Origin of the sequence: Pelagibacterium lentulum (assembly GCF_003992625.1) — a bacterium.
Taxonomy (GTDB): Bacteria; Pseudomonadota; Alphaproteobacteria; order Rhizobiales; family Devosiaceae; genus Pelagibacterium; species Pelagibacterium lentulum.
The window spans coordinates 1-55,162 of the sequence record NZ_RZMW01000041.1 but is presented as its reverse complement, the minus strand read 5'-3'; the positions used below and the strand labels follow the sequence as shown (position 1 = coordinate 55,162).

47 protein-coding genes and 3 pseudogenes are annotated in these 55,162 nt (G+C 57.8%); 18 read left to right on the top strand and 32 right to left on the bottom strand.

Annotated features, from left to right (window positions below; genetic code table 11):
- Positions 1–121: 121 nt before the first annotated feature.
- The 13 genes from EO133_RS13915 to EO133_RS13855 all read right to left on the bottom strand — a co-directional run bounded on the left by EO133_RS13915 (position 122) and on the right by EO133_RS13855 (position 14,669).
- Positions 122–1,081: a D-2-hydroxyacid dehydrogenase gene (locus EO133_RS13915; RefSeq protein ID WP_127073255.1), complete on the bottom strand. Its 960-nt coding sequence runs from the start codon at positions 1,079–1,081 to the stop codon at positions 122–124.
- Positions 1,082–1,099: 18 nt separating this feature from the next.
- Positions 1,100–2,086, bottom strand: a complete 987-nt coding sequence (locus EO133_RS13910) for an oxidoreductase (RefSeq protein WP_127073254.1) — start codon at positions 2,084–2,086, stop codon at positions 1,100–1,102.
- Between the two features lie 206 nt (positions 2,087–2,292).
- On the bottom strand, positions 2,293–3,342 hold the full coding sequence (locus EO133_RS13905; protein WP_127073253.1) for an ABC transporter ATP-binding protein: 1,050 nt from the start codon (positions 3,340–3,342) through the stop codon (positions 2,293–2,295).
- Complete coding sequence (locus EO133_RS13900; RefSeq protein WP_127073252.1) at positions 3,339–4,349, bottom strand: ABC transporter ATP-binding protein; 1,011 nt, start codon at positions 4,347–4,349, stop codon at positions 3,339–3,341. The genes EO133_RS13905 and EO133_RS13900 overlap by 4 nt, the downstream gene beginning before the upstream one ends.
- The gene (locus EO133_RS13895) at positions 4,346–5,230 is read right to left on the bottom strand and encodes an ABC transporter permease (protein ID WP_127073251.1); all 885 of its coding nucleotides are present in this window, start codon (positions 5,228–5,230) and stop codon (positions 4,346–4,348) included. The genes EO133_RS13900 and EO133_RS13895 overlap by 4 nt, the downstream gene beginning before the upstream one ends.
- Positions 5,227–6,168, bottom strand: coding sequence for an ABC transporter permease (locus EO133_RS13890; protein WP_127073250.1), 942 nt, complete (start codon positions 6,166–6,168; stop codon positions 5,227–5,229). Before EO133_RS13890 ends, EO133_RS13895 begins: the two co-directional genes overlap by 4 nt.
- 134 nt (positions 6,169–6,302) lie before the next feature.
- Positions 6,303–7,898: an ABC transporter substrate-binding protein gene (locus EO133_RS13885; protein ID WP_127073249.1), complete on the bottom strand. Its 1,596-nt coding sequence runs from the start codon at positions 7,896–7,898 to the stop codon at positions 6,303–6,305.
- A gap of 41 nt (positions 7,899–7,939) precedes the next feature.
- Positions 7,940–9,052, bottom strand: coding sequence for a mandelate racemase/muconate lactonizing enzyme family protein (locus EO133_RS13880; RefSeq protein ID WP_127073248.1), 1,113 nt, complete (start codon positions 9,050–9,052; stop codon positions 7,940–7,942).
- Between the two features lie 5 nt (positions 9,053–9,057).
- Positions 9,058–9,501 carry an acyl-CoA thioesterase gene (locus EO133_RS13875; protein WP_127073247.1) on the bottom strand — a complete coding sequence of 148 codons (444 nt, stop codon included), beginning with the start codon at positions 9,499–9,501 and terminating at the stop codon, positions 9,058–9,060.
- A 181-nt stretch (positions 9,502–9,682) separates the two neighbouring features.
- Positions 9,683–10,108 (bottom strand): MaoC/PaaZ C-terminal domain-containing protein, encoded by a 426-nt coding sequence (locus EO133_RS13870; RefSeq protein ID WP_164735024.1) that lies wholly within the window; start codon positions 10,106–10,108, stop codon positions 9,683–9,685.
- A gap of 10 nt (positions 10,109–10,118) precedes the next feature.
- Positions 10,119–11,426, bottom strand: coding sequence for a histidinol dehydrogenase (gene hisD, locus EO133_RS13865; protein ID WP_127073245.1), 1,308 nt, complete (start codon positions 11,424–11,426; stop codon positions 10,119–10,121).
- Positions 11,427–11,467: 41 nt separating this feature from the next.
- Complete coding sequence (locus EO133_RS13860; protein ID WP_127073244.1) at positions 11,468–12,295, bottom strand: MaoC family dehydratase; 828 nt, start codon at positions 12,293–12,295, stop codon at positions 11,468–11,470.
- A gap of 4 nt (positions 12,296–12,299) precedes the next feature.
- Positions 12,300–14,669, bottom strand: coding sequence for a CaiB/BaiF CoA transferase family protein (locus EO133_RS13855; RefSeq protein WP_164735023.1), 2,370 nt, complete (start codon positions 14,667–14,669; stop codon positions 12,300–12,302).
- Between the two features lie 230 nt (positions 14,670–14,899).
- On the opposite strand from EO133_RS13855, the gene EO133_RS13850 reads away from it, so the two are divergent.
- A complete protein-coding gene (locus tag EO133_RS13850; protein WP_164735022.1) occupies positions 14,900–15,943 on the top strand; it encodes a LacI family DNA-binding transcriptional regulator in 1,044 nt (347 codons plus the stop codon).
- Between the two features lie 205 nt (positions 15,944–16,148).
- Here the strand turns inward: EO133_RS13850 and EO133_RS13845 are convergent, their stop codons facing one another.
- The 3 genes from EO133_RS13845 to EO133_RS13830 all read right to left on the bottom strand — a co-directional run bounded on the left by EO133_RS13845 (position 16,149) and on the right by EO133_RS13830 (position 18,444).
- A complete protein-coding gene (locus EO133_RS13845) occupies positions 16,149–16,571 on the bottom strand; it encodes a GlcG/HbpS family heme-binding protein (protein WP_127073241.1) in 423 nt (140 codons plus the stop codon).
- A 176-nt stretch (positions 16,572–16,747) separates the two neighbouring features.
- The gene (locus EO133_RS13840) at positions 16,748–17,272 is read right to left on the bottom strand and encodes an IclR family transcriptional regulator domain-containing protein (RefSeq protein WP_428372661.1); all 525 of its coding nucleotides are present in this window, start codon (positions 17,270–17,272) and stop codon (positions 16,748–16,750) included.
- A gap of 803 nt (positions 17,273–18,075) precedes the next feature.
- Positions 18,076–18,444: a winged helix-turn-helix transcriptional regulator gene (locus tag EO133_RS13830; RefSeq protein ID WP_127073238.1), complete on the bottom strand. Its 369-nt coding sequence runs from the start codon at positions 18,442–18,444 to the stop codon at positions 18,076–18,078.
- 83 nt (positions 18,445–18,527) lie between these two features.
- Here EO133_RS13830 and EO133_RS13825 point away from each other — a divergent pair, with 83 nt between their 5' ends.
- A complete protein-coding gene (locus EO133_RS13825) occupies positions 18,528–19,367 on the top strand; it encodes an NAD(P)H-binding protein (protein ID WP_164735021.1) in 840 nt (279 codons plus the stop codon).
- 256 nt (positions 19,368–19,623) lie between these two features.
- Positions 19,624–20,055, top strand: a complete 432-nt coding sequence (locus tag EO133_RS13820; protein WP_127073236.1) for a hypothetical protein — start codon at positions 19,624–19,626, stop codon at positions 20,053–20,055.
- A 170-nt stretch (positions 20,056–20,225) separates the two neighbouring features.
- Here EO133_RS13820 and EO133_RS13815 read toward each other — a convergent pair.
- From EO133_RS13815 to EO133_RS13805, 3 genes and pseudogenes are all read right to left on the bottom strand, one after another.
- A pseudogene (locus EO133_RS13815) lies at positions 20,226–20,558 on the bottom strand (type II toxin-antitoxin system VapC family toxin); the annotation flags it as partial.
- Positions 20,554–20,724 (bottom strand): annotated as a pseudogene (gene vapB / locus EO133_RS13810) (type II toxin-antitoxin system VapB family antitoxin); the annotation flags it as partial. The pseudogenes vapB and EO133_RS13815, both read right to left, overlap by 5 nt.
- Before the next feature lie 243 nt (positions 20,725–20,967).
- A complete protein-coding gene (locus EO133_RS13805) occupies positions 20,968–21,438 on the bottom strand; it encodes a GNAT family N-acetyltransferase (protein ID WP_164735020.1) in 471 nt (156 codons plus the stop codon).
- Between the two features lie 294 nt (positions 21,439–21,732).
- On the opposite strand from EO133_RS13805, the gene EO133_RS13800 reads away from it, so the two are divergent.
- Positions 21,733–22,269 (top strand): dihydrofolate reductase family protein, encoded by a 537-nt coding sequence (locus EO133_RS13800; protein ID WP_127073233.1) that lies wholly within the window; start codon positions 21,733–21,735, stop codon positions 22,267–22,269.
- A complete protein-coding gene (locus tag EO133_RS20570) occupies positions 22,266–22,748 on the top strand; it encodes a TetR/AcrR family transcriptional regulator (protein WP_280516082.1) in 483 nt (160 codons plus the stop codon). Before EO133_RS13800 ends, EO133_RS20570 begins: the two co-directional genes overlap by 4 nt.
- Before the next feature lie 98 nt (positions 22,749–22,846).
- Here the strand turns inward: EO133_RS20570 and EO133_RS13790 are convergent, their stop codons facing one another.
- On the bottom strand, positions 22,847–23,014 hold the full coding sequence (locus tag EO133_RS13790) for a transposase (RefSeq protein ID WP_206513521.1): 168 nt from the start codon (positions 23,012–23,014) through the stop codon (positions 22,847–22,849).
- Positions 23,015–23,094: 80 nt separating this feature from the next.
- Here EO133_RS13790 and EO133_RS20695 point away from each other — a divergent pair, with 80 nt between their 5' ends.
- On the top strand, positions 23,095–23,223 hold the full coding sequence (locus EO133_RS20695) for a hypothetical protein (protein WP_280516083.1): 129 nt from the start codon (positions 23,095–23,097) through the stop codon (positions 23,221–23,223).
- A 23-nt stretch (positions 23,224–23,246) separates the two neighbouring features.
- Here EO133_RS20695 and EO133_RS20435 read toward each other — a convergent pair whose 3' ends face one another.
- Both EO133_RS20435 and EO133_RS13780 read right to left on the bottom strand, forming a co-directional pair.
- Complete coding sequence (locus EO133_RS20435; protein WP_206513520.1) at positions 23,247–24,509, bottom strand: HAD family hydrolase; 1,263 nt, start codon at positions 24,507–24,509, stop codon at positions 23,247–23,249.
- Positions 24,510–24,596: 87 nt separating this feature from the next.
- Positions 24,597–25,637 (bottom strand): LacI family DNA-binding transcriptional regulator, encoded by a 1,041-nt coding sequence (locus tag EO133_RS13780; RefSeq protein ID WP_127073231.1) that lies wholly within the window; start codon positions 25,635–25,637, stop codon positions 24,597–24,599.
- Positions 25,638–25,853: 216 nt separating this feature from the next.
- Here EO133_RS13780 and EO133_RS13775 point away from each other — a divergent pair, with 216 nt between their 5' ends.
- The 5 genes from EO133_RS13775 (at position 25,854) to EO133_RS13755 (ending at position 33,283) form a co-directional block, all read left to right on the top strand.
- Positions 25,854–27,824, top strand: coding sequence for an ABC transporter substrate-binding protein (locus tag EO133_RS13775; protein WP_127073230.1), 1,971 nt, complete (start codon positions 25,854–25,856; stop codon positions 27,822–27,824).
- A gap of 61 nt (positions 27,825–27,885) precedes the next feature.
- Complete coding sequence (locus EO133_RS13770) at positions 27,886–28,878, top strand: ABC transporter permease (protein WP_127073229.1); 993 nt, start codon at positions 27,886–27,888, stop codon at positions 28,876–28,878.
- A 4-nt stretch (positions 28,879–28,882) separates the two neighbouring features.
- The gene (locus EO133_RS13765) at positions 28,883–30,025 is read left to right on the top strand and encodes an ABC transporter permease (protein ID WP_127073228.1); all 1,143 of its coding nucleotides are present in this window, start codon (positions 28,883–28,885) and stop codon (positions 30,023–30,025) included.
- An 11-nt stretch (positions 30,026–30,036) separates the two neighbouring features.
- The gene (locus tag EO133_RS13760; protein WP_127073227.1) at positions 30,037–32,103 is read left to right on the top strand and encodes an ABC transporter ATP-binding protein; all 2,067 of its coding nucleotides are present in this window, start codon (positions 30,037–30,039) and stop codon (positions 32,101–32,103) included.
- 40 nt (positions 32,104–32,143) lie between these two features.
- Entirely contained in the window at positions 32,144–33,283 is a 1,140-nt protein-coding gene (locus EO133_RS13755) for an MFS transporter (RefSeq protein WP_127073226.1), read from the top strand.
- Positions 33,284–33,679: 396 nt separating this feature from the next.
- Here EO133_RS13755 and EO133_RS13750 read toward each other — a convergent pair.
- Together EO133_RS13750 and EO133_RS13745 are read right to left on the bottom strand one after the other, a co-directional pair.
- Positions 33,680–33,937, bottom strand: a pseudogene (locus EO133_RS13750) (IS21 family transposase); the annotation flags it as partial.
- 316 nt (positions 33,938–34,253) lie between these two features.
- Positions 34,254–35,087, bottom strand: coding sequence for a LysR family transcriptional regulator (locus tag EO133_RS13745; RefSeq protein WP_127073225.1), 834 nt, complete (start codon positions 35,085–35,087; stop codon positions 34,254–34,256).
- Positions 35,088–35,176: 89 nt separating this feature from the next.
- Between EO133_RS13745 and EO133_RS20305 the strand changes: the two genes are divergently transcribed.
- Positions 35,177–35,332: a hypothetical protein gene (locus EO133_RS20305; RefSeq protein WP_164735019.1), complete on the top strand. Its 156-nt coding sequence runs from the start codon at positions 35,177–35,179 to the stop codon at positions 35,330–35,332.
- A gap of 418 nt (positions 35,333–35,750) precedes the next feature.
- On the opposite strand, the gene EO133_RS13740 is transcribed toward EO133_RS20305, so the two are convergent.
- Positions 35,751–36,086, bottom strand: coding sequence for a FadR/GntR family transcriptional regulator (locus tag EO133_RS13740; protein WP_244640607.1), 336 nt, complete (start codon positions 36,084–36,086; stop codon positions 35,751–35,753).
- A 366-nt stretch (positions 36,087–36,452) separates the two neighbouring features.
- Between EO133_RS13740 and EO133_RS13735 the strand changes: the two genes are divergently transcribed.
- The 5 genes from EO133_RS13735 to EO133_RS13715 all read left to right on the top strand — a co-directional run bounded on the left by EO133_RS13735 (position 36,453) and on the right by EO133_RS13715 (position 46,600).
- On the top strand, positions 36,453–36,758 hold the full coding sequence (locus tag EO133_RS13735) for a hypothetical protein (protein ID WP_127073223.1): 306 nt from the start codon (positions 36,453–36,455) through the stop codon (positions 36,756–36,758).
- A gap of 458 nt (positions 36,759–37,216) precedes the next feature.
- Entirely contained in the window at positions 37,217–45,697 is an 8,481-nt protein-coding gene (locus EO133_RS13730) for a glycoside hydrolase family 94 protein (protein ID WP_127073222.1), read from the top strand.
- A 203-nt stretch (positions 45,698–45,900) separates the two neighbouring features.
- On the top strand, positions 45,901–46,107 hold the full coding sequence (locus EO133_RS13725) for a cold-shock protein (protein WP_127073221.1): 207 nt from the start codon (positions 45,901–45,903) through the stop codon (positions 46,105–46,107).
- Positions 46,108–46,157: 50 nt separating this feature from the next.
- Complete coding sequence (locus tag EO133_RS13720; RefSeq protein WP_127073220.1) at positions 46,158–46,346, top strand: hypothetical protein; 189 nt, start codon at positions 46,158–46,160, stop codon at positions 46,344–46,346.
- Between the two features lie 2 nt (positions 46,347–46,348).
- Entirely contained in the window at positions 46,349–46,600 is a 252-nt protein-coding gene (locus tag EO133_RS13715; RefSeq protein WP_244640609.1) for a hypothetical protein, read from the top strand.
- Between the two features lie 91 nt (positions 46,601–46,691).
- On the opposite strand, the gene EO133_RS13710 is transcribed toward EO133_RS13715, so the two are convergent.
- The 6 genes from EO133_RS13710 to EO133_RS13680 form a co-directional block, all read right to left on the bottom strand.
- Positions 46,692–47,453 (bottom strand): class I SAM-dependent methyltransferase, encoded by a 762-nt coding sequence (locus tag EO133_RS13710; RefSeq protein WP_127073219.1) that lies wholly within the window; start codon positions 47,451–47,453, stop codon positions 46,692–46,694.
- On the bottom strand, positions 47,450–48,181 hold the full coding sequence (locus EO133_RS13705) for an ABC transporter ATP-binding protein (RefSeq protein ID WP_206513519.1): 732 nt from the start codon (positions 48,179–48,181) through the stop codon (positions 47,450–47,452). Before EO133_RS13705 ends, EO133_RS13710 begins: the two co-directional genes overlap by 4 nt.
- Positions 48,182–48,222: 41 nt before the next feature.
- The gene (locus EO133_RS13700) at positions 48,223–49,188 is read right to left on the bottom strand and encodes an ABC transporter substrate-binding protein (protein WP_127073217.1); all 966 of its coding nucleotides are present in this window, start codon (positions 49,186–49,188) and stop codon (positions 48,223–48,225) included.
- 26 nt (positions 49,189–49,214) lie between these two features.
- The gene (locus tag EO133_RS13695) at positions 49,215–50,303 is read right to left on the bottom strand and encodes a FecCD family ABC transporter permease (RefSeq protein WP_127073216.1); all 1,089 of its coding nucleotides are present in this window, start codon (positions 50,301–50,303) and stop codon (positions 49,215–49,217) included.
- 910 nt (positions 50,304–51,213) lie between these two features.
- A complete protein-coding gene (locus EO133_RS13685) occupies positions 51,214–51,465 on the bottom strand; it encodes a hypothetical protein (protein WP_127073215.1) in 252 nt (83 codons plus the stop codon).
- A gap of 814 nt (positions 51,466–52,279) precedes the next feature.
- A complete protein-coding gene (locus EO133_RS13680; protein WP_127073214.1) occupies positions 52,280–53,038 on the bottom strand; it encodes an SDR family oxidoreductase in 759 nt (252 codons plus the stop codon).
- Positions 53,039–53,135: 97 nt separating this feature from the next.
- Between EO133_RS13680 and EO133_RS13675 the strand changes: the two genes are divergently transcribed.
- Positions 53,136–54,083: an AraC family transcriptional regulator gene (locus tag EO133_RS13675; RefSeq protein WP_127073213.1), complete on the top strand. Its 948-nt coding sequence runs from the start codon at positions 53,136–53,138 to the stop codon at positions 54,081–54,083.
- Positions 54,084–54,307: 224 nt separating this feature from the next.
- Here the strand turns inward: EO133_RS13675 and EO133_RS13670 are convergent.
- Positions 54,308–55,162 (bottom strand): methyl-accepting chemotaxis protein (locus EO133_RS13670; protein ID WP_248297999.1); only part of this gene is annotated, 855 nt, incomplete at its 5' end.

The following is a 55,162-nucleotide window of genomic DNA, read 5'->3' as shown; positions in this document are numbered from 1 at the left end:
CGCGGCTATCTCATTGAAATCGTTGATAAGCCATTCTCATAATTAACTGCCAAGCGACACCACGAATTTGCTGTAAACTATACCGGTGATCTTATGGCCAAATAGCGAGCGTGAGCCCCACTCAGTACCCTTGCTCCTTGTCGACCACATTGAACAGTTCAACGCCTTTCACGAAGCGGGTGAGATTGTCGACAAACATATCAAGGCCGCGTTCCGGTGTTTTATGTGAGGTCGCTCCATTGTGGGGCGTTATGATCGTGTTGGGCGCTGTCCAAAATGGACTTTGCGCAGGCAAGGGTTCCTGGCTGTGGGCATCCAGTCCGGCCCCGGCGATCCAGCCCTCGTTGAGGGCTTTCAGCAAGGCCAGATCGTTGGCAATGCCGCCGCGCGAGAGACAGATATAATGGGCAGACGGCTTCATCGCCCGAAATTGGGCCTCACCCAACATATCCCGCGTCTGAGCGGTCAGCGGTGCGGTCACTACGACAAAGTCGCACAGTGGCAACATCGCATCGATGTCGGCCTGCGCATAGACCGCGTCGAAATTTTTCATGCCGGAAGCCTGCCGGCGAACGCCCAGGACGCGCATATGAAATGCTTTGGCCTTGAGCGCGAGGTCCTGGCCTGAATGGCCCGTTCCGATGATGCCAACTGTCAAACCGCTCAGTTCGCCATGCGTAAACCTGTCCCACGCATGATCTTGCTGCGCCTTGATCCACCTTAGCGCATTGCGATTGAGCATCAGCATGAGCATGATCGCGTGCTCGGCCAGGGGCACGGCGCCATTGCCTTTCGAGCAGGTAAAGGCGACATCGGTCGCAGCAAATGCGGGATAGAGCTGTGTATCCGGCCCAGCCATCCAGCTATGGAGCCATTTGAGTTTTCCGGCTTTCGGGAGCCGGTCCTCGGACAAAAAACCGGCCAGCACGTCAAGCTCGGACAACCGGTCATCGAGTTCATCTTCAGTGTCGAACACCGTCAGACGCGCGCCCGGAGCTGCTGCCTCGATGCGACTTCGTTGATCGCCATCAAGTGGCTTGATAACGCCGATCGAGAGCAATGGCGTAGCTCGATCATCCATGAACAGGCTTCCTTGTCTTCAGGGTTTGACAATCACGCGTCCATGGATCGTGCCGTTCAAAATATCGGACGCAGCCTGTTCCAGATCCTCAAGTCCAATCTCCGCAACAACGTTCTCATAAAGCGCGGGATCGAAAATCCCTGCCAGCCGTCTCCATGCCGCCGCGCGTATCTCAAAGGGCTGCATGACACTGTCGATGCCCATCAAGGTCACGCCCCGAAGAATAAACGGCAGGACATTGGCTTCCATTTCAATGCCCGCGGCGTTGCCCAAGGCGGCGACGGCGCCGCCATATTGTATCTGGCGGAGCAGTTTTCCCAGCACCTTGCCCCCGGCCGTATCGACGGCGCCGGCCCATTTTGCGCGCTCCAATGGCTTGTCGGGTTCGGCAAGAAAGTCTTGCCGCGCGAGAACTGTATTGGCACCCAGGCGCTTTAGCGTGTCCGCATGTTGGGCGCGGCCCGATAGCGCTGTTGTTGAATAGCCGAGCGTGCTCAAGAGCGACAGGGCAATGGTGCCCACCCCACCGGCAGCCCCCGTGACGAGAATGTCACCACTCTCCGGGGCGACACCAGCCTGCTCGAGCCGGTTGACTGAAAGCATCGCCGTCAATCCAGCGGTCCCGAGAACCATGGCATCTCTGGTCGTGAGGCCGGCATCAAGGGGCACCAACCAGTCTGCATTGACGCGGGCGCGTTGGGAAAAACCTCCCCAATGCGCCTCTCCAACTCGCCAACCCGTCAGCACAACCCTGTCGCCCGGCTTGTAGCGCGCATCGGTGCTCTCGGAAACCATGCCAGCGAAATCTATGCCCGCCACATGTGGATAATTGCGCACCAGTCCCCCGGCGCCAGTCAGGCATAGTCCATCCTTGTAGTTGAACCCGGACCATTCAATATCAACGGTCACATTGCCTTCGGGTAAGGAGTCGTTTCCAAGTGTCTTTACGACACGCGTGATTTCCCCGGTGTCATTCTTTTCCAGAATCAGTGCACGAAAACTCATCAATCGAAATCCCTTTGGTTCCTAAGATTGCGTCAGCGTTTTGTTGAAACGGCAACACGATCTAACCTGTTGTTTATGCCCAAGTCTCATCGGTAAGATGATGTCCACTTTCCCGGACTTGCTCGAGCATGTTGTGCACCCGCTCTCGATCCGCCTGCCGAATGCCGGTCTGCGTGATTGCGGGCGAACCGAGGCGACGACGAGCGCTACAGGGCGCCAGTCGAGCCGACGGCCTGTAGGCGTGTTTTCGCCAGATCAGCGTGCTCGCCTTTGGTCAACGGATGGGCCTCGGCAAAATGGCAGGCCACCATCTGTCCCTTGCCAGTGTCCAGAAGCGGTGGGCGGTCGCGCCTGCACACGGCCTGGACGATCGGGCAGCGCGTGTGAAATGAGCATCCAGGAGGCACATTTGCCGGGCTCGGGACATCCCCTTCGAGAATGATCTGGGTCTTTTTTGCGTCAGGATCGGGCTCGGGCACCGCGGAAAGCAACGCCTGGGTATATGGGTGATGAGGTGTATCGTAGACCATGGCCTTGGGCCCGATTTCAACGATCCGGCCCAGATACATGACTGCAACCCGGTCCGCGATGTGGCGGACGACGGAAAGGTCATGAGCAATGAATAAAAACGAGAAACCTTTGTCTTCCTGAAGATCTTGCATGAGGTTGACGATCTGGGCCTGGACCGAAACATCCAGTGAGGATACCGGCTCATCGGCAACGATGAATGTAGGATCGAGCGCTATGGCACGCGCAATCCCGATCCGCTGGCGTTGCCCCCCAGAGAACTGCCGCGGCTGGCGGTCCATGAACGAGGGCGACAAACCAACTTGATCGAGGAGTTGCGCAACCCGCTCGCGACGTTGGCTGCGGGTCTTGCCAACTGAAAATACCTCAAGCGGCTCGGAAATGATCTCGAAGATCGTGCGTCGCGGACTGAGTGATCCATAGGGATCCTGGAACACAAATTGCAGGTCTTTTCGCATGGCCCGCATCTGCTCACGCGAGAGTTTGAGCAAATCTTTCCCCATGTAATGGACTTCGCCTTCGCTTGCTTCGATCAGACGCAAAAGCAAACGCCCCAAAGTGGACTTGCCGCAGCCGCTTTCCCCCACAAGCGCAACTGTTTCGCGCCTGTGAACATCGAAACTGACGCCGTCGACCGCCCGGACGTCGCGGCCCTTGCGCCCCAAAAGTCCCGAGGCGCTGGAAAAGGTCTTGCCCAGATTGCGCGCGCTGATGAGCACATCATTCATCGCATTTCTCCCGCAACAACAAGTCTTGGGGTATCCAACGGAGGCGCGGTGACCCAGCACGCTGCATTGTGGGTGCTATTTACACTTTGCATGGGAGGCATTTGCTGTTGGCATTTGTCCATTCTCAGCCCGCAACGTGCATAAAACGGGCACCCTTGCCTAATCATGCCTGCAAGAGGAACCGAACCGGGAATTTGGTGGAGCCGCTTTCGATCATCCTTGAGGCGCGGAACGGAATCGAGCAGGCCCCGGGTATAGGGATGGGTTGGGTTGCGAAAAATCGAGCGAGAGTCTCCGGTCTCGATCACCCGCCCTGCATACATGACAATCACATGTTCGGCGATGTCGGCAATAACGCCCAGATCATGAGAGATAATCAGGATCGATGAGTTGAGGCGTTTGCGAACCTGTTTCATCAATTGCAGGACCTGGGCTTGGATTGTGACGTCCAGGGCGGTCGTTGGTTCATCAGCGATCAAAAGGCGCGGATTGCACGCGATGGCCATGGCGATCATCACCCTTTGGCGCATACCGCCGGAAAACTGGTGCGGAAATGAGTCCAGTCTCCCCATCGGGTCGGGCATGCCGACCAGTCTGAGCAATTCGGCAGCTTTTTCCCGGCGCTTTTCGCGAGGCATGCTTTCATGAAGCATTATGCCCTCGGCAATCTGGTCCCCGATGGACATCACCGGATTGAGAGAACTCATGGGCTCTTGAAAGATCATGGCGATGTCGCGGCCGCGAATTCTTGGCATCTCCTTTTTGGGCAGGTCCAGGAGATTCCTGCCATCGAACTCGATGCGCCCCGACACACGCCCGGCGGGCTCGGGTATAAGGCGCATGATGGCCAGCGAGGTCATCGATTTTCCTGACCCGCTCTCCCCTACAATGCCAATGGAACTCCCGGACATCATTTCAAAGTTTACTTTCTCAAGAACCCGGATCGGCGCACTCTTGGGGCCAAACTCGACGACAAGGTCCTCAACTCTGAGCAGTGGTGTCGTCATTGGTTCGTCTCTGGGTCCAGGACGTCGCGCACGGCATCACCAAAAAGGTTGAACGAGAGCACGACGCATGTGATGGCAAGACCGGCCCCGATAATGGGCCAGGGAGAGCCGAACAAGTTGTTCAGCCCGTCGCGGATGATGTTGCCCCAGCTTGGATTTGGCGCCTGAGTGCCAATGCCAAGAAAGGACAAAGAGGCTTCGAGCCGGATGGCCGATGCGGTCCAAAGTGTCATGAGCACGACGATTGGTGCGGCGATGTTGGGCACGATATGACGAAAAATGATGGTTGGTGTCCGCACGCCAACCGCAATCGCAGATTCTACATAGGGCTCTTGCTTGACCGAGAGCGTCTGGGCGCGTGCCACGCGCGCAAAGCCGGGCACAAAAGCCACAGTCAAAACCACGACGATGTTCCAGAAACCGCCCCCAAGCGCCGCAGCAATCAGAATGGCCAGAAGCAGTTCGGGAAATGCCAGCAGCATGTCGACAACCCGCGAAATCACGCGGTCGGCAATGCCGCCGAAATAGCCGGCAATAACGCCCAGTGTGGTGCCCACGATTGCGGCAAGCGTGGGGGCGAGCAGGCCGAAAATCATTGAGTTGCGCGATCCATAGATCATGCGCGAGAGAACGTCGCGGCCGAACTGATCGGTTCCCAGCCAGTGTTGCCAGGAGGGGCCATGATTGATGCGCAAAAAGCTCTGGGCCAAGGCATCATAGGGCGCAATGACCGGAGCAAGTATGGCAATCAGGATGAAGGCGAAGATGACAAAAGCAGCAACAACTGTTGCAGGCCGCCCGGCAAAAATCTTGCCGACAATCTCGAACTTTCCCGGTTCGGGCGCAACGACCTGCTGCGCGCCATGATCCAACGCCGTCATTTTGTCACCCGTATTCTAGGGTCGATAATCACATAGACCAGATCCATGAGCAGATTGATGAGCACCACAAACAGTGCAAACACGATTATGCCACCTTGGACGACCGCATAATCGCGCTCGGCAATCGCGCTGATGAGCATGCGACCGATGCCCGGTCGATTGAACACGAGCTCGATGGCGACCGAGCCCGACAGCGTGGACAACAAGCTCAGGCCGAAGCCGGTGGAAATGGGCAACAGCGCGTTACGCAAGCCGTGCCGATAGACCACCCGGTTTTCTCGCGCCCCCTTGGCGCGTGCCGTGCGAATATAATCCTTGCCGAAAACTTCCAGCAGCGAGGTTCGGGTGAGGCGGCCCAGAAAGGCGGTCTTGACAAAAGCCAGCGTTAAGGCCGGAAGAAACACGGCGTGGATGCGTGACCATATATCTCCGCTTCCCACACCCCCGATAGGAAACCATCCAAGGTTGAGGGCAAAAAAGATCAGCAACAGCGCCCCCAAATAAAAGTCGGGGATTGCATAGCCGATGAGGTTATAGCCCCGAATTGCGTTGTCGGGCCATTTGTTCCGATTGACGGCGGCAAACACGCCAAGCGGTATGCCGCCAGCGACACCCAGGATCATCGCAAAAAGCGTCAGCTCGAGTGTGTAGGGCAGATAGGTCGCGATCAACTGGGTGACGGGCGTGTTGCTCAGAAGCGATCGGCCCAGATCAAGCGAGAAAATGCCCCAAAGGAAATTGAAGTATTGTTGCCAAAGCGGGACGTTAAGACCCATTCGCTCGCGAAACTCGGCGATCTGTTCGGGCAATGCGTTGTCGCCAAGGGCAGCGATTGCCGGGTCCCCGGGCAGGATGCGCATGGCGACGAACACCAGCGTGAGGATCAAAAAGATCGTCGGGATGGCGTCAAGTAATCTCTGGGCGATGTATCTGACCATGCTAACGCCTCTGTGCCTTACACTTGTCACGCTTGTCGGTTCGCAAGCTGGACATCGGGTCGTGAACTCAGGTTTGGTTTGCTGCCCCGGTTAACGAACCCCGGGGCAGCACTTGGTGAGGGAAATCTAGCGCATTACGCCGACTTTGTGGCGCGGTGGAAGCGCCAGCGCGCGTATCCGCTTTGCACCTCGTAGCCGAGGTCCACATTGGCGTTACGAACAGCCGTGAACGAGAGTGTGGAAAGTCCGATCAATGGCAGGTCACGCAGGACCTGGAGCTCGATCTCTTCACAGATCCGGATGTATTCATCGTAGTCGGTCGCTTCGAGCGCTTGCTGCAGCAGGTCGTCAATGCCCGGCATTTCGATACCGTAGTGGCTGTAGTTCCCGCCGCCTGTGCCGTCTGCCTTGACCTGGGAGGCTGAGGCGAGTTGTTGGAAGTAGATCTGGGTCGGGATTGGCGGATAGCTCGAAGCATGCATTGCAAGCGTATTTTTGTCAGTGCGATTGTCGGCGTGATAGGCCGTGTGATCTCCAATATTGAGAGTCATGTTGATGCCGGCAGCACGGAACTGCTCCTGGACGATCAGCATGGTTGAGGAATAGTCCTCACGCTGGGAGCAGTTGGCTTCGAACTCGATGCCATTGGGATACCCCGCTTCAGCCAGCAGTTCGCGCGCCCGCTGCGGATTGTGTCGATACTGAAGCTCTTCAGGAAGGTCATCGGCCTCAAAACCGGCAGGGAAAAACGCCGGCTGCAGACCATGCATTGTGCCACCCATGGGAGCCAGGGCCGCAGCGACAGCCTCGCGATCGAGGGCATACATGATCGCTTGACGAACACGTATGTCGTTGAATGGCTCTCTCGTGAGATTGATATGGAGGGTGTTGAACGAGCCTGGAACCGTCATATCGATCTTGAGCGTTGGATCACGGCCCAACATGGAGTCGATCCAACCGGGTGCGCGCACCGCCTCAATCATGTCCACATCGCCTGAAAGCAGGGCGAGGGTACGGGCAGTGGTGTCGGCTATATAGACGCACTCTACGCGGGAAACGATGGCGGCGTCGCCCCAGTAGTCTTCGTGGCGCTGCAGCCGCATGCCGAAATTGGGCTCAAAGCTGACAAGCTGGTAAGGGCCCGTCCCAACGGCATCGGTAGCAAAGGCCTCGGCGCCAATTTCCTCGAACGCAGCCTTGGATACGATCGAGGTGTTGTTGTTGAAGATGGACGTGCCGAGCAGATTGACGTCGGGCGCATGAAGGCGAATTGTGACCTCGTAAGGTCCATTCGCCGTGACTTCGGCAATGTTGGCCAGAATGGTGCGATTGGTGCCGGTATCAATGGCGCGCCTGAACGAGAACACAACGTCTTCGGACGTCATTTCCCCGTAACCTCTGTGGAACTGGACACCTTCGCGCAGCTTGAACGTCCAGGTCTTGGCGTCTGCCGACGCGCTCCATTCGGTTGCCAGCGTGGGCACCCAGTCCTCGGGCGACAAAGCAAATCGACCGTCTTCGGGGCGAACAAGCTGCTCGTACACCTGTTCGGTGGCCCAGTTATCGGACCCTTGCGTTGTCAAATTGGGGTCGGAATGGCGCGGGCCGTTTGCGGCGATGCCAATGCGAATGACATCGGTGTCCTGGGCCATGGCTGATGAAGTGCCTATGGCCGTCAAAGCTGTTGAAGCGGCAGTAAGCTCCAAGAACGTGCGTCTGTTGATTCCCATTTCTTTCTCCTCCGTTGAACTGGTTTGATTTCACGCAAGTGCTAGCGTAGTCGTTTCTTTAGTTCGGTTTCTCGCACCTCAAGTCCCAATCCAGGGCCGGACGGCAGCGTGAATTTCCCGTCTTGGGGCTTGGGCGGGTTTGCAAAGCCGACATCCATTCGCCCAGAGGAGTCGGCATATTCGGCAGGCTTGGTCTGGTGCATCAGGGTGGCGAGAACGTGCAGGTTGGCCAGATGGCCGATCACGGGCTGGGTCTGGTGAGGCACCAGTTCGACCCCATGGGCAAAGCAGATGGCAGCGCATTGCATGAGCCCGGTGATGCCCCCCATCTTGATGATGTCGGGCTGGACCATGCGGACCCCGGCATTGATGATGTCGACAAGCGCCTGGGGGGTATAGGTTTGCTCGGCGGCTGAAACGGTGATGTCGAGCCTTTGTGCAACCTCGCCCATCGCGCGCACATTGTAGTGCTGGACCGGTTCCTCGAACCATATGTAGCCGAGATCCTCGAGTGCGCGTCCCACCCGGATGGCGCCGCCGACCGAGTATTGGTTGTTGGCATCGAACGCGAGGGGGAAACCATGGCCGACGAGGTCGCGAACGGCTTTGGCCTTGGCGATATCGCCTGGTATGTCAACATCCTGTCGGGAGCGATCTCCATCCCAACGGATCTTGATGGCCGCTGGCGCCTCGCTTTTTAGTCGCGCTTTCACCACCCGCACAACGTCGTCAGCGCTGCGCTCGGCATTGCCGCCAATTGAGGCGTAAAAGGGAATTTCGGTGCGCCACGCGCCGCCCAGCATCTTGTAGATGGGCAAGCCAAGCACTTTGCCCTTGGCATCCCAGAGCGCAATGTCGATTGCGGCAAGCGCGCCGGTGACTGCCCCCTCAGGACCCAGTTTGATGAATTTGTGAAGCAGGCGGTCATAATGTACCGCCTGGTCGAACATATCGCAGCCGACCAGGAGCGCGGCCATGTCATTTATGATCTGAAGAGAATGATGGCCTCCGTTCATCGGAGACGCTTCGCCATAGCCGATCGTTCCGTCTGCCGTGGTAACCTTGACAAAGGCACTCTGGCGCCAGGGGCTATCTTGGGGCGACCATGCGATGCTCAAACTCTCGATCGAGGCAATTGTCGTGTCTTTGGCCATGTGCTTTACGCCCCTATCGCGAGTGACTGGAAATGGGCGCGAAGGCCCGCGGGGATCTCGGTTGGGCGCTTGGTGTTCCGGTCAACAAAGACGTGAACGAAATGGCCTTCGGCAGCGGCTGTCGCGTCGGAATTGCAGAAAATTGCCAGATCGTAGCGGACCGAAGTGCGCCCTATGTGCGCAACCCGCATTCCCACGCTGATCGAATCTGTGAACACAACCTCGCGATGAAACCGGCAGCCACTCTCCACGACCACCATCCCCAAGGCGCCCCCCGATATGGCGATTTCGCCACTTTCAATGAGGAACCTGACGACCGCAGTGTCGAACAGCGCGTAGTATTCAGCGTTGTTGACGTGGCCAAACACGTCATTGTCGTTCCACCGCAGACTCTGGCTTGTGAAAGCAAGGTAGTCCGAACGCATGCCAGCGGGTGCCCGGTCCGTCATGGCTGGCGCTCCGGGACGGCAAGCGTAATCTGGCGCAACGAGCGCACTCTCCCAATCCTCCCTGTTTTGGTTCGAAAGCCTGATGCGCTCTTGATGGCAGCTTGAAGCCTGTCGAACTCAGGGGGACAACTTATCAGTTTTGCATCCGGATGCAATAGGGGCGTTTTGAAATCGCATGAGTTCACGGCGCAAGCCACTTCATGATGTGGTTTGCTACAGCCACTGTCGCCCCGTTCTGGTTGACCAGTTCGAGCGCCGCGACACTTCGAGATTTATCGGGATCCACGTCGGTGACACTATAGCTTGCGGTGATTGTGTCGCCGATAAACACCGGCGCAGTAAATCGCATCCGGTCATAGCCAAGAGCGACTGGTGTTGTCGTGTCACCGCGCGCTTTCATGACCCTTATCATTCTGGTTCCGGCGGCCGACATGATTCCAACCAGTAGCGCGCCATGGACGATCCGCTGTCCGAAGGCCGTGTTCTTCATGAAGTCATCATCGGTATGAGCCTCGTAGTCGTCGCCACTCAACCCAACAAACGCAGCGAGTTCGGCTTCGCTGACCGCTTTGGAAAAGCTGACCTTGTCTCCAACCTGAACCTTCATCTTCAACCTTTCACTCCGCAGCCGTGCCATAGGGAACATTGCCCCCGCCATAGCGTCGAACCCGGATATTGGCCTGCTCTGCGTGGCCGGAAAACCCTTCCAGCATCGATAGCCGCGAAGCGTATCGGCCGATTTCGGCAGACGCCTCGTCTGTGAGAATTTTCTGATAGGTGACGGTCTTGATGAACTTGCCCACCCAAAGCCCGCCCGTGTAGCGGGCCGCCTTTCCGGTTGGCAGCGTGTGATTGGTTCCAATGACCTTGTCGCCGAAGGCAACGTTGGTGCGCGGGCCGAGAAACAATGCGCCGTAATTGCGCATGTTGTGGAGGAAATAATCAGGATCGGCAGTCATGACCTGAACGTGTTCAAAGGCCAGTTCATCGGCAACAACGACCATTTCCGCAACGTCCTCGCACAAGATGACTTCCCCAAAGCGCGACCAGGCTTGGCGCGCAATCTCGGCGGTGGACAAAATTTCGAGCTGGCGGTCTATCTCTTTGAGGGTATCGAGAGCCAGTTTCCGGGATGTTGTAATCAACACAGCCGGAGAATCGGGGCCATGCTCGGCTTGGCCGAGAAGGTCGGTGGCGCATATCTCGCCATCCACCGTGTCGTCAGCGATCACAAGTGTCTCAGTTGGGCCAGCAAGCAGATCGATCCCCACGCGTCCGAAAAGCTGTCGCTTTGCTTCGGCCACATAGGCGTTGCCAGGGCCGGTAATCATGTTGGCAGCCGGACAAGTTTCTGTACCAATGGCCATCATCGCAATGGCCTGAACGCCGCCGACACAATAGATGTCATCGGCACCCGCAAGGTGCTGGGCGGCAACAATGGCTGGTGCCGGAGCGCCATTGAAGGGCGGCGCGCAAGTTGTAATATGTCCGACGCCTGCAACCCTTGCGGTAATCACCGACATGTGAGCGGAGGCCAGAAGCGGGTATTTGCCTCCGGGCACATAGCACCCCACTTTTTCGATTGCCAGGTTCTTGTGACCGAGCACTACGCCGGGGCGCGTTTCGACCTCGATGTCACTCAACGCTGCGCGCTGATGCTGGGCGAAGTTTCTTACCTGCTCCTGCGCAAACCGAATATCATCGAGATCGCGCGGTGCCAGCGTATCCATTGCCGACCTGATTTCGGCATCGGTAAGCCGGTAGTCGGTCCTGTCGAGCTTGTCAAAACGCTTGGAGAGTTTGCGCACTCCGGCATCGCCATCATTCTCGATGCAAGCAATGATGTCCTTGACAACCGACTTCACGCCTTCCGCATCCACAGCCGGTTGAAGATCATCGCTTTTTCGCTTGAGCCAAATTGCCATTGCCGTTGCCTTTAAATGTTGTTTGCTGCGATTAGGCTCGATCAGTCGGAATAGATGGACGTGCGCCGAAAGCGGGCGACGACCTTGTTATCTGCGATCATGTATTCTTCACTGTCGAAATAATGACGGCCATTGCGCTCATAGACATTGGTGATTGTGCCGCCAAAGCAGATTTTCTGCCCCGGATAGACATGGGCATAGTGCTGGGCTTCTGCCTGGGTCAGCACGATCGGCGCCGGATATTCATAGCTTTGGTTTGTGTCGCCCATGGCCAGCCGCATCAAACATCCGGCATGCACGAAACCGGGATCTGAATAGATCGGATGATCCTCGCCAAAGGCAGCCAGGGAGTCTTCAAAATCGCTTTGGGTCAGAATGCGCTCGTAGGTGAGGACCGGCAAACCTGAAACCAGTGTGCCAATGTCGAGCTTTTGACGCTCTTTTGGTCGCTCAATGAGCGCAATGCTGGCGCGTTCCGGCGCGACCTGTGGGGTCTCCGGCAATCCGATCCACCCCACCGCCACAACTTCGCCTTCCTGATTGGCAGCAGAAACGTCAGCGCGCCAAACCCCGTCACGCAGGAGGAACTCTCCCCTTGAAAGCGCAAGATCGTCTCCATTGTAGACGGGACGGCGAAATCTTGCGCCCATTGACCCGTACTTGGCCCAGTTCTCGCCCCAGGCCATGATTGCAAGCCGGGAAAAGTGGCCGTAGATGAAAGCACCAGGAACCAGCGCGGCACGAAACCCTTGGGCACGCGCCACCGCATCATCATGAATTGACCCCTTGTACCGCGGGTTCTCGTCAAGCGCGATGCGGACTGGCAGCACGAGTGGATGGGTATCGGCTGGGTGCGAAATTTGCGTCATCGGATCAAGCTCCGGGTTGGGGCGTGTCGGTCATCATGGCACGCTCGCGAACCTTGGCGATTTCGTCGTTGTCGAGCGCCAGAATGTCGTGCAGAACGAACTGGTTATGGTAGCCAAATCCCGGTGCGGCGGAGTGTTGACCGCCCGGTGTGTCCGAGAGGACGATCGGCAAGGTGGGATAGTTGTGCCTGCCGGCAAAAGGGTGGTCGAGTTCGGTAAAGAACCCGCGGTGCGCGAGATAGGTGCTGAGCGCGAGGTCGCGAGGGTTGTTGACCGGCGCTGCCGCAATCCCCGCTTTTTGTAATTGTTCGGCGAGGTCGTGCTTGTCCTTGTCGCGCGTCCACTCGGCCACCAGCGCTGTAAGCGCGTCCTCGTTGTCCTTGCGATCCGCCAGCGTCTTGAAGCGGGGGTCCAGCGCCAGTTCAGGGCAGCCCATGAGCCTGCACAGGGCCAGCCATCCTGTGTTGTCTTCCGCAGCTATGGCAATCCACTGATCTTGGCCAGCGGCGGGGAACGCATCATGGGGAGATGCATAGGGCGAACGGTTTCCATTGCGCTCGGGATCGATGCCCGTTTCAATGGCCTTGAGAAGTTCAGGGCCGATCAGTTGCATCGCAGCTTCAACTTGAGGCACTTCGATGTGCTGGCCTTCGCCTGTATTCTGGCGATGGATCAGTGCCGTCAAGATTGCAGCGGCTGCATTAAATCCTCCTATGGGATCCATGTATGACGGGCCAGTGGTTTCGGGGCGATGGTCCTTGTAGCCGATCATTGCCGACATTCCTGTCGCCATCTCCATTGTCGGGCCCAGCGCAGCATATCCTGACATGGGACCGGAGATCCCGAATGCGGGCAGTTCAGCGACAATGATGTCGGATTTGATTGCCTTGAGGCTGTCGTAGTCCAAGCCCAGTTTCTTGAGCGTTCCAGGCCGGAAATTGCAAATGAGGACGTCGGATTGGGCGACCAGCTTGCGAAGCGCGTCCCGTCCTTCCTGGGTCTTGAGATTCAGGGTACACGAAAGCTTGTTGATGTTTTGGGAGTTGAACAGGAAGGCTCGGTCGAACGGCCGATCCCCCGGCTTCCCATCCGGGAAATTGATTGGATTGGATGCTTCCTTGTTCAGGCGCCAGGAATTGACTCGGTTGGGGGATTCCACATGGATGCACTGGGCGCCGAAAAAGCCCAGAATACGTCCCGCCATCGGCCCGGCCCAGGCTGTTGTCAACTCGATCACCCGTAATCCCGATAGCGGCACCGATGGACCGGTCTTCAGTTGGGCCTGCGATTTTTTCGGCCACTCAAGCGCTATCTGCCGATCGTTCAATTGGGGTGCATCGGTCACGGCGACACGCGGGGTTGCCGAAAGCGAGAATGGCGGCCCCAGGACCGGACGCTTTCCATGCAGTGTCGACCAGTACCCACGGGCATTGAGATGACGGTTCGCAAACTGCTCGGATGGCCGATAGGCCTTTGCCGCGATCACTTGCGCCTGTTGCAGTCTCTCGACGAGGTCTTCGGCGTTCCAATCGACAACCTGTTTCTGAATCAACGCAAAAAGCGCGTCCCAGTTCTGGCGCCGGACAACAGGTTCGCAAAATCTTGGGTCGTTCTCGAGTTCGGGCAACCGCACCACCTCAAGCACGTCTTTCCAGCGATGATTGTAAATCCAGATGCAGACCCAGCCTCCATCGCACAAAACCTGCCCGGCAGGGATGGCCTGATCGGAGCGCGCCCGGACCGTGCCATTGTAGATATGCTGAACCACGTAGGGAAAACACATGGCTGCGGCCGTTTCGGCTATCTGCACTCTAACCGACTGGCCGGCGCCAGAGCGCTTGCGCGTATAGAGCGCTGCCAACACGCCGACATAGGCTCCAACGGAAGCAGCCAGGGCCGCACGATTGGCGACGCCATAAAGCGGCTCACGGCCACACTCGCCATTGTTGTACATCATGCCTGAAAGGGCCTGATGAACGATTTCCGGCCCCTTCCAGTCGGAATATGGCCCATCGGTGCCGAAATTGGAAATATCGACAAAAACTGCGCTCTCGTTCGCCAGTTGCAGTGCACCACAGTCGTAGCCGGGCGGCACAACGACCACATCGGCGCCAACAACAAGAGACGTCAGGTCAGCCATGCCTTTATCGCTGGAAAGATCAATCGCAAGCGAGCGCTTCCCAGTGTTGAGATGAAAAAAATAGAGTGAGTCGCCGTCATTGGCGAATGGCGGCAACCGACGGACGGCAGACCCTGCGGGTGGCTCGACAATGACTACCTGTGCGCCAAAGTCAGCCAGAAGGCGGGAGCAATACTGCCCCGAGATGGTATCGGAAAAGTCAATGACCTTCAGGTGGCCAAGCGCGCTGGGCATAGGGGCTCCAAAGACAGCTGTTGTCACACTCCTCATGCAGCGGCCGGTTAAGCGCGCTGCAAATCCAGATGGCTGCCAGTTCGGCTTTTTATCATCTGACAAGAGCAGGCTAATCTACATTGCATCCGGATGCAAGCATACGGGTGCAAACTTGTCCCCAAGGGTGGACAAGGTCACAAGACAATTGTGTCCAAAGCTGCTAAATGCGATGTCAGTTGGGGAGGACCGGTTTGGATCAGCAGGACGACAAGCCTTCGGGACAGGGCCGCAAGCCGATCACGGCGCGTGAACTTGCCCAATTGATCGGTGTAAGTCAGTCCGCAGTATCGCGGGCTTTTACACCGGGCGCCTCGGTGTCCCCCAAGATGCGGGAACGCATACTGACGTTTGCGCGCGAGCTTGACTATCAACCCAATGCCATCGCTTCGATGTTGTCCAAGCGGCGCACCAACATTGTTGGTATCGTGGTATCGGACATGGAGAACCCTTTTTATCCGGCCTTGATCGAGCGCCTGTCGCGCGAACTGCAAAAGATCGGTTTGCAGAGCCTGATGTTCAATGTCACCAAGGGATCCAACATCGAAGACCAGTTGATGGCCTTGCGCCAATACAATGTGGATGCGGTTGTCATCGTGTCCGCCACCATTCTTTCAGCGGCGACTCTGGATTGGGCGACCGAAAACAGGACCGCCGTACTGGTCAACCGCACCATTCCCGATAGCAAACTGACGTCGGTTTGTTGCCACAATTCCGAAGGTGCAAGCGCAATTGCCGACCACTTTTATGAACTTGGTCACAAGCGCGTAGCCTATGTGGCAGGTCTGGCGCATACGAGCACCAATATGGAACGTCAAGGCGCGTTCATAACGCGCATTGCCGAATTGGGATTGACCTTGGCGGCGAATTTGGACGGGACCGAATACAGCTATGAATCGGGCTATAACTCGGCGCTTGCGATCGCTGCAAAAGGATCGGTCGACGCGATTTTTTTTGCTAATGACATTCTGGCTGCCGGCGGGCTGGATGCGCTGCGCGATGAAGCTGGCCTGCGTGTGCCCGAGGATATTGCCGTCGCAGGGTTCGACGACATTGCCATGGCAAGTTGGCCCCATTACAGTCTTACGACCTTCCGCCAGCCAATAAACCAGATTGTTGCGGCCACGGTCAAAATAATCCGTACGGGCTCAGCCCAGCCGGGCCGCCCGGCAAAAACGCACTTGATTAGTGGCGAACTCAAGGTTCGCAAGAGCACGATCGGCACTGCCCTGACTTGACTGCCTGCCCTGCTGAAGGTGCAACCGCTCTTGCGACGTGGGCCGAGGCATCGCGCGTTCGGTTCGGAAACACAAAAAACAACAACTTATCGCGCCTGTTGTGATTCAATCAAAACAGGCGCTGCTCTAGATCGCGTCAGCGCTTCATTGAATCGCTGGCACGATCTAACCTATTGTGTGGCCGCAGATGCCATCAATATGCTTTCTATTGCGCAGACAGAAATGCATCGATCCCCGCCTGCGCACAGGCTTGATCCTGATCGGGCGTGCCCGAGCTGATGCCGATCCCGCCAACCACCTCGCCATCGACAATGACCGGTAGACCGCCGCCCACGACCATCAGCCGCCCGCCAATTGCAGAATTGATGCCATAGGCAGGCTTGCCGGGCTGGCTGACGGCGCCATAGTCATGGGTGGCGCGCTTGGCCCCGGCGGCCGTGAATGCCTTGTCGATGGCAATCGTGGTGCTCGTGACCTTGCCGCCATCCATACGTTCAAACGCGATGAGCTGACCGGATTCGTCGGTTATGGCTATACACATCGGCACTCCGATCTCGCGGGCCTTCTCGGCCGCCCCCGCAATCAGAATGCGTGCATCCTCTATATCTAGCCGCGTCACTCTGTACATTGAATTGTCCTTCGATCCATAAATTCCCTTGCCTTGGCATCAAGCACAGAAGCGTGGCAATTGCTGCACTGAGCCGTTCAGCTTTCCATAATGCGGAAATCTCCGACCTGCCATCACAAGAGACATAGCTGGCCGAACCGACAGACTCGACGATGCCCACTTATTCTGGAAACACTCTAGCCGATGGAAAGCTTTCGTGCCGCGGCCTTGAGGATCGCAAGCGTGTCTTCCACGCCTGGTTGGCTCGGTTCCTCAAGCCTTTCCATGTAGGGGCAGGTCAGGATCGCGACGCAATAGCCGCGGGGGGAAAGGATTGGCACACTGATGTCGACAATGCCGCGAATCTGGTGGCTGTCTCCAACGCGATGGCCTTGTGCGAGAAAGGTCTTGAGCTGGGGTTCAAGGGCTGCAAGCCGGTCGAGCCTAGGGCTGCCCTGCCAGCGCAGCATCAGCAACTCCCGCGCGGCGGGGGATTGGAAGGCCAGAAGCGTTTGGCCCGAGCCTGTGCCCAAAAGATCGATTTCGGCTCCGGCCCGAACCCCGAATTCCCAGTTGGCAGGGCAGTGCGCCTGCGCCGCCACCAGGGCCTGCCCCTGATCCTCGATGACCAGATGGCATGACTGGCGCGCTTCGAGCGCGAAAATGTCCATGAGTGGCTGGGCTTGGGTTATCAGCCTGCGGACGGGGGGGCGATTGCCCAAAACAAACAGCTTGCGTGGACAGCTGTCGCTTGGCAGTTAATCGCGAGAATGCGGTCGTTTCAGTCATGTTGTGCTGTTAATTGTGAGAATGGCGAAGCTCGGATTCTCAATTTAACTGCCATCGTAATTAGCGTGAAGGCCGTGCATTCCTTGACGTTCATCCGCCGTCCTCAGCAAATTCAACGCCGCCACTTTGCTAACGCTGATTCTCATATTAAATGCCAATGACCCGGCTCGATTATCAAGTTAAGTGCACATTCTCAAATTAAGCGCGCGGCTATCTCATTGAAATCGTTGATAAGCCATTCTCATAATTAACTGCCAAGCGATATGAGGGAAAACCAGCGCATGATGATGAGGTGAAATCGGCGGTAGGCCAGCATATCGCCTACGTGAATGATAATATTTACCCGACAACCGCCCATTCTTTCCTGGAAGAGGCAGAGTTTTTCCTCGAAGACGATTTTCATCGGGCAGTATATGAAGGAATACAAACCGGGTTGAGCTATTACATCTTCACGGCAGCAACGGTATTTGCCCGAGCCGGGTAATGAACAACGCCCTGCTTCGCTAGGAGCGGGGCAACGCATCTTATCGCCAACACGCCGCGTTGACGGCTGCTTCCGATGCTTGACGTTTCTAGGGCAGGCGTATGAAATGGCTGCGGCCCTTGCCGATTCAGCTTCGCGGTTTGTACAGCAACACTGAATCGCTCCGACGGGTGGCTTCCTGCCTGACGGCTTCTGGGCAGCGTATCTAGGAAAGCGGCTATCATCCCGGGCATCCTACCCCAAGTTGATTGTTCACGTAGCTCTGCGCGATCGTAGATAGGTCGTCCCAAATTCGCCGAGCGCCCGGAACGTCTGCTCCAGGGTTTTGCCCAGTTCCGTAAGCTCGTATGCATCGCTGTTCGTGTCGTCCTGGGGGCGACGTTTGACCAGACCCGCATACTCCAGCTCATGAAGATTTCGGGTGAGCTCTTTCGCAGCAATAGGCGATGCCAAACGTAGCAGTGCATTGTAGCGCAGAGGACCATGCAGATAGAGCGGACGAAGCAGGAGCAATTTCCACTTTCCAGCGATAACGGAAATCGCCGTATCAACAGGGCAGTTCGCCCGATCATGTACCGCACCTGGTAATACGTTGCTGTGCCGCAAGGCATCGGTATTCATTGTCTACATACCTCGTGGTTCGTTGAGTGTTGTCCGGCACCAACATAGGTCTGGGCTTCCCAAATACCAATGGAGCGCTCGCTTTGCATAAGAAGATACTCGTCATCGGCGCCACCGGCAAAACTGGCCGCTGCCTCGTGCCAATGCTGGCCGGCAATACGGTTACCGCAAGGCCCGCAAGTCGTAAGAAACTGACTGGCCATGTACTGTTCGACTGGGCAAGCCCCGAAACCTGGCAACCGGCTGTCGAAGGCATAAACGCCGTGTACCTTGTCGGCCCCGATCTCGTGGAGGACCCTTCAGGGCAAGTCACAGCATTTCTCGATTCTGCCCGGCAAGCCGGTGTTGCGCGGGTGGTAGGGCTTAGCTCGCTGGGTGTGAGCTTCCCGCATGAACCGCCAATGTCTGGGCGAAGCAAGGTGGAGTCCGCCATCATGGGTTCGGGCCTTGAGTGGACGATCCTGCGTCCCAGCGGCTTCTACCAGAACTTCAGCGAAGGCTTTTTCGCGCCCGGCCTTGCTGCCGGACGTGTTCAGACCGCAACCGGTTCGGGAAAAGCTGCCTTTATCGACGCAACCGACATTGCGGCTGTCGCGGCTGTTGCACTGACACAGCCGGGGCATACCGGCCAAATCTACGCCCTTACCGGGCCTCAAGCGTTTTCAATATCCGAGGGCGTTGAAGTCTTTGCGCGGTCGACGGGGCGCACCATCTCCTATGGTGCGCTAACCGAGGATGAGTTTCGCTCAATGATGCTTGGCTTTGGACTCCCCGCGGCTTTCGCCGAAGTGGTGGTGCGCGATCAATTAGCGATCCGTAACGGCTTCGCAACGGAGGTCTCAGAGGTCGTCGAACAGGTGATCGGTCGTCCGCCAATTTCTTTCGCTCAATTCGTCGACAGCGTCGTAAACGTCTCACTTTGAGCGGGACTTCCTGGCATTGGGGCCGGTGAGGAGCCGATGCTTCGGCTCCTCGTGACGCCCATGCCCTTGCCAAGGGGCACGCTCAATCCTTATGTGGATGCTGTGTGCTCCGGCCACGCCACCAGAAGACCTGTTGGCGGAGAGGCAGCTTTCGGGAGACCGGCATAAGTGTGAAACCGACCACAATGGGGTCGTTTGCAGTCGCTTATCGATTGAGTTAACCGTTTGGCTTGGTCTGGATATTTGAGACAATCGCATGGCAAGACGTACTGCACTTCAAGGCATCTGCAACGACCTACTTGCGGTATTCTTCAGCAGAAATAACGATCTCGATGGCTATTGGGCCATGGGCCAATGCAGAAACTGGATGGATCAGGCTAGCGAAGAAAAAATGGTCATCCTGCTAATCTCCGAGAGATCTTCTGATGGGCATGTAATTAATGAGCTTTCCCGGTACTTCAGCGCTATGCTGTCGGCGCTGGTGATACGCCACGGCTTGCAGCAAACATGGGTCGCCGCCGGTCGTATTGTCATCCAGAAGGCGAATTCCGACACACAGCAATGCTCAATCAGTTTAGTTTCGGACCTAGGTCGGAAATTTGACGCCAGACTCAGTGTGTTTGCCCTTCCGCATGACCCGAGCCGAGAATTCAGGCGGCGCGAAGACCACTGGGTTATCCGCACATAGCCGGTGCGCGCCTCCTACAGTCTGAAAGCCCTGAAGATAGGAAAGATTGGGCAATTCGTTGCGGAGCCGGCCGTCCCTTGGCGTCTAGCCAGGGCTTAAGCGGTACGCCTTGTCATATTGACGAGAAACAGCATTCCAACGTCCGTTGGTAGCTTTCCAGCCAGAAGTACCTATACCCAATTCTCCACCCGGACGCCGGGCATCCGAACGAACTCCTTCATGTTGTTCGTTACCACGATCAACCCTTCGCTGCGGGCATGGGCGCCGATTTGCATATCATGCGGTCCGCAGGGCGTTCCCGCACGCTCGAGCTCGGCCCGGACCTGCCCGTAATGGGCAGCGGCCTTGTCTCCGAACGGCAGAACGTCGAGCCGCGCCACGAAATGCTCGATTGCGGAAAGGTTTTCGGTGCGCCGGGCGGATTTCTCCGCGCCATAATGCAACTGCCCAAGAGTTATGCTCGATATGCAAAGTTGTTCCGCCAGTTTGTTAAACTTTTCGCGGCCCGTGCAGGAACAGGTCGTCCCACCTCTTGCCCTTGGGCACGATCACGCGGCTGCGGCCGATCTTGAGAATATCGACCTGATGCACGTTTTCGGGAAAGGCAACGGCCTTAGGCAAGCGCACCGCTTGGCTGCGGTTGCTGGTGAAAACGGTTGAGCTGGTCATGTCCACCTCCTGCATGTGGGATATTCAATTGGGATATACATGCAGATTGGGAAGCAGAAAGGCAAGTGGGCGCAGCCCGGCTGGCCGGTGACGTCCGTCAGGCCGAGTATGATCAGCAGGTAGGATGGCATCAAGAGTAGGGCATCATAGTTGCGGCCTTCGCGCCTGCTTTCGGGCCAAAGTTCGAATGTTGTCAATCCCCGGTGTTGCGACGGCTCCTGTCGGGAGAACAAGCGTATCTTATCAGATTGAGGGGGTGAGCGTTTTCCGCATGTAAACGCAGGCCATCCGCAGCCCCGAACTCAGAGTATGCTCTCCAAATTTTTCGGTCTCGTACCCCAAAGCTTCATAAAGTGGGTGTGCGGTTAAGGATGATCGGAGCCAAAGCGAGGTCACTCCCTCGCTCACGGCAATATGCTCGAGCTGTAGCACCAAAGCGCGGCCTATTCCTCTACCGCCGGCTTTCGGTGAAACGTAACAGGCGCGTAATTCGGAATTAGACGGAATAATCGCTGCAAAGCCCGCCACCTTGCCTTCCCATTCTGCGACGAGCCTGATTTCCTGCTCAGGATTAGCATTAAACTGCTCGACGGCTTCCTCAGTAATCGGCAGTCGCGCCCACTCTTCCAAAATAGACGATGTATAATCCCGAGCGGCGGTAACATGCACAGCGGCATGGTGGACTTCTAACGCGTTTCTCGCGTCGATGGGCATGATAGACCTAACTAGAACGCTCATACCCTATGATAGCACAGTGCCTGATGCATACTAGGCGATACACGCTCGACGGCTGCCTTCGCGATTGTCAATTTCGAGCCCAATTGTCTGGAAAGGGGTGGGGTTCTTCCGTTCAGATTCGCGCCTAGCACAGCGACAATAAACGGCCCCTTCGGGGTGGAGAGCGGAACGGCGGCTATCGGAGCGGCAAAGGGTGGGAGCGGACAGTCAAGCGCGTTGACAAAGGTCAAACCCCCGTTATTTATACAACATATAATTATGGGGTTGAAGATGATTACCGGACACGTATTCATTGCAACGAGCCTTGATGGCTTTATCGCCCGCGAAAGCGGGGATATCGATTGGCTGCTCAAGCACGACCAAGCTGGCGAGGATCATGGCTATGACGACTTCATAAGAGACATCGACGTCATCGTGATGGGGCGGTGCAGTTACGAGTCGGTCCGAAGCATGGGAGAGTGGTTCTATAACCGGCCGGTACTGGTTTTGTCGGCACAACTAGCCCAACAGGCAGTTCCTTCGGAGCTGAGCGAAAAGGTACGCTTTTCCGACAAGTCCCCGGAAGGTGCGATGGCGATGCTTCAGTCCGAGGGCGCACGACGCGCCTATGTAGATGGGGGACGCATTATTCAATCCTTCCTCGCACTCGACCTGATTAGCGACATGGTGATCACGAGGGTGCCAATCTTGCTCGGCTCTGGCCGCCCTCTTTTCGGCGGCGGTCAGCGCGATGTGGAGCTTTCGCACAAGAGCACAAGGTCTTTTCCTTCCGGATTGGTTCAATCTCATTATGAAGTGATGAAATGACAGCAAGGGGGCGAGGTCGGCCGCCATTAGACGGAAAGACCGTTTCACCGGAGAGCATTCTTTCCGAGGCGTTGAGGATTCTCGATGCTGACGGTCTCGACCGCTTAACCATGCGCGCTTTGGCGATACGCGTGGGTATCAATCCCATGACGATCTATCACCACTTCAAGGATCGCGATGGACTGATTAGGTCATTGGCAGACTGGGTGTACGCAGACGTGGCTGCGCCAGAAAAGGGCGATGCGCATGCACGTTTGCGCGGCCTCCTCATGGCCTACTACGCCAAGGTGGTCCTGCATCCTGCTCTGACCTTGGCGATTTTTGTCCGGCCGTCCGTTTTCCCCGATCACGCCAAGAGAATAACTGAAGACCTGATCAGCCTCCTGAGCGAACTCGGTCTCTCGTCGCAACGCTCCTTGCGTTGGACGCACATCCTTGTCGACTACACGCATGGCGCCGCCCTCGCTGTGGCTGCCTAGGAAGGAAACGAACGGCGGGGGGCAATGCTCGACGATTTTGAAAGCGGACTTGCCGAGCTACTGGAGGCGTTCGTGCCTTCTCCTGATCGCCGGAGCGCCTAGATCACACCGGATGCTCCTTCAAGCAATGCCCGTTTCCATTGATGGATCATCGTGGGGTGGAGACCGAACCGGCTCGCCAATTCCGATATCGGTTCTTCGCCCTTCAATGCTTCCTTGGCGACCTTCGCCTTGAACTCGAGCGAATGCTGCTTGCGTTTCGACATCTCTGGTTTCCATCTCATCGAAGCCCAGCAGACAACAATTCGTAGCTTACGTTAGCGTCCAATTATCGGGAAACAGCTCATTGGCTTTGGTATTGATCGAGGTGAGAGCCTTGCCACAGCTACACGAAAATCTCGGTGCATTGAACAATACAGAATTCACCGCGCAGGAAATCGCCGAGATTGTCGAAGCGAGCGCGGGCGGACTGTAGGACGCAATGCCAAAAATTCACATCTAGCTATCCCAAACCGGATTTAGCGCTGTCCGCCCCCAAGCGCATTCGATTTCTGCAAGAAGCAATGGAAGCTGAGAAGGATTGGCGATGGTATAGGTAGGAACCTCTGAGATATCCGAGGGGGTCTTGCTGCGCCGCGGAGACCAGTTCTGCCAAATGGAGATGATGCCGAGCTCGTTTGCTCCCTTGATATCACGACCAAGGTGGTTGCCAACCATCACAACCGAGCCCGCATCGTCCCCCGTCAATCCTAGTGCAGTAAGCGCTGCGTAGAACATTTTGGCGGCCGGCTTCTCGCACCCTTCGGCTTCTGAGATTATCTCGGCTACAAAGTATTCGGATACCCCATGTCCACCAAGAATATTGGCGAAACTCTTGAGGCTCCCATCAGCCACGAGCACAATGCGATAGCCGTCGAGAGCCAGATTCTCGACCATTTGCTTGGCGCCCGGGATCAACTGGGCTTCAACCACATGGTCATCGACATCCCGGACTTCAGTTGCCTCGTCCACCAGAGTGTCGCCACTGTCCAGAAACACTGCCCTAATCAATGGTTGATTGGCACGGACCTGCTCAAGCACCTGCAATACGCGCGGGCCAATATAGGTGTAAAGATCGGGCCAGGACATGCACTCGACCTGCGCGAGATCGAAGGCTTTGGAAAAGTCAAATACCGGCAAGAAGGCCCGGTTTTGCAGATGACGACGGACGGCGCGATGGTCTTCGGCCGTGACGGCGGCCAATCGCTCCTTAAACATTTGATTGACAAGCACGTGTCCAGCGCTGGTCATGGCGGTGCAACACGCCGTCAGCTGCTCCCTACGGTCGATGATCGATTGTGACTCGGCATGGAAGGCATGTTTTCCCGGCTCGGAATAGAGCGTGATCCGCCCGTCTTCGACCGGCAGTGATCCATCGCTTCGACGCATGGGGACCAACTTGCCGTGCGCGCTTGCACACACGTCGACCACAGCGCCCTCGGCGTCTAGCTTGAGCCAGATATGTTCGAGCTCGTAGAGATGCTGAATGTCCCAATCCCACCATATGGCGTATTCCAATGCGCGAACCACGCCATGCTCGAACGTAACGTCCAGCGGTGCCGACGGTGATCGGCCTGGCGCGTCAAGAACAGTGATACCGACTTTGCTTGGCAGAAACGGCTCGTTCGCCGCAAACCGGATGACGGGCGCGAGGCGCACTGCCAGCGCCAGATCGGAGGGGGTGGGCAAGGCAACGACAGCGGCATAGGGATCGTATAGCATCAAGGCGAACTCGTTGGAAAATTTGCGGTGGACGCGGTGTTTAAGCGGTTCGCATGGCATCCAAACGACAAAAAATTGAAAACGTTTTCAAAATAGTGGTGCCGTGGAACCGCGGGCAAGTATGGTGTTCTCGAGCACGATGTATTGCACGGCAGTCTCGGGGTATTTCATATGGGCAAGCAAGGCTTGCGCCGCGCGTTGCCCCATTTCATGGATCGGCTGGCGCACGGTCGACAAAGCCGGGTAGGTGATGCCCGATTCCATGATGCCATCATAGCCAAGGACCGAAAGTGACCCTGGCACATCGATCCCGCGCTGGTGGGCTGCCTGCATCGCTCCTACGGCGAGCATGTCGGTAGTAGCAAAGATTGCCGTAATGCCGGCATGCCGGTCCAAGAGGGCATGGGTCTCCGAACGCCCCACGTCGAGATTGGATTCACCAGTGAATGGATGGGAAAACCTCAGCGTCACATCACTGGCGAGATCCTGACTGGCCTTGAGAATACCGCGTACCCGCTCGCTTCCCACATTGCCGATGGCGATGCGTTTTTGGAGTTGCGCGCCTTGACCGGCTATCACTCCTATGTGCCGATGTCCTTGCTCGATAAGGTGTCGCATACCCTCGTGGCCGCCCGCAAAATTGTCGCAAACCACGCCGCTCACCCCAGGAACTTTGTGCCACATATCGGTAAAAACCACGGCGATACCGGCGTCCCGCAGCATCGAGACGTTGCGCAACGTGCTGGCGCGCGATCCGGACGGTCGAATGATCACCCCTTCGGTCCGCAACTCCAGCATTGAGCGCACATAGGTTTCCTCCCGATCCGCATCGCCATTGGTCGAACAGATCAAGACCCGGTACCCGGCCCGAAACAGAGTGTCTTCGATTGCATAGGCCACTGCACTGGAAAACGGAGTCCGCTGCTGACGGAGAAAAACCCCGACAACCCGTGATTGTTGCGTTCGAAAACTCGACGCCAGCCGATTGGGCGCATAGTTGAGTTCGGTGATAGCCCTTTTGACTTTCGCCCGCATGTCCGGCTTTACATGCGGATACTCATTGAGCACGCGCGATACCGTCGCGATCGAAACTCCAGAAACGCGTGCAACATCCTTGATCGTCGCCATACTCAGCACCCTTCAGCTTTTGCACCTGTATTGCGAGAGCATGCGAACTGGTGCCCAACTCATCCCGTTTCGAACGCACAGAAAACACATTCTTGAAACCGTTTTCAAGATGTCTGTCATAGCTTTGCTAACGAGCCCGTGTAGATCGTCCACCGTATTCACAGGCAAGGCGTTTCGCCGCCCCCGACATCAGTGTCAAATCGAGGATATAGAGTCATGATCAAGAAGCCGACTTCGGCCATGCTGGCGGGACTGCTCGCTGCAACGGCCATTTCCGGTGTCCCGGCGATGGCGCAGGAAACCACCGCCAGCGCTATGTGTTCGGTATTTGGCGAGGCGCCGCAATTGGCGGACCGCGTCGCTTCTGGCGACCTTCCCCCGGTCGAGCAGCGTCTTCCCAAAGAACCGCTTGTCATCCGCGCTGCCGAGATCGGCACCTATGGCGGAACGCTCGTCGATAGCTGGGGTGGCGGCAATCTCGCCGACCAGCGCCATTTCGGCTACGAGCCGCTCGTGCGTTGGAGCGTGGATGGCTCCGAGGTGGTGCCTGCCATCGCCAAGGGCTGGGAGATCAGCGAGGATGCGACGCGATACACCTTCTTTCTTCGCGAAGGCATGAAATGGTCTGACGGCCACCCCTTCACCGCTGACGACATCCTTTATTGGTGGGATCGCGTCGAAAACAATCCCAAGATCATGACCGGCGGTCCAAGGGGTGAATTTGCCGTGGACGGGGAGTTTCCCGCCGTCACCAAGGTGGACGATTTCACGGTCCGGTTCGAGTGGACCAAGCCCAATGGGCTGTTCCTCCAGCACATGGCCGGCCCTTATGGACAGCGCGTCGTGCAGTTCCCCGCTCACTATATGGAACGCTTCGACATCGACGCCAATCCAGAAGGCGTGGCCGAGTTGATGCAGGCCGCCGGCACCACCAATTATGCGAGTTGGTGGCAGGGTAATGTCGGTTCCTACAATGACCCCGCCCAGTTCAACGACCCCGATCGTCCCTCGGTTCATGGCTGGATTGCCACGGACACAATACTGGGCAAGGAGCGGATCACTTTTGTTCGGAACCCCTACTACTTCGCCGTCGATGCCGACTGCCAGCAACTACCCTATATAGATAACCGCACCTGGATGCACACCTCTGACGCGGAGGTGACACTTCTTCAGGTCATCCAGGGCAACATAACCATCTCCCCGCGCAACATTTCCATTCCTCAAAATCGTGCGGTGTTTTTCGACAATCAGGACGCCGGCGGTTACCGCCTGGTCAACGCTACGAGCTGCGACTACAATACAGCCGTCCTCAACTTCTCCGTCAATCATACCGACCCGGTCCGGGCCGAAGTCTTCCAGTCCAAAGATTTCCGCGTCGGCGTGTCCCATGCCATCAACCGGCAGGAAATCATCGACACGGTCTATCTTGGCCAGGGCGAACCATTCCAACCGGCGCCGCTCCCCAATTCGCCTTTCTATAACGAGGCGATGGCGAAGAATTACACCGAGTTCGATCTCGATCAGGCCAACCAATATCTCGACCGCATCCTGCCTCGCAATGAAAATGGGGTGCGCGTCGGCCCTGACGGAGAGCCCTTCCGCTTCACCGTCGATATCAACGCCGACTTCAAGCCCGATACAGTCGATGCCTTCCAGCTTATCGAGCGGACCTGGCAGCAGGTTGGCCTTGATGTCACCATCCGCTACCACGCCAACGAACTGTTCGGCAATTTCCGTTCAGCACCTGATCGCGATGCTGTGGTCTGGGTGGGCGAGAACGGCTGCGGCCAGCTTCCGCTGCTCAATCTTGACAGGTTCATGAACCATTATGGCTATTGGTCGAAGGGCAATTGGGATGGCTGGGCGGCCTGGGATACCCTGCGCCTCAACCCCGGCGCCACCCTTGCCGATGGTGTCGAGCCGGTGACTCCGCCGGAAAATATACAGCGCCTTTATGAGCTGCGCTCGATCATCCCCACCAGGGTGGGCGAAGAGCAGGAGGCCCTGATGAAGGAATTCACCGACCTTCATGCCGAAGAGTTCCTTTCGATCGGCCTTGCCACACCCGCTGGCTTCTACCGCTCGGTCAGCAACGACCTGCGAAACGTCCCAGAGGAGTTTATCGAAGGCTGGCTCTATCCGGGGCCCGCTCCTTCTAACTTCGCCACCTACTACTTCGCTCAGTAACGCAACAGGCGCGGGCAGCTTGGCTGCCCGCGCGTCCTAATGTTTTCAATCGGTGCAAGCCATGCTGAGTTTCGTCATCCGGCGTACGTTCTACGCCATTCCGGCATTGATCGCCGTTTCATTCATATCCTTTATGGTGATCGCCCTTCCTCCAGGCGATTTCGTTGATCGCCTGGCGCAGGAGCGTGCTGCACTCGGCGACACAATGACTGCGACCGAAATTCAGTCCCTGCGAGCCGCCTACGGCCTCGACCGCCCGGTTCTAACCCAATATTGGACCTGGATCTCAGGCATCGTGCTGCGCGGAGATTTTGGCTATTCCTTTTCGTGGAACTTGCCAGTCAGTGAGGTCATCTGGCCCCGAATAGGACTGACGGTCGTGCTCTCGGTGGCAAGCCTGCTGTTCATTTGGGTCGTTGCCATCCCTATCGGCATCTATTCCGCTGTTCGTCGCTATTCGGTTGGCGACTATGTTTTCACCTTCATTGGCTTCCTTGGCTTAGCCATTCCCAATTTTCTCCTGGCACTCGCCGTGATGTATGTGGCCTTCACTGTGTTCGGCCAGCATGTGGGGGGCCTTTTTTCACCCCAATATGTCGAAGCGCCCTGGAGCTGGGGCAAGGTCATGGACCTTTTTGCCCATCTCTGGCTGCCCATGATCGTTTTAGGTACGGCCGGGACGGCCAATGTGATCCGGGTTATCCGTGCCAACCTAATTGACGAGGTGCGCAAGCCCTATGTGACAGCCGCGCGTGCCAAGGGAATGGTGGAAACCCGGCTTCTGCTCAAATACCCGGTGCGGCACGCCCTCAATCCCTTCGTTTCCAGCCAGAACGACATTTTCGTCGATATCATTTCCGGGGGCACGATCGTTGCCATTGTCATGGGTCTGCAAACTACGGGACCACTGCTTCTGGACGCACTGCGCACCCAGGACATGAACATGGCTGCAAGTTTCATCCTGATGCTGTCGGTCCTAGTGGTGCTGGGAACCTTGCTGTCAGATCTCGTTCTGGGCTGGCTCGACCCCCGCATCCGTTACCAACAGGGATAGTATTATGACTTCCATCGATCCCTCAGCGCCCTTGGCCCCGACCGACGATCCGGTTCGCGGCCTAGGCAATGAAAGCCAGTGGCAACTGACGTGGCGCAAATTCGTGCGCCACAGGCTTGGCGTTGCAGGCGGCATAGTGGTTCTGCTGATCTATGTTGTGGCCCTCATACCTGAGTTTCTGGCGCCTGTAACGCTCGAGGCCTACAACCCGCGCTACACCCTCGCGCCGCCCCAGCCCTTCGCACTGGGCGTTCAAGTCGAGGGTGATTGGCAGTTCCGGCCGCATGTAAAGGGCTACGAAGCGGTGATCGACTACAATTCCGGCCGCCGTATCTTTACCATTTCCGATGAGGAGATCATCGATATCGGCCTTTTTGTGCGCGGAGAACCATACCGGCTGCTCGGGTTGATCGAATCCGACCTTCGCCTGTTTGGACCGCTCAATGCTGGTGACCCATTCTACCTCTTTGGTGCAGACCGCCTCGGTCGAGACAATTTCAGCCGCACCATCTATGGAACGCGCATTTCCATGACCATCGGTCTTGTGGGCGTGGCCATCAGCCTCGTGTTAGGTATCCTGATTGGCGGCATATCCGGTCTGTTTGGCGGCCTTGTCGACAATCTTATCCAGCGCAACATCGAGTTCATCCAGTCGGTTCCCTCCATTCCACTCTGGATCGGTCTCGCAGCCGCGATTCCCGCAAACATTCCGCCCTTGCAAGTCTATTTCCTGATAACCGTGATTCTCTCGATCCTGGGCTGGACAAGTCTCGCCCGCGTGGTTCGCGGACGCTTTCTGGCCATGCGTAGTGAGGATTTCGTCAAGGCAGCACGATTGGATGGATGCGGGCCGGTACGGGTCATTTTCCGCCACATGCTGCCCAGTTTCGTGAGTCACATCATTGCGGTCGTCACTCTTGCCATCCCAGGCATGATCCTGGCGGAAACTGCGCTCAGCTATCTCGGCATCGGGCTGAGAACCCCAATCGTGAGCTGGGGTGTGCTGCTTCAGGAAGCACAGAATGTGCGCACAATCGCCTCGGCGCCCTGGTTACTCCTGCCCGGTGCTGCCGTGGTGATTTCCGTACTTTCTCTCAACTTCCTTGGCGATGGGCTGCGCGACGCAGCCGACCCCTATGACGATTGACGTGTGACACCATGACTTCTTCGGACACCCTGCTCGATATCTCCGATCTCAGCATTGATTTCACAACCCGCAACGGTCCGGTCCGGGTGGTGGATGGTTTGACCCTGTCCCTTCCGCGCGGCAAGACCGTGTGTCTTGTGGGCGAGAGCGGCTGCGGCAAGTCCGTGACGGCCAAATCCATCCTCCGAGTCCTCGACCTTCAGGCCAAAATCACTAGCGGCACCATCCGATTGGGCGATAGCGACATTACTGCGCTCCACCTCGACAGCCCGGAACTCCGTGCTGTCCGTGGTGGTAAAATCGGCATGATTCACCAGGAGCCGATGAGCTTTCTTTCGCCCCTCTATACGGTGGGCAACCAGATCATCGAGGCGCTGCAACTCCATCGCAAGATCGATGCAAAGACAGCACGTGCGGCGGCCATCGATATGTTGCGCCAGGTCGGCATGCCCGAGCCCGAAACTCGCGTTGACCGCTATGTATTCGAGCTTTCAGGAGGACAGCGACAGCGCGCGATGATCGCTATGGCACTTATCTGCCAACCGCGCCTTCTGATCGCCGATGAGCCGACAACCGCACTCGATGTGACCACCCAGGCCAACATTCTGGATCTGCTGCGTCGCTTGCAGGCTGAACAAGGCATGGCGGTGTTGTTCATTACTCACGATCTGGGTGTGGTGGAGGAAATCGCTGACGAAGTGGCGGTGATGTATCTGGGGCGGATCGTCGAACAGGGTCCAGCGGCCGAAGTGCTGGCTAACCCCAAGCACCCTTATACGCGTGGCCTGCTCGCCTCCATGCCGAGACTGGACGGGGATTTCAATCGTCCGCTCCGCGCCATCCCCGGCATGGTGCCTGCCCCGGCCAACCGCCCCTCGGGCTGCCCCTTCCGCACACGCTGCGATATCGCGCGGGCCGGAATTTGCGACACCCATGTCCCGGAGGCTGTCACGGTCGGCACCGATCATTCTGCCGCCTGCCATGCCCTGGGCGAGTTCGCGAGCCAGTTCGCCCTGCCGGCAACCGCGCTCCAACCCGCCGCTGTAGCCACCAACGTTTCCACCGCCAAAGCCCTGCCTCTGCTCCGCGTGGAAAGGCTCACTAAGGTTTTCCCCATTCGCAAAGGCTTTCTTGAACGCACCGTGGGCCATGTGCGGGCCGTCTCCGAGGTATCCTTCACCATTGCCCGGGGCGAGACACTCGGCTTGGTCGGTGAGAGCGGTTGCGGAAAGTCAACCCTTGCCCGGACCCTAGTGGGGCTGCACCGCGCCGATGGTGGCACGATCACCTTCGAAGCCGAAGATGGCCCAATTGATATCCACACGGCCAAAGGCGCGATTGCACGCACTTTGCGCCGGGATATGCGGATGGTGTTTCAGGATCCCACAGGCTCGCTCAACCCGCGCATGCGCGTGCGCGACATCATTGGTGAGGTTCTCGAAGTCAACACCACCATGAGCCGCGCCGAAATCTATACCCGCGTGGAGGCGTTGCTGGGCGAGGTGGGGCTGAGTCCCGACTATGCCACCCGCTACCCGCACGCCTTTTCCGGCGGTCAGCGCCAGCGCATTGCGATCGCTCGTGCACTGGCCTCGAACCCCAGGCTGGTTATTGCCGATGAGGCCGTTTCTGCACTCGACGTTTCGGTCCAGACCCAGATCATCAATCTTATGAAGCGGCTACAGGAAAATTTGGGCCTGACCTACCTCTTCGTTTCCCATGATTTGGGCGTCATCGCCAATGTCTCGGATCGCGTGGCTGTGATGTATGCTGGCCGGATCGTGGAGATGGGGGCCACCGAAGCCATATTTCACACACCCTGCCACCCCTATACCGAGGCGCTACTGGCTGCTATCCCCGGCAAGGGCCGTCGCATGAATCCCTCGTTGCGTATCGAAGGTCACGCTCCTTCGGGGGGCGCCACCGAACGGGGCTGCGCTTTCGCTGTCCGCTGTCGCTACGCAAGCACTCAATGCCGCTCCAGCGTGCCCGTGCTGCGTCCAACCGGGTCTGGCCAGGTGGTCGCGTGCCATCGCGCAGATGATCTCAGCCTTGCCTCCCCCGTGCGCGCCGCCTGACCGCACTTCCCCTGTTCTCTCCTCTGCGAGTTGCTTTTCCATGCCCCTGCTTCTGGCACCTGCGTTGCTGTTTTTCTCCAACGCACTCATGCACATCACGCTTTTTACCCGCTTGCCTCATATTGCCGAGAGCGCTGGGCTCAACAAAGCAGAACTCGGGCTTGCACTTTTGGGCATGCCGTTGGGCACATTACTGGCCCTGCCCATTGCCGGCGCGCTCGTCGACAGGCTGACACCGCGCATAGCTGCAGCAACAATGCTGTTGGCCAATGCCGCGATAATGCCGCTGTTTGCGCTTTCGCCTGGCTTTTTCATTCCCATCCTGTTTGCCACCTATAGCTTCATTCGCACCTTTCTCGACGTTGGCCAGAACATGGTGGCCATCGGTATCGAGACTGCGAGCGGCACATCGGTACTCTCGCGCAGCCACGGATTCTGGTCGGTGGGTCTGTTTGCCGGTTCGCTTGCGGCAGGTGGATTGATAGGGCTGGGCTTGTCTCCCGCCTGGCATCAGTCGGCAGCAAGCCTTACCGTGACCCTTCTTATCGCCTTTTTTCTCGCCATCGCCCCCAGCAACGCAGTCCTCGCAGCTCCACGGGGCCGAAAACGGCCGATCTTTGCAGTGCCCGACCGAGCGGTACTCCTTGTCTGCGCAATGGTGATCGGAATTTCGCTTACCGAAGGTACAATCTATGATTGGTCGATGTTTTTCCTTCTTGAAATCGTGGAAACCGACGCAGCAAGTGCAGGACTTGTCTTTGCAGCCTTCACCATAGGCATGGGAGCCACCCGCATGCTGGGCGATAGCCTGCGTGCGCATCTGTCGGCGGCAACCCTCGTGCGCGGTAGCGCTTGCCTGGGAGCGGTCGGCGTCTCAATCCTGCTCATGGCCGAAAATGCCTACGTTGCCGGCCTGGCCTTGGCTATCCTGGGCGCAGGCGTCGCTCTCAATGCTCCAATAGGGGTTATGGTCGTCTCGCGACTTCCTGGTCGCTCACCATCCGATAACATGGCTGCCATGTCGATGGTCATGTTGATCGCTACTTTCGGTGTACCTGCCGGCTTCGGCTTTATCGCTGAGACGGCCGGGTTACGTGTTGTGTTTGCGATCCTGCTGCCTTTTTTGGCGCTCAGTCTTTTGCTTGCACCCGTGGCCGGTCGCCGCAACGCTTCAGGGTGAGGCATCGTCTCCATACCTGGACCCTTCCGAGTTAGCGCCTATGAGATCGACTTAAGTTCCAAGCGAATAGATATATCAACAAAAATGGCAAATGACTTGAAACCAAGTTGACGCAAAGCTGCGGCCCTTCCGGATCGATCCCTGACATATCGACCCGTCGAGGTGCGTGGTCGGACCGGCACTGCAATTTTTCGCCGGAGCTCGGTTCGCTCGGTCCTCGAGAATGTGTTTGAACTACAGGATATCGATGTGAGGCTCGGGTAGTTCGAACTTCTCGACGCTCGTTTGACAATCGAATCCAACGCGGCAAACCTGACCGCGGAGCGAGCCACCAAAGCCGACGAACGAGATTGCTCTTGCGATCAGTTTTCCCGATGGCGCAGCAAGGGTGATGGTCAGATCGGCATGGATCTGCTTGACCGTGCGCCGCTGGTTGCGGGGCTTGCGGCTCTCGGCCTTCAACCAGCTTGATAGCTTCTCGGCAAAAGGATCGATCTTGCTCGGCCGCTCGGGCACCTTGAACTTCGGCTCAACCGTATCGGACCGCAGATATTTGCGAATGGTATTCCGGGACAGACCCGTGCGCCGCGAAATCTCCCGGATCGAAAAACCGTCCCGGAAATGCCAGCGCCGGATAACGCTCAAAAACGCCATGTCTAACACTCCTCAAACTCCCGCCCAAAACGAGCAGGATAGCGTTCAAACATGGGTCCAGTCCCAGGGGTTCACTCCAAATACCGGGTCAGATCTCAGCGACAATCAACATTCGCGCCTTTTTGGAAAGTGAGTCCCCGCCGGAGGCCTTGCCGAGCGTGGACGAGGCGAAAGCGCTCGTCGTGCAGCGCGCGTGGAGGACCGCATCACGTCTCATTGTGAGCGCCCAACAAGGCCTTGCGCCGTACCGACGGTGGATACGATCCCGTCCATGATTTCCATCGTTGGCGGCAAGTTCCGCTGTTTGTTTGCCCTTCTACCCCGTCAGAAAGGCGCCGAGCCGGTCGATAGTAAGACGTACCTCCTGCCGGTGGCGGTCGTCATCATGCATGACGAGCCAGCTCGCATGCTCGAGTTCTTTGATCACCGGCCCGGCCCGCGTCATCAGCGGGTCTTTATCACCCACCATACACGGGAGAACGCCAGTGCCCGCGCCAGCCCGGATCAGGTCGAGCAGGCCGGTTTGGGAATTGGTCCAGGCGATGATGGGCAGGTGCGCTTGAGAGAATGTCCAGCGCATCCATGACGCCGGCGCTGTGTCCGTGCCCAGTGACACCCAATTACCCTCGGTTTCGGGTGCCGCCAATAGCGAGCGATAGGGCGCATAAGATCGGCGCCCGGCTGGGCGGGTCGCCGCGTTACCCTTGACCGGCCTGTCGGCAACAATGCCGATGTGGGCATCGCGATAGGTGAAATCGATCCCGGCGTCGAATACCTTAAGGCAGATACGGAAGGAATCGGATGGCGTCCATATCGTCGACAGATTTTCCATAATCAGCCTCAAGGTCCACGTGTCGGCTCCAATAGAGACGATAGGCAGCTTCAGGATGTCCTGCTGCCATTCGATGATCGAGTGCGCAGCGGCTTCCATGGATTTGGCCCGTTCATAGAGAATCTGTCCGTCCACTGCCAGACTATACCCGGTCGGACCGCGCACGAGCAGCGAGCGCCCCATGCTCCGTTCCAACGCCAGCATGCGTCGCCCGATGGTCGGCGGACTCATACCTGTCTCCTGCGCAGCCCCCGTCAGCCCTCCACGCCGTGCCACAATGAGAAATAGCCGGATGTCCTCCCAATTTTCGTTTTTCATCAATGAACGACCCTTTTCCTTCCACGTTCTATGCTTCCCGCAAATTGGCCCTATCTTCAGCAAATCGCAACCTGTTGGAAGACGCAGCTATGCACGATCCGCTGATCGCTTCTGTGATCGGGAAAAATGGACGCCGCCCCGCCGGACAAATGAGCGATCCGCTCGAGGCGCCGGAATGGGACGGGCTCCTCTGGATGATCGAGCTGGCAGCCGCGTGGCGCCGCTGGCGCGACGCGAGACAGTAACATGGACGGTTCGATACGCCAGAACGGCAGATTATCCGATCGCAATGCCTCAGGCCCCGCGCCATGACAGGATCTGTGCTGCCCCAATGGGTGGATTGGACCGAACTACGCCCTTCCGTGTATAGGACACCTATCATCTCAATGGTGGGCTTGCTCGATGATTGCCGTCCGCTTATCCGATATTGGGGCTCAAGGTGGAACGCGAGCGTTGCGCCATCCCTTGCGATCGTCAGTTTCAAACGTTTGGGAGCTATAAGCTGCCCGCAAACTCATCCAATAGGAGCCGTTCGGTGTTGCTGTGCAAATCGCGAAGCTGGACGGCAGGACCGGGCCCCATCGCCGTCGCTAAGTTCCAAACCGAGCATCGCTAAAAACGGACACTACGGTTATAACGACAGGCAACGCGATCCTCGTCGATTTATCTTACAACGTTGCAGCGGTAGATGTGATCGTGCAATCTTCGCCACATGGGCGACTGATCGCGTTGCTGCCAGAGCGCTTCCACCATTGAAACGATAACCGCATTGCCCGTCATGCGCGCGATCGTCATGTGAAAATTACGATCGCCCTGCTCATGAAGCAGCAGTACATCTGTTTCCTCCTCCATTTGCTTGATGCATTCTTCAAGGGCAATTTCGTCAGCTTTGGTGGCCCGTTCGGCAGCCAGGCCAGCCGCGCTGGATTCAATTGCCAAACGCGCCTCGAGGAGTTCGAACGGCGTGATCCTCAATAATACCGGCCAGCTGACGTGCAACAGCTTGATAAAGCCTCGGGTTGTCGCCCGGTCGAACCGGCCGGCTGGTCTTGACCATTTTCACCTTTCCTGAGCCGCACTCTTAAAAGCGCATCCTGCGTCTATTCCGCAGCCTGTGGAAGCCAGAGAAGCCGACATTCGGCATCCGACCCCATAGCTGCTTTAACTGACTGACCGTGCCTTTTGGAAACCGAAGAAAAGGTTGAGCGTGCCACCGACACGGAACGCGTACATGAATGACAGTCATGCTGCATTGTATGCTGGTGTCATGCACACCACATAAAGCCAATGCCAGCCTAATCGTTTCAACGTGTCTCGCATTTCGCAAGACGATTGCGATGTGTGTCGCCTGGCAGGAGAACGCGCATGTTCAGATACGATATGAGCTCATCAATATCGAAAATTCTCGCAAAGTCAGAACTTCGCAATGCGCTGATGGATGAATGGCCGAGCCTTGAGGCGACAAACATAAACGCCATCGAAGATGAGGCCGAGTTGGTTGGAGCAGTTGCCAATTGCACGGGGCGAACCCCGATTGAAGCTACCGAACTCGTCCGAAACTGGTTGGAGCGCCAAAATATAGCCCCCATCGACATCAAGGCAGATCGGCTCCGTGATCGCGGGAACGAAAATTGGGAGAACGAAGGCGGTTCCAGCCCACTGCCGAATTAGATTTCAAGCATGAAGCGCTCCACAATCATGTGGGACGTATGTGCTCAAAGCGCCAGTCTGCGCCGTGAGCAAAAGAAAGCCCGATCAAAATGCCGAAAAAAGATCGCCAAGCCCTTCGCCTCGCGCATATGAACGCGGGCAACAATCTCCATAGCAAGATCAAGACACCCAAGGGGGCACCGCTCCGCCGGAAATGACGAACGGTGCACATTTTCCAGTTGTTCTGGAAAAGTTCCGGACCTTCCCTATTGCTTGATCCCTATCGTCCCGAAGCGTCCAAAGCCACGGGCCAGACAGGTCTCTGACCGTGGATCGATTTGCAGACCCTGTCCCGCAGTTAGCGGGCAAATTGCTAGCTGAATTGTCGTGCATCTGATCGTCGCGCTACTTAAGCGTGCAACGGCTCTCGCCTGCGCGGCTCCAATATTCCTCCGTTCCCAGAGAGTCTGCGCCATCCAATGAATGCTTTTTTCGGCCTGCCCAACCCCTTCGCCAATAAGCCCTCCCCATGGATCGATCCGGCTCCCGTGCGGGACGAGTTGTTTGGCGTTGAGCGTCTCGAGCAGCACGCCGAGAGCCTGGCCCTTGCGCAAAGCGTTGCTGCCCGGCCTCCTCGGGTGCGATCGCTTCATCGGCGACTGGATGACAACGCGGCAACCTTGCTCGCCGCCTATCGTGAGAGCGCAGTTGCAGTTGAGGGTGATCGCGGCGTCGTTCCGGCGGCCGAATGGCTGCTCGACAATTATCACCTCGTGGAGGCGCAAATCCGCGAAATCCGCGAGGATTTGCCTCCGAGCTATTATCGCCAGCTCCCCAAGCTCGCCAACGGCCCGTTCGTCGGCTATCCGCGCGTGTTCGGCATCGCCTGGGCGTTTATTGCGCACACCGACAGCCATTTCGACCCCACTACACTGTCCCGCTTTGTCGCCGCCTATCAGCGCATCCAGCCATTGACCATCGGTGAACTCTGGGCCGTGGCTATCACACTGCGGATCGTCCTCATCGAAAATCTGCGCCGTCTTGCGGACCAGATCACGATCGGTCGGGCAACACGGGCAGACGCCGATGCGCTTGCTGATCGGCTTTTGGCCGTTGGCACAGAGTCCGACTCTGGCTGGCCAATCTCGAACGAACCCCTATCGGAACGCTTTGCTGCCCAACTCGCCAAGCGGTTGCGCGACCAAGACCCGGCGACGACGCCCGCGCAGGGCTGGCTGGAGCAGCGACTTGCCGCACAGGGTACCTCCATAGAAGTAGCTGTGCAGCATGCGCTGCAGCGGCAAGGGTCCTCCAACGTCACCGTGCGCAATATTGTCACCAGCATGCGGCTTATTTCCGACGTGGATTGGGCCGAGTTGTTTGAAGGTATGAGTCTCGTCGACGCTCGGCTTTCGGCGGCAAGCGGCTTTGCCGACATGGACTTCCCCACACGCGATCTCTACCGCTCGGCAATTGAGCAATTGGCCCGCGGCGCTCCGGGGACGGAGCTGGATATAGCGGGAGAAGCGATCGCAGCGGCCAATGAGGCGCGATTGCACGCGGAGATTTCGACCGAGGCCGACCGGGTGGGTGACCCGGGCTTTCATTTGATCGGCGAAGGGCGGAAAGTGTTTGAGGCGCGCATCGGCTTTCGCTCACCGGTTCGTCTGCGGTTAAGCCGTATCCCCGTCCGGTTCGGCCTCGCGGGCTATTTGGGCGCTCTTGCCCTTGTGACCATGCTCTTTTTTGCGGCGGGTGTCGGGCTGATCGCCTTGCTGGGCGCAACGTGGCTCGGGATGGCCCTGTTTGCGCTCGCGGCGCTGTTGCCAGTTACAGCAATCGCCATCGCTCTGGTCAATCGCGCCATTGCTGGACATGTGGGCGCGTCAGCTCTGCCGGGCCTCGAACTTGCCGAGGGCGTACCGCACGCCTTGCGTACACTCATCGCCGTGCCGACGCTTTTGACGACCCGGGCCGACCTTTCCGAACAGATCGAAAGGCTTGAGGTTCATTACCTTTCCGGCTCCGAGGGAGAAGTGTATTTCGCTCTGCTTGCCGATGGCGTGGACGCCCCACAAGAGGTCATGTCCGGCGACAGCGAACTGATCGAAGCCGCTCAAAACGCCATTGCAACGCTCAATGCCCGCCACGGTCCAGGAGCGGTGGGCGATCGCTTCGTTTTCCTTTACAGACGGCGACAGTTCAATCCGGGCGAAAACGTCTGGATGGGGTGGGAGCGCAAGCGGGGTAAGCTCCATGAGCTCAACCGGCTTTTGCGCGGCGTCGGGGACACAAGCTTTGCTGCTCTCGATTCCGCGCCTCCCCCAGTTCCGACCGATGTGCGCTACGTCATTACGCTTGATGCCGATACAGTCCTTCCCCGCGAAACCGCCTTGCGGCTTGTGGGCAAGATGGCCCATCCGCTTAACCGCCCCCGGTTTGACACCGAGACCGGACTGGTGGTTGGTGGCTACGCCATTCTCCAGCCCCGGGTGACGGCGGCGCTGCCGGGCCGGGACAATGGTTCGCTATTTCAGCGCATCTTTTCTTCTCCGGGCGGCATGGACCCGTATGCTGGCGCGATCTCCGATGTCTATCAGGACCTGTTCGGCCAAGGATCATTTGCCGGAAAAGGCATTTACGACGTCGATGCATTCGAGACCGCGCTGGCCGGGCGCATACCCGACAATACCCTGCTCAGCCACGATCTTCTTGAAGGCATTTTTGCCCGTGCGGGCCTAGCATCAGACGTCGAACTTGTGGAAGATTTCCCAGCCCGCTACGACGTCGCCGCGCGGCGCGCGCATCGCTGGACGCGCGGAGACTGGCAATTACTGCCGTGGATTTTCGGTAAGGCCGATATCGGCGCGATCGGGCGTTGGAAAATGCTCGACAATCTCCGTCGCGCTCTGATCGCTCCATTTTCGGTTCTGGCGCTGGTGCTGGCTTGCCTGTTGCCCCTGCCTGCCGCACTTGCCGGCATTGCCCTGATCATCATGACGATAGCCATTCCGGCTCTGCTGCCCGTTGTGTTCTCGGTGTTTCCCCGTCGCGGCGGTTTGCACCTTCCGCATCACTTTGTGAGCCTTGTCCAGGACGCAAAACTCGCGGCGGCCCAAGTCGCACTCAAGCTCGCCTTTCTACCCGATGAAGCCTGGCGCAATCTCGACGCGATCGGGCGAACACTCTATCGCGTATTCATCTCACGTCGTAACCTGCTCGAATGGACCACGGCGGCCCAGGCCGGACGACGCGCCAGGCTTTCGCTTCTGGGCTTCTATATCGAGATGGCAGGCGGCACGGCGGTAGCAATAGCATTGCTTTTCGGCGCTCTGCTAATCGCTCCGGGCGGCTGGCCGGTGATTGTGTTCTTCGCCATGCTCTGGCTCGCCGCGCCCGCCCTGGCGCTGCACGCGAGCCGTTCGGATGACCGTTCGTTCCCGACACGCCTGACGGATTCGGACGCAAAGGATCTTCGGCTTATTGCCAGGCGCACATGGCGGTTCTTTGAGACTTTCGTTACGCCGGATGACAACATGCTGCCGCCTGACAATTTCCAGGAATCTCCCCACCCCACCATCGCGCATCGCACATCACCCACCAATATCGGGCTTTACCTCCTCTCGACAGTCGCTGCACACGACTTTGGCTGGGCAGGCACGCTCGCGACGATTGAACGACTCGAGGCGAGCTTTGAAACGCTCGGCAAGCTGGGGAAATTCAACGGACATCTGTTCAACTGGTACGACACCCAGGATCTGCGCACCCTCGAACCTGCTTACGTCTCCTCGGTCGATAGCGGCAATCTGGCGGGGCATCTGATCGCTCTGGCCAATGCGTGCGAAGAGTGGGCTGGCGTACCAATAACCGAGAACCGGACGGGCCTGATCGACACGCTCGATCTCGCTCTACTGGCGCTTGCCAATGAGCCTGGAAAGGCAAACAGCGCCCTTGTTGCAACGTTCGAAGAAATCGAAACCTTGCTCAGAAGCACACAGTCGCTCGAGAGTGCATCTCCAACCTTGATCAGATTGAGCGAAAAGGCGCTCAAGGCCGCTCGAGAGGCCGATGGCATGGAGACCGAGCTTGTCTTCTGGATCGGCGCCCTGGCTGAAACGCTCAACCAGTTTTCGCGTGATCGCACGGCGCTGGAGACCGATGCGTTACACGTCAATTCTCGCCTTTTGGCTTTGGCCAAGGCAGCGCGCGACATGGCTCTGGGGATGGATTTTGCCTTCCTGCTCGATCCTGATCGCAAGCTGCTCTCGATCGGGTTTTCGCTGGGCGACAACGGGCTTGATCCCAGTTGCTATGACTTACTGGCCTCCGAGGCCCGGCTGGCCAGCCTGTTTGCGATTGCCAAGGGAGATGCGCCCACGCGCCACTGGTTCCGGCTCGGGCGCACGGCCACCCCAATCGGCAATGGCTCAGCGCTCGTTTCCTGGTCGGGATCTATGTTTGAATATCTTATGCCATCTCTCGTCATGCGGGCACCCGAGAAGAGCCTGCTTGAGCGGACTAACCGCACCATAGTCGCGCGCCAGATGAGTTACGCCAAGGACCTGGGCGTGCCGTGGGGAATTTCGGAATCCGCTTTCAATGCTCGCGACCTGGAATTTACCTACCAATATTCCAATTTCGGCGTGCCCGATCTCGGACTCAAACGCGGCCTTTCGGCCAATCTCGTCATCGCCCCTTATGCCACCGGGTTGGCCGCAATGATCGATCCTCGCCGGGCAAACGAGAATTACGCCCGGCTTGAAGCGTCGGGCACGCTTGGACCTTACGGCTTTTACGAAGCGCTCGATTTTACGCCTGCCCGCGTGCCGCCCAAGGAGAAGTTCGCGATCGTTCGCAATGTGATGGCGCACCATCAGGGCATGACTATCGTTTCGATCCTCAACACGCTGCTCAATGGCCGCATGCGCGCCCGCTTCCACCGCGAACCGATCATCATGGCCAGCGAATTGCTGCTCGCCGAGAAACTGCCGCGCGAGGTCGCTGTGGCGCACGCGCGGGCCGCAGAACTCAAGGCTCGGACCGGGGTGAACGTTAACGCCGTTCCGGCGGTACGCCGGATCGCGGGTACTGCATCTGACAATCCAATCGCAACCCACATGCTCTCCAATGGCCGTTATGCCGTAATGGTCACGGCTTCGGGTGCAGGCTACAGCCGTTGGCGCGATATTGCCGTCACGCGTTGGCGCGAGGACGTCACCCGCGACGATTGGGGGGCTTTCGTTTATCTCAAGGATGCGCAGACCGGCGCCACATGGTCGCCCTCCGCCCAGCCCGTGGGCAGTGCACCCGGTTCGCGCAGCGTAATCTTTGGCGAAGATCATGCCGAATTTGTTTGCCGGGACGGTTCGCTCACAACATCGATGGAATTGCTGGTTTCAGGCGAGGACGACGGCGAAGTGCGTCGCATTTCACTGACCAACGCCGGACGCCGCGTGCGCGAGATCGAACTGACCTCCTTTGCCGAACTTGTTCTGGCACCCCCGGCCTCCGATAACGCCCATCCGGCCTTCTCAAAGATGTTCGTCATCACAGAATATCTCGCCGAATTCGGAGCGCTGGTTGCCACGCGTCGACGCCGCAACCCCAGTGAACCGGAAGTTTGGGCCGCCCATTTCGCCGTCGTTGAGGGAGAAATCATCGGGGAAGCACAATATGAGACCGACCGGGCACGCTTTATCGGACGCAATCGGACAATCGCTGACCCCGTCGCCATTGCCGATGGTCATGTGCTTTCCAACTCTGTCGGCACGGTGCTCGATCCGGTGTTTTCCCTGCGTCAGCGTGTCCGCATCCCGCCGGGCAAAGTCGCGCGCGTCGCCTTCTGGACAGTGGTTGCTTCGTCGCGGGAAAGGCTCCTGGAGCTGATTGACAGTCACCATGACCGCAGCGCGTTTGACAGGGCCAAGACCCTTGCCTGGACGCAGGCGCAGGTTCAGTTACACCATTTGGGCACTTCTCTCGTGCAGGCCGCCGATTTCCAGCGGCTCGCCACACCGATCCTTTACGCCGACCCGCGGTTCCGCATACCCGCAGAGGCGTTGGTAAAAGGCATCGGCGCGCAATCGGGTCTCTGGGTTCATGGGATTTCGGGTGATCTGCCGATTGTCGTGCTCCGCATCGAAGATATCGAAGATATGGCGCAGGCCCGTCAATTGCTCCGTGCTCACGAATACTGGCGCATGAAGGGGCTGGCGGTCGATCTGGTCATCGTTAACGAGCGGGCCGCCTCCTACGTCCAGGACTTGCAGACCGCCATCGAAACCGCTGTGCGCACCAGCCAGTCTCGCCCGCGCTTTGGCGAGCAACCCGCCGACGGCACCGTCCATGTGCTGCGCGCCGATATGATGGCGAGCGAGTCCCATGATTTGATCTATGCCGTCGCACGGATCGTGCTCCTGGCCCGTCACGGACCGATTGCCGACCAACTGGCACGGCTTGCTGTGCCGCCCACGACTACAAATGCAGCGCCCGTGCCGGGTGCAGGCCAGACCGTTGGCGAGAACGTCGCAATACCGACCGGCCTCGAATTTTTCAACGGGCTTGGCGGGTTCGGTAAGAACGGTACCGAATATGTAACCGTGCTGGAAGATGGACACTCGACCCCGGCGCCGTGGATCAATGTGATTGCCAATGCGGACTTCGGGTTTCAGGCCTCGACCGATGGAAGCGGCTATACTTGGGCACAGAACAGTCGCGAAAACCAGCTCACACCCTGGTCCAACGACCCGGTTGCAGATCCGAATGGAGAGGTGATCTATATTCGCGACGAAGAGAACGGCGCGCTCTGGGGCCCGACCGCCCAACCCATCCGCGATGCTGGCCGTTATGTCGCCCGGCACGGTTTTGGATACAGCAGTTTCTCTCACCGGAGAGACGGCATCGAAAGTGCGCTCACCCTGTTCGTGCCTCTTGCCGATCCGATCAAGGTCTCGCGCCTGACGCTCACCAACCATTCGAGCCGCGCGCGGCAGCTTTCAGTCACGACCTACAGCGAATGGGTCCTTGGAACCCAGCGCGGACCAAATGCACCCTTCATCACGACGGAGACCGACGTTCCGACCGGCGCCATTCTGGCGCGCAACAGCTGGGGTACGGCATTTCCCGGACGTGTAGCCTTCGCCGATCTGGGCGAGCAGGTCTCGGGCTGGACCACTGATCGTACCGAATTTTTGGGCCGTAATGGCAGCTCAAAAGCGCCGCTAGCTCTGACGCATAGATCCCAGCTCTCGAAAACAACCGGCGCCGGTCTCGACCCCTGCGCCGCTCAGCAGGTGCGCATCACGATTGCGCCCGGACAGTCCATCGAGATCGTTTCCCTGCTGGGTCAGACCGATTCTCCCGAAGCGGCGTTTGCCCTTATCAAGCAATACCGGGCCGCCGATCTTGATGCTGTGCTTGCCGATATCGAGGCGTATTGGTCCGACCTCCTGGGTATAATTGAGGTCCAGACCCCGGACCGCGCTATGGACATCATGCTCAATGGCTGGCTGCTCTACCAGACGCTTGCCTGCCGCATCACTGCACGTTCGGCCTTCTATCAAGCCAGTGGTGCCTATGGGTTTCGTGATCAACTCCAGGACGGCATGGCGCTCGCCTTCGCACGTCCCGCAGAAACCCGGCATCATATCCTGCGTGCTGCTGGCAGGCAGTTTGTTGAAGGCGATGTGCAACATTGGTGGCTGCCGCACTCTGGCCAGGGCGTGCGTACCAGAATATCGGATGATCGCGTATGGTTGGCTTTTGTTACGGCAACCTACGTCGCGATAACCGACGATGCGGCAATTCTTGACGAATCCGTGCCGTTCCTTGAGGGCCAGCACTTGGTCGAAGGCGAGCACGACGCATTCTTTATCCCTCAGCAGTCCGAAGTATCAGGTTCGCTGTTCGAGCATTGCGCCCGCGGTCTCGATCAGGCCATCGCCCTCAAGGGCAAACACGGTCTGCCGCTGATCGGCACCGGCGACTGGAATGACGGTATGAACCGGGTGGGCGAAGGTGGAAAAGGCGAGAGCGTCTGGCTCGGCTGGCTGCTCGTGAGTGCTATCGACAAGTTCGTGCCGCTGGCCCTATCGCGTGATCCAAAGCGCGCCAAACGCTGGCAAACACATTCTGGCAAACTGCGCGAGGCGCTCGAACGTCACGGCTGGGACGGTGAATGGTATCGCCGTGCCACATTCGATGACGGCACCTGGCTTGGCTCGTCCCAAAGCGATGAATGCCGGATCGATTCAATCGCCCAATCCTGGGCGGTGCTATCGGGCGCGGCCGACCCCGCTCGGGCCACGATGGCTATGGCATCGCTCGAAAAGCACCTGATCCGAAAAGAGGACGGTCTGGCACTGCTCTTTACTCCACCCTTTGATGCAACCACTCACGATCCCGGTTACATCAAGGGCTATCCTCCCGGGCTGCGCGAGAATGGTGGCCAATACAGCCACGCCGCCATGTGGGCGATCCTTGCGTTTGCAAAGCTCGGCGACGGCGACAAAGCTCATGATCTCTTTGCCATGCTCAACCCGGTCAATCACGCCAGTAGTCCCCAGTCGGTCGAGCGGTACAAGGTCGAACCCTACGTGGTCGCCGCCGACGTCTATTCGGTGGCTCCCAACATCGGGCGCGGTGGCTGGACCTGGTACACGGGTTCAGCGGGTTGGATGTATCGCGCAGGTATCGAGGGGATATTGGGGATATCGCGCCAGGGTGACCGGCTGATCGTTGCTCCGGTACTTCCTGCCGCATGGCCGGGCTTCGAGGCGACCGTCAGGCATGGCTCCAGCACTTTCGACATTTCCGTTAGTCGGGCAACTTCGGGCAACGTGACCACCGCCAAACTCGACGGCGTGCCCTTGCGGGCCAAGGGCGGGAACATTGAAGTGGATCTCGACGGTGGCACGCACACCCTCGCCATAGCGCTGGGGCGAGGGCGGGGCACAAACTAAGTCAGCCGCCGGCTTGTTAGCGGGGGTTGTCATACCCATATAAGAGATGCGTTTTCAGCCGATCATTGGCTTTTCCCTGCGCCGGTTACCGATGCAGGACCATCTCCTGATTTTGCGAACGTTCTCGATCCGATCCGCGTGTTGCGGGCCGGAAACATGCCCGTTTGTTCAATTCGGACCGGGCCATACGAAAAGACAAATTCATGATCAACGGCACCGTCAAGTTCTTCAATGCCACCAAAGGCTTTGGTTTCATCACGCCTTCCGATGGCAGCAAGGACGCATTCGTTCACATTTCGGCTGTAGAGCGCGCCGGCCTTTCGGGGCTCGCCGAAGGCCAGGCCGTGACCTATTCGCTCGAGAATGGTCGCGACGGCAAGGCATCTGCAGTCGACCTGCAGCTTGCATAAATCCTTGAGCCGGGAGGTTTTTTCAATCCCGGCTCATTAGGACAAAAGCCATGAAGCAGACGCCTCCTGAGGTCGCCGAAAGCCAGTTCCGGTCGATTGTTCGCACGGAAAAGAACGGGCAATTTGCAGCAATCCGTCAGGTGTTGAAGGATCGGGAACGTATCCTGAGAGCAACACAGAAGGCTGAGCGGCTGCAAACCAGGCTGGCACCCAGCCCAACCGATAAACCGGAGCAGTAACCATGACGCCTGAAATTGTCGCTTTCAACTATAACGCCACTGCCGAACTCTACCCCGGCAAGCGTTCCAAACGTTTTCGCACGCTTCGCTACAAGCGGTTTGACAGCGCCGCAGAAGCGCTTCGATACGTGGTCGAAGACATACCGCGTGAAAACTTGCCCGGCACCGTGCTTGAAATTGACGAACAGCGCTTCGGGCCCGAGGAGATTGCCGCGCTTTATCAAGACGCGGCCTATCCACTTGCCAGGGCCTGAACCAACCAAAGGAACATATCGTGCCCCTATTCAGCAAAATCATTCCGTTCTCAACGTGCGCGACACCGATCGCCAGGTTCAGTGTTGTTGATTATCGGATCGCACATACGACATAATCGTCAAGGTACTGCCAGATTGTGCCCGTTTGCCGGAAGCCAGCGCTTCGCAGGGTTTCCAGGTGATAACCGAGCGTGACTTTCGGCGGCGGTGCTTTACCCTCCCATATCAGCTCGCGCTCTTTCGCCAGATGGGCAAAGTCCGGATGCGACTGTGCGACGTCCCACCATTGTGCCCATGTATCGGTTCCTGCCGAATGCGCCTCGGACTGGTTGCTTTCGTCATCCTGCTGTGCCAGTTCGCGAAATTCCGGCTGAGAAACTTCGTCGTAGTGGAGGTGGTCGGCATTGAGGAACAGACCGCCTTCCACGACGCGCTCTGCAAGTGCGAAATAGAGCCGCGACAAGGCGTCCGGGCTGAGCCAGTGCAGGGCTGTTGACGAGACCACGGCGTTAAAATTTCCCTCCAGAGACTCGAGCCAATCGATAGTGTCGAGATCGGTATCGCGGATATCGACGTTGGTCCGGTCATCAAAAATCTGGCGTGCTATTGCCAACAGGATGGGGTCCTTGTCGACCGCAACAATCTGCGCGCCAGGCAACCGATCCAATATGGCCATGCTCGTCGAGCCCGGTCCACATGCCAGATCGAGAACGCGTGGCGCATCACCACACCGATGCTTTATTGCATTGGCCATCACGTCAAAACGCTGATCGCGATATTTGATATAGGCTGTCTGCTGAGCGTCCCAGCGGCGCAACAAATCCAATGCGGATAAACTGGCTGAATGTGTCATTTTGGATCCTGTGTTGATGCATCGGCGAAGACGAGATGATGTCGCCCGGCAGGTGTCGCGATGCGTGTGGTTTGAACGCCATAGATTTTGGATATTCGGGCCGGCGTGAGCACGGTTTCTGTTGTGCCGCCGGCCACAAGGCGGCCCTTGTCGAGCAGGAGGATACGATCGCAATATCGGGCAGCTAGGTTGAGGTCATGCAGGACCACTAGCGTTGCAAGACCGAGTTCTCGTATGAAGGCCAATATGTCGTGCTGGTAGCCGAGGTCGAGGTGATTAGTCGGTTCGTCGAGCAGCAGATGATCCGCTTCCTGACAGAGCGCCCGGGCGACAAGCGCACGCTGGACCTCTCCGCCCGAGAGAAGATGCATCGATCGATGGGCCATGGTGCGGAGGCCAACGCGATCAAGAGCCTCTCTGACGGCCAGATCGTCCCGTCTTCCATGGCTTGCGAACCATGCTTGGTGCGGCAGGCGGCCAAGTGCAACCATATCCCCTACGGTCTGGTCGCCATCGAGCGCCTGTCCTTGCGGTACCACTGCGATGCGGCGGGCAATGGCGCGCCGCGACAATTGCTCCATCGCTGTGCCATCAAGTGTGATTTTGCCGCCGTTAATGACGCAAGCACCATACAGGCTACGCAACAATGTGGTTTTGCCCGAGCCATTCGGCCCGACAACGCCGATCATCTCGCCGTCATTGACGGTGATGTCGACGTGCTCGAGCAAGTGTTTTCCTTGACGGGTAACCGTAATGGCTTGGGCATGGATCATGGAAGGGTGGAGAGTTTTTCCGCCAGTGCGACAGCCCCTTTGATCGAGAGCGGCGAAGGAGGGTCAGTGAACAGGAACGGTAGGGGTACGATGCGCCCGTTCTGGACTGCTGCAAAGTTTTCAACACCAGGAACACTGTTGAAAGAGGCAAGAACATTATCCGGCGATGCGTCCGAATAGAGCAGCACAATCACGTCCGGGTTCTTGCCAAACAGCTCTTCGGTTCCGGCTTCAAAAACCCGGTCGTCGATATCGGCATAAACATTGGTCAGGCCTGCCGCTGCAAATACAGGCGTCACCATCGATCGTGCGCCATAAGGATATAGAGTCTTCCCGCCAGCAGCCACATAAAGGGCAAAGGCCGTTCGTTGGCCATCTTCCGCTGTGGCGAGTGAGGCGACCTCGGCCTTGCGCGCATCGGTGCGTTCGGCGGCCAACTCAGCCTCGCCTAGCATCAACCCAAAAGTCTCCAGCTGCTCGTAGACACGCTCAAAGTTTGCGGTTCCGCCGGGGATCAATGCTGTATCTTCGCAATAGGCAGGCATGGAGTACATGGCGATCCCAGCGTCGGCCAGCAATTGCCTGTCAACAGCGCTTTCCGGGGCCAATACCAGATCTGGCTCCGTGGACAGTATGACTTCGAGCGAGATCACCGAACCGCCGGTTGCCCCCCGTTCGGTGGCAATCAAAGGAATGTCCGACAACACCGCATGGATCTCTTCGTTGTGAACGTTCTCCAACGGATCGGCAGTGCGTGCCACAACGCGATCGAGCGCATCAAGCTCCCACAGGAGTGCAAAATCGTCCGCATTCACGACAAAGATGCGTTCGGGTGCTGCATCAAGCGTAACGGTGGAGCCGCAATTTTCGAGCGTGACCGGGAAAGAGCCGGTGGCGAAGCCTGGCTGGGATAGACCCGGCATCAGGCAGCCAGCCAGTAGCAGCGCATGAGGTTTAAGCATGAAGCAGTCCAATCTTTTTTGGAAGATTAATTGGTGAGTTGTCCGGTTTTGCGTAACAGAAGCAGCATCAGAGGCGCGCCAACCACACCGGTCAGTACGCCTATGGCTATCTCCGCTGGCGGGAACAGCATTCGCGCTCCGACGTCGGCCACCAGCAGAAAGCTGGCGCCAAGGCAGGCCGAGGCTGGAAGCAAAAGGCGATGCCGGGTGCCAACCAGCGCGCGAGCCATGTGCGGCACGATGAGACCGACAAACCCAATGCTTCCGGCGCCCGCCACCATGACACCGACAATCAGAGAAACGAAAATCATCAATGTCAGCCGCGTTCGCAGCGGGTGAACACCGAGTGCCATAGCGGTGTCGTCGCCCGCGGCAAGAGCGTCCAGCCAGCCGCTGGCCAAGGTCAGCACGACAACAGCCAGTGCGGCCACGGCAAGGCACAACTGGACCATCGGCCAATGCACATTGGCAAGTGACCCGAGCAACCAGAACATGACGGAGCGGCTCGCCTCGGGAGAATCGGAGGCAAAAATGAGAAAACTTGTAACGGAACTAAGGGCGTAGCCCACGGCCATGCCTGCGAGGATCAGCCGAAACGGGCTTGAACCTGCCGCGCGACCGCCGATTGCCAAAACCATAAGAATGGAAACAACGGCGCCTGTGAAAGCGGCTGCGGGTAGCAAAAACGCTCCTCCGACACCTGCCAGCACCGTAATGGCCAAGGCAGCGCCGGTCGATGCGCCGGAACTAACACCCAGAACGTATGGGTCTGCCAGGGGATTGCGCACCATGGCCTGCAGTGCCGCACCGGCCATGGCCAAGGAACTCCCAACGGCAATCGCCATCAAAACGCGTGGCACGCGCGTGATCCAGACGATTGCATCGATCGCATCCGACCAATAGGCATCCACCGGTTGTCCAACCAGCCTGCGACTCACGATCAAGAAGACTGTAAGCGGGTCAATCGGCACCGGACCAAAGCCTGTCGAGATAACAGCGATTGCGATGGTCAGTAGAGCCAGCAAGAAAAGATTTCTTTGACGCTGGCGTGAGAGTTCACCAAGTGTAGCCTGTCCGGTAAGCGGAGTGCCGGTTATGAAGTGGTTGAACGTCATGGATAGGAGCATCACTGTAGGGCTGCACTTCGCCTGTCAGGAGAAGCGATAACAGATGATGTTTGGTAATGTAATAACGTATCGTTTGCAAGCGCCACTGGAATTGGCTTCCCCATCATTGCCTCAAAATTTGGGAAGAAGACGCCTAGGAATCTAGGGCTATTCACTTTTGCGGTCCGCGCCGCAAGTGACAACAGTGCGGTAGCGAGTGCAGGCTGGCTGTGAACGCCGTTTTTTGAACTGTCCGGCCCAATCGAGTACGGACTGCATACCCCTTTACCCATTTCTCGTTCGATCAGACTTCGCCTCCACCGGTGATGACGGAGGAGGCCACCAGATGTCAGCCCATCCAACAGTGTAAGCACGAAGCCAACCGCAGGGGCAGAGCGCCGGGGGTGTGAGGAGGTCGGCGAATCCATGTCACCAAGAGGTCCCAAATCCCTCCTACTCCGGCATAGGCAAAGCCTCAAATGCACTGGCGATGTATGCCGGTCGAATGCTTCTTTAGGTCTATCTTCGGTAACTTTTGCGCCTCGCAGACCCTTCAATGCTTGATGCATTATCGGATATAATCGAGTATGGCATTGGATATGCTGGCGACCCGCTTATGAGGTAGCCGACGATCATACTAACCCAGGACCTCGTTAACCTCATCGCTGAAATCGATGAGTTTAAGGGGCGGTGGAATGCCCTGAAAACACTTTCGCCCGAATGGAAGACGTACTGCGCCCTATGCATTGGTTTGACGGGATTGCGCAATCTCCCGCCTGCTGCGTTTCAGTTGCGCGAGCTAGGCTGGTCTAGCCTTTGCGAAAGCTCATGCCGATCAATTGGCGCATTTTGAAATTGGGGTTAGAAAGAAGGGGCACATCGATGACGTGCCCCCAACGCTTCAAAAAATCCATACGGATTAAATAAGGCCGGAAGCCTCACAATCGGCCAAGCTGACGGAATTCAAATCAATGCCAGCACGGCGACTTGCCTCAAAGTTGGTCAGGTCTTTCTGGAAAGCAGCTTCCGAGCGAGAGCCTGTATTGAGCAGCTCACAATGCGCCTGGACATAGGGATAGCCACTGTCGGAGGCCATAACATTGGTCTGAGCGAAACTCGTTGCAGGAATAGCCGAGAGCACGAGTGCAGTTACAGCAAGAAAGCGTTTCATTGTTTTTATGCCTTTATAACATTTCCATTCAACATGAATCGGCCCTAGTCAAAGCATCCACTTGGCCGGCCATGTCCGTATTCCGCCCAGTAAACAGAATTCGATAATTTTTACATAGAAATACCGCCCTCAATCACAATAGTGACCACGGTAAAAAGCCTTATCGGCTTTTGAAAATTCTGGTTTCTTTATGATGTTCGGCTAAAGCGCCGAACCAATAGGGTGGTTATCTCAAAATGTCGTTCTAAAATCGATATCTAACTTCTGACTGACTGAGCATACCGGTCATATGGGTAACGGTCCGATGGGCGGCAATAGCCTGATCGAAATTTTTTTGCCGACTTGACAACGGAGCCGTGATCGCAGGGAGAGGGGCATCTTGCGTCCGGAGGACTGGAGACCTGCCTGGAGAGATTTTTGCCCGCATGGTCGGGCTACCATCTGTTCTATCCAGGCCGAAACCAGCGTTCTCCAGCGCTGAAGGCTCTAATCAGACACATTCGCCAATTGCGTCGAGGGACGCGGCAGATGGCCGGAACCAGTCCATAACATCGATCGAGCGCCATGTTGTTGCAGTCGTCACTGTTCACGTAACGGGCGCGCCTGTATCAGTGCCCGGCAGTGTTGTTCCTGCTCGATAAAGCCCTGACGACGAGATAGCGATTCGACACCCCTCATCACCCCCATTTGGATCGCTCTCCTCGCAGCCCTCTGTTTTGCCGGGCGGCTTCACAGAGGGTGTGTTTCACATCATCTTTTGAACGCCGGCCATCAGGGCGTGGCCCGCCGCAACGTGCGGCGGACCTTGGTTCGATTACCAGGGACAAGGATCGTTGACCGATGCCGTGAACGTGCCGGTCGGTCCGTCGCTGCCGAGGAGCGCGACGCGGACGGCTTCAGCCGCACCCTGCTCAACGGTTTCAGTGCCTTCGTAATTGTTGAGAGCGGTCTTGGTGAATCCGGGTGTCACCGCGTTGACCTTGATACCTTCGTCCTCAAGGTCGATGGCAAAGGCCAGCGTAATGGCGTTGAGAGCGGCTTTGGATGCGCCGTAGCCAGGGTTGAAGGTTGCTCGATAGGGGTGAGGCGTGGAGTTAATGGTGAGAGAGCCGAGGCTGCTCGAGACGTTGACAACGCGTGCGGCCTCCGACTTGCGCAGCAGGGGCAAGAAGGCCTGAGTGACGGCAAGAACGCCAAAGACATTGGTTTCCCAGATGGTGCGCACTTCATCCACCGAAATCAGTGACGCCCGCGAGCGCTGGATATAGTCCTGCATGGTCTCGACGTCCTGGCCATTGACCCGGGAAATGGCGGCGTTGTTGACGAGAATGTCGAGACGGCCAAATTGCCGCTCGACCTGCTCGACAGCGGTACGTATCGAGGCCTCTTCGGTGACGTCGAGCTGGATGGGATGAACATCACCGTTGATGGCTTGGGCTGCCGACTTGCCGCGGTCAAGGTTGCGCGAGGCGAGCAACACAGTGAGACCGCTGGCGGCGAGGTCAGTCGCGATTTGAAGCCCGATGCCTTGGTTGGCGCCGGTGACGAGTGCGATGCGTGAGTTATGCGGCATGGTGAATTCCTGTTCTTGATTGTGCGAACAGGAGATGGTCATGGGCTGCTGGACGTTCTATATTCAAACGTCCAGTATAATTTCGAATGAGTCCAAAATGAATGATCCCCTCGCGCAGATTGTTGGTTTGCTGCGCCCGGGCGCACCGTTTTCCAAATGTGTCACTGGATCTGGACCTTGGCGTGTAAGGCGGACGCAATCGCCTAATCCTTATTACGTCGCGGTACTCAAGGGGAGCGTGCGTTACGAGGATCACCAGAGCCGCGAGATCGTCGTCAATGCTGGCGATTTCCTTCTAATCCCCTTCGCGCAGGACTTTATGATGCGGAGTGACGTGCCTAGCGACGACAACGACATGGTGATTGATCCTGTTATTCTGCCCGACGGGGGATATCGCGTCGGTCGCATCGATGGTCCGGTCGACATGCGGGCGCTGGTCGGCTACTGCGTGTTCCAGTCCGACGACGCAACCTTGCTCTCGTCGCTGCTCCCCGAACTGGTTGTGGTGCGGGGCGAGCATCGCCTTGCCATGCTGATGCAATTGCTGGGCGATGAGGCAGTGGGCTCCAAGCCGGGGCGGGAAGTGGTGCTGCAGCATCTGCTGGAAGTGTTGCTGATCGAAGCCCTGCGGTCGACGGCCGAACTGGGCGATTCACCTGGATTACTGCGCGGGCTGTCGGACGATCGGCTGGCCGTAGCGATAAGGGGTATGCATGCAAGGCCCCAGCGCGGCTGGACGGTAGCCGAACTGGCACGGGAGGCAGCTTTGTCGCGGTCGGGTTTCCATGAACGGTTCCAGAGCACGTTGGGGATGGCGCCGATGGAATATTTGAAGTCCTGGCGCCTGGCCTTGGCCAAGGACCTGTTGCGCAAGCGGGAGGCGAGCGTGGGCGAGATTGCACGGCAGGTGGGCTATCGATCGGCAAGCGCCTTCAGTGTGGCTTTCATGCGCGACGTTGGCGTGTCGCCAGCCCGCTATGCACGCGAGGCGCCAGCAGCATTGCCCGGCACCGCTGCAGAGGAATTTGAAGGTGCCATCGCCTGAACCAGGAGTGGGTTACCTTGAACGTCGACTCTGACCGTGTTCCGGCGAAAAGCTGCCAGTCCGCAATCTACCCCAGCTCCGCCCGTTCAGATTCGGCATGCGAGCGACGATACGGTATCGGCTGCAATCGACATCATTCCAGACATTGACACAATGCGCAAAACAAAACGGCCCCGGAGTGCATCCGGGGCCGTTTGCATGCCTTTATCGAAGTAAAGTAGCGATCAGAACTCGTCCCATTCTTCGGCCTTCAGGGCAGCATTGCCCTGGCTGAGATAGGCCGAGGCTGCAGTCCTGGTTTTGGCGGGGGCCGATGGCTTGGACGAGTTCGCGGGGGCAGGTTGCCGGACCGGTTCTGCTTCGCTGGCGCCGGAGACTTTGAAGACATCGACAATCCGGTCCAGCTCGGACGCCTGGGCTTCGGTCTGCTCGATGGCCGCATTGGTTTCTTCCACCAGTGCCGCATTGTGCTGGGTCATCTCGTCCATCTGCCGGATCGCGGTGCTGACCTCGTTGATGGCGGACGTCTGCTCACGGTTGGCGCGGGAGATGTCTTTCATCAGCGCGCTGTTTTCTTCCACCGATTGCAGGATGGCAGCGAGCTTCTGGGCAGCATTGGCAACAAGTTTCGAGCCACCATCGACTTCATTGGCGCTCTGCTCGATCAGGGCCTTGACCTCGGAAGAGGCTTCGGCAGCAGATTGAGCCAGACGGCGCACTTCCACGGCAACCACGGCAAAGCCCTTGCCCGCTTCGCCTGCCCGTGCCGCTTCCACCGACGCATTGAGCGCCAGAAGGTTGGTCTGGAAGGCGATGTCGTCGATCATGCCGATGATGTTGGAGATTTTCGACGAGGAGGTGGTGATGCGTTCCATGGCGGTCGTGGCATCGGCCATGACCGTCCCGCCCTCATTGGCAAGCTTGGCGGCCGTTTCGCTGCCGGCAAAGGCATTCTCGGCCTTCTGGGCGTTCTCGTTGACCGTGGTAGTAAGCTGATCCATGGCGGCCGAGGTTTCCTCGATTGCCGCGGCCTGCTTGGTCGTGCGTTCGGACAAATCGTTGGTGCCGGCAAGGATTTC

Excerpts from the sequence above, each read along its gene's own strand:
- EO133_RS13915 (WP_127073255.1), bottom strand. The coding sequence starts at position 1,081 with ATGGATGATCGAGCTACGCCATTGCTCTCGATCGGCGTTATCAAGCCA.
- EO133_RS13910 (WP_127073254.1), bottom strand. The coding sequence starts at position 2,086 with ATGAGTTTTCGTGCACTGATTCTGGAAAAGAATGACACCGGGGAAATC.
- EO133_RS13905 (WP_127073253.1), bottom strand. The coding sequence starts at position 3,342 with ATGAATGATGTGCTCATCAGCGCGCGCAATCTGGGCAAGACCTTTTCC.
- EO133_RS13900 (WP_127073252.1), bottom strand. The coding sequence starts at position 4,349 with ATGACGACACCACTGCTCAGAGTTGAGGACCTTGTCGTCGAGTTTGGC.
- EO133_RS13895 (WP_127073251.1), bottom strand. The coding sequence starts at position 5,230 with ATGACGGCGTTGGATCATGGCGCGCAGCAGGTCGTTGCGCCCGAACCG.
- EO133_RS13890 (WP_127073250.1), bottom strand. The coding sequence starts at position 6,168 with ATGGTCAGATACATCGCCCAGAGATTACTTGACGCCATCCCGACGATC.
- EO133_RS13885 (WP_127073249.1), bottom strand. The coding sequence starts at position 7,898 with ATGGGAATCAACAGACGCACGTTCTTGGAGCTTACTGCCGCTTCAACA.
- EO133_RS13880 (WP_127073248.1), bottom strand. The coding sequence starts at position 9,052 with ATGGCCAAAGACACGACAATTGCCTCGATCGAGAGTTTGAGCATCGCA.
- EO133_RS13875 (WP_127073247.1), bottom strand. The coding sequence starts at position 9,501 with ATGACGGACCGGGCACCCGCTGGCATGCGTTCGGACTACCTTGCTTTC.
- EO133_RS13870 (WP_164735024.1), bottom strand. The coding sequence starts at position 10,108 with ATGAAGGTTCAGGTTGGAGACAAGGTCAGCTTTTCCAAAGCGGTCAGC.
- hisD (WP_127073245.1), bottom strand. The coding sequence starts at position 11,426 with ATGGCAATTTGGCTCAAGCGAAAAAGCGATGATCTTCAACCGGCTGTG.
- EO133_RS13860 (WP_127073244.1), bottom strand. The coding sequence starts at position 12,295 with ATGACGCAAATTTCGCACCCAGCCGATACCCATCCACTCGTGCTGCCA.
- EO133_RS13855 (WP_164735023.1), bottom strand. The coding sequence starts at position 14,669 with ATGCCCAGCGCGCTTGGCCACCTGAAGGTCATTGACTTTTCCGATACC.
- EO133_RS13845 (WP_127073241.1), bottom strand. The coding sequence starts at position 16,571 with ATGTACAGAGTGACGCGGCTAGATATAGAGGATGCACGCATTCTGATT.
- EO133_RS13830 (WP_127073238.1), bottom strand. The coding sequence starts at position 18,444 with ATGAATACCGATGCCTTGCGGCACAGCAACGTATTACCAGGTGCGGTA.
- EO133_RS13820 (WP_127073236.1), top strand. The coding sequence starts at position 19,624 with ATGGCAAGACGTACTGCACTTCAAGGCATCTGCAACGACCTACTTGCG.
- EO133_RS13805 (WP_164735020.1), bottom strand. The coding sequence starts at position 21,438 with ATGCCCATCGACGCGAGAAACGCGTTAGAAGTCCACCATGCCGCTGTG.
- EO133_RS13800 (WP_127073233.1), top strand. The coding sequence starts at position 21,733 with ATGATTACCGGACACGTATTCATTGCAACGAGCCTTGATGGCTTTATC.
- EO133_RS20570 (WP_280516082.1), top strand. The coding sequence starts at position 22,266 with ATGACAGCAAGGGGGCGAGGTCGGCCGCCATTAGACGGAAAGACCGTT.
- EO133_RS13790 (WP_206513521.1), bottom strand. The coding sequence starts at position 23,014 with ATGTCGAAACGCAAGCAGCATTCGCTCGAGTTCAAGGCGAAGGTCGCC.
- EO133_RS20435 (WP_206513520.1), bottom strand. The coding sequence starts at position 24,509 with ATGCTATACGATCCCTATGCCGCTGTCGTTGCCTTGCCCACCCCCTCC.
- EO133_RS13780 (WP_127073231.1), bottom strand. The coding sequence starts at position 25,637 with ATGGCGACGATCAAGGATGTTGCACGCGTTTCTGGAGTTTCGATCGCG.
- EO133_RS13775 (WP_127073230.1), top strand. The coding sequence starts at position 25,854 with ATGATCAAGAAGCCGACTTCGGCCATGCTGGCGGGACTGCTCGCTGCA.
- EO133_RS13770 (WP_127073229.1), top strand. The coding sequence starts at position 27,886 with ATGCTGAGTTTCGTCATCCGGCGTACGTTCTACGCCATTCCGGCATTG.
- EO133_RS13765 (WP_127073228.1), top strand. The coding sequence starts at position 28,883 with ATGACTTCCATCGATCCCTCAGCGCCCTTGGCCCCGACCGACGATCCG.
- EO133_RS13760 (WP_127073227.1), top strand. The coding sequence starts at position 30,037 with ATGACTTCTTCGGACACCCTGCTCGATATCTCCGATCTCAGCATTGAT.
- EO133_RS13755 (WP_127073226.1), top strand. The coding sequence starts at position 32,144 with ATGCCCCTGCTTCTGGCACCTGCGTTGCTGTTTTTCTCCAACGCACTC.
- EO133_RS13745 (WP_127073225.1), bottom strand. The coding sequence starts at position 35,087 with ATGAAAAACGAAAATTGGGAGGACATCCGGCTATTTCTCATTGTGGCA.
- EO133_RS20305 (WP_164735019.1), top strand. The coding sequence starts at position 35,177 with ATGCACGATCCGCTGATCGCTTCTGTGATCGGGAAAAATGGACGCCGC.
- EO133_RS13735 (WP_127073223.1), top strand. The coding sequence starts at position 36,453 with ATGTTCAGATACGATATGAGCTCATCAATATCGAAAATTCTCGCAAAG.
- EO133_RS13730 (WP_127073222.1), top strand. The coding sequence starts at position 37,217 with ATGAATGCTTTTTTCGGCCTGCCCAACCCCTTCGCCAATAAGCCCTCC.
- EO133_RS13725 (WP_127073221.1), top strand. The coding sequence starts at position 45,901 with ATGATCAACGGCACCGTCAAGTTCTTCAATGCCACCAAAGGCTTTGGT.
- EO133_RS13720 (WP_127073220.1), top strand. The coding sequence starts at position 46,158 with ATGAAGCAGACGCCTCCTGAGGTCGCCGAAAGCCAGTTCCGGTCGATT.
- EO133_RS13715 (WP_244640609.1), top strand. The coding sequence starts at position 46,349 with ATGACGCCTGAAATTGTCGCTTTCAACTATAACGCCACTGCCGAACTC.
- EO133_RS13710 (WP_127073219.1), bottom strand. The coding sequence starts at position 47,453 with ATGACACATTCAGCCAGTTTATCCGCATTGGATTTGTTGCGCCGCTGG.
- EO133_RS13700 (WP_127073217.1), bottom strand. The coding sequence starts at position 49,188 with ATGCTTAAACCTCATGCGCTGCTACTGGCTGGCTGCCTGATGCCGGGT.
- EO133_RS13695 (WP_127073216.1), bottom strand. The coding sequence starts at position 50,303 with ATGACGTTCAACCACTTCATAACCGGCACTCCGCTTACCGGACAGGCT.
- EO133_RS13685 (WP_127073215.1), bottom strand. The coding sequence starts at position 51,465 with ATGAAACGCTTTCTTGCTGTAACTGCACTCGTGCTCTCGGCTATTCCT.
- EO133_RS13680 (WP_127073214.1), bottom strand. The coding sequence starts at position 53,038 with ATGCCGCATAACTCACGCATCGCACTCGTCACCGGCGCCAACCAAGGC.
- EO133_RS13675 (WP_127073213.1), top strand. The coding sequence starts at position 53,136 with ATGAATGATCCCCTCGCGCAGATTGTTGGTTTGCTGCGCCCGGGCGCA.